Origin of the sequence: Bradyrhizobium sp. S3.12.5 (assembly GCF_040548225.1) — a bacterium.
In the GTDB taxonomy this organism is placed as follows: domain Bacteria; phylum Pseudomonadota; class Alphaproteobacteria; order Rhizobiales; family Xanthobacteraceae; genus Bradyrhizobium; species Bradyrhizobium cytisi.
In genome coordinates, this window is sequence record NZ_JBEPRF010000028.1 from 57,672 (window position 1) to 105,383 (window position 47,712).

Here is a 47,712-nt window from a genome sequence, read left to right on the forward strand (position 1 = left end):
GACGCTGCTCTGGATGAATCATTCCGCGCTGTTCGTCGGCAATACCGGCACCCGCGCCGATCGCGTCGGCGAGACGGTGGAGGAGATCGACAAGCAGGTCCGCCGCATGGCCGAGGAAGGCCCCACCCAGCAGGAGCTCGAGGAGGCCAAGTCGTACCTGAAGGGCTCGCAGATCCTAGCGCTGGATACATCGTCAAAACTTGCGCAGGCGCTGCTGCAATACCAGGTCGACAAGCTGCCGATCGACTGTATCGAGACGCGTAGCGCCCTCCTCGGCGCGGTGACGCTGGAGGACGCCAACAAGGTCGCACGGCGGCTGTGGGGCCAAGGCCTGCTCACTGTCATTGTCGGCCGTTCCCCGCTACCGCAGCCCAGTCGACCACCGCGCCATGGGCCGCAACGCCGCCGTCCACAACCCAGCCGGCTGCCGCGCCATCAGCCGCAGCCAATTGACCTTTGTGTTCGTGAGGTGACATTCGGGGAGCGTCTTGAGGTCGCTGGTTCAATCCGGCTCCCGCAATCAACTTGAAAAGCGCTCAGATAAAGACGGCGGATTTTGATTTCACCAGGGGAGGTTCGATCGCTCCGGCCCCACCCACGCAGTCCTGAGTTTGGTCAGGCTTGGCCTGCAACGCGACAATGGGCCGGAAATCCCGGCGTTTCGCGCTTTCAGCTTTGTCTCCAGACTCCCGGTCCGCAGAACCAGAGGCGGAAATTGCGGAAAGTCTCCGGCCTGCCCGCGAAATATTCCCGTTTTGCGGAGACTAACGGCGGAGACCGGTTTGACCAAACTGCCGGCCGCGCGCCGCAGTCGAATTCGCCGTCGTCTTTAGCTCGAGGAGGGGCGAATGGGCTCTGGTCACTCGAGTGCTGCCGCGCGGGAGAACGGCACCGTCGATATTGAGAACTGATAGGGCCATTAGACACCGAGCGGCTTAAGCTCTAATTCGTCCTGCACTCGGGCATATGCAGCCTCAGCGGCTTCGAAAAGGTCTCGGCTTCAGCATCAATGTATTGTTTGAAATAGCGGAGCCCGGATGAGTCCGGAGCTTCATCACCAGCAAATTTGTAGTTCACAGTCGTCTTCTTTCGTTCGCAGTGCAACGAAAGTCGTCAAACAAAAAGGTAACTATTGGGGCATAAGGCTGCTTAACGTGCAGCACAGATTAACATGTGACAATTGGATTTCGGCAAATCAGGCCTATGTCAAAGGCGGGAGGATTGCCCATGCCTGAGTATCTCGAAGATTTGCAGATGCTTCGTTTGATTAAGTCATTTCGGAAAATCAAAGACCCGGAAGTTCGCCGCCTAATCCTGCGCTTTATCGAGGAGAAACTGACGGAGACCATGAAAGTGAAGGAGCAAAGCTGAGGGGCTGGACTGTTTTGCGAACGAACGGCCCCACGCCAACCATGACTGGAGAGCGCATTGTCATCTCGCGCGCAGCTCTTAAATCTGGTCAAGCGGTGAGCTTATTTCAAAGCCATGGACCATTATCCAGAACACCTAACCCCTCCGAAAGACGAGAGGGGCGCCGTAGATCCCGACAAATTTGATGAGTGGTGGATCACATCACAAGAAGAGTTCCCGACCGTGCCCCCCGAGGTCGCGAGGTATTGGCTTCATGAGCACTGGGGCTATTCATCCTTTTTCTGGCTCCCCTCAAGGCTGTACCGCTTTGACAAAGTGTCTTGGGCTGCAGAGACCTTGGGAAAAATTCTTTCCGACGATGATGATTTCAGGGGTGAACACGTCAAGACGCTAAAGCGGGGCAAATGGCTCGTTGAAGGCAAGGAGATGGGGCCATATAGGACTGCCCGCTACATGCTGGAACATCGGACATTCCCTGTCCCAATAGTGGTCCTTGATAATAGAAATGGCGGCGTAAACGGCCTGCATGCGCGAGCGCGTGAGTTTCCGAAAGCTTATATGCTGGTGGAGGGGCACCGCCGCTTCAGTATGGCATTGTTCTTGGCTCGGACAGGAAGGATTAGTCCCACGGTGCCGGTTTGGCTGATGACAAAAATCCCGGCTGGTTAGGCCGGGCTATTCTCAACGGTAGGTACCAAGATCTGGCGGGAGTGGGGTAGGAGGACTGGGCGGAATGATGCAGTCGAAAATCCATCTCGCTGTAGAGGCGCTGCCACAAGCTCGCGCATACTTCGATTTAGTCTTTGTAGGCTCTCGCCCTTCGCCCTGAACCACAACCGGCCTGTCAGGCGATATCAGGTGACGGTTGAGCTTGGCCTGGCCGTCGTCGAAAACGATTAAACCTGCTGACCAGGGATTGGCGAGTAGCTCATGGCTTCTTATCCGGCTTTCTGCGGTACGTGACCGAGATGTAATTTCCGGCCGGGACGTCGGCGATTGCCTCGTAACCCTCGCACTTCGAACAGAAGGGCAGGACGTCTTCATACGGTTGGCCGCACTTCGAGCACTGCTTCATGGCTTCCTCCATACGTGCGCCCTCCCGTTGTGGGTAGAAGCGCAACGGGGCTTAAGGGTGCATTCGGCGGAAGAGGTCGAGCTGGGGTGCATCGACGATGCCATTGTCCGGCTTGAACTTGGCGGTCGTCATGTCCTCCGATGCCCAGGGGAATTGCAGAAGCTCGCACGTAGGACAGGGCAAGTTCTCAGGCTCTGGTGCTTCCCAGGTCCACTGCACGAGCTGATGCTCCCAGTCGCATCTATACCAATGTCGGAACATTCACTGCTCCTCGATTGGCTCATCCGCTTCGTACTGGCTATCGGTCAGGACTTCGGGCCGATACCTGGCCAGTTTCGCTTCCTCTCACTTCGGGCAAACCCTCGCGAGAGGAATACCGCGAGCGTCATTGCGCCAGCGGGGCATGAGACCCGCGCGGGGGCAGGGGCGTGATTCATCAGGCATTGAAGCCTCCTGGAAAATTATCGCCGAGCACATCGCAAGGTCATCAGCTCTCCACGCGGCTTCACCACTTGCGTGGTTTCCCTGATCGCGCCAGCGTGCCTACCGGAAGGTTTTACCGAGCTTGGGTGTAAAGTGTGTGTGCGGAAAAGCGGTCACCCATCGCGGCCATTGTAGTTATCGAATTGCATTCGGCACGCCTTACGGAAACAGTCGAAAGACTTCTTGATTTGCATCCTGCACTTAGGGCTGGAGAGATGGCGCAAGAGTTCTGGGCGTCGATCATGAAATAGCATGAAAGCGAATGGTTAGAAGCGCGGAAAAATGCGACGAATGTACCGTCGAAACTGGATGAGAGCATCAGCGACCCGATCGTAGCGATGTACTTTCTGCGAGGTAAGCGCCCGAAGCTGAAATGGTGGTAGGGTGAGCAAGCCAGGCGCCGCTGAGGAACCGCTGCTTGAATGCGAGCTGTCGCCTTGTGCTCCGATGAGCGAGTACGAGCTAGCGGTATTCAAGAAGCACGAAAAGGATGAGCAAGACCTCAACAGCAGAAAACCGATACTTCGACCAGCTTGGTACCTGGCTACAAAGCGATTGGCGCCCGTGCCCGATCTATCCGAATGAGCGGGCGGTCGAAAGATCTCACCCGCATGGTGTGGCTGAGTGGAGGACAGGCGGAGCACTCAAGGCCCACCACTTCTTTGCTGTCGGTCTCTCGAAGCGAGCCCACCTCGAGTACGACGCAGACCACGAGGGTTTTGAGGAGCGCCACGGGGTGACCCATGCCGAACTAGTCCGCAGGCGATGGGAGGCCCTTGGCGTCAGTCCTGGACCGTGGATGTTAGAAGGAATGGCGCGAAGCGCGCGTGAGTGGCTGAGGCGGGTTTTGGACCGTCTGTAAAATAAATATCGGGACAGGCGGTGTGGGCCTAACAGTGAGGGGCCATTGATTTTGTTGGTTTAGTCAGTCATTCGTACGAGTCCCGTGTTCCTAGGGAGGGAATGCGGTGAGGGGACGAAACGCAAAAACCGATGTCTCGCAAATGACTTATCGACATAGTAACGGCAAGGTTCGAGTCCGTGTGCCAGTCCCGATTCCTAAGTGATTGTTCGAACTAAGTATTTTGAGCCGCCTGTGTCAGTCATTTGACAGGATTTGGCAAATACCCCCTCCTGACAAAACCCCCTGAAAGATTCGCTCTTCATGTTTTTCAAATGGAGAGCTGCGTCATGTCAGACAAACTTCTGGTCAATCTCTGGGGTGCGAGCATCAGCGCCGATGGCGTCTGGGCGATCGGGGCTGCGGTCTTGATCGTGGTGGTGATTGCCTTGGCTCGACGAGTGCGAGACTAAAAGAAGAGTTTAAGCTGGTTGATGGCCCACCCAAGCTTCTTAGCGACGGCTTGCGATCTGAACACGTCATCGAGATAACTCTGCCAAGAATCAGGGGTCATTACCACTTCCCCAGTTGTGCTCGCACGATGCTCTATCATCCCCTGCAGGTGAGAAATCGGATATTGAGTGCCGTTTGCCAATTGAAGCAATTCCTCGCGTTGTTGCTCCTTGTGCTCCTTCATCCTGACCATTGCCCGTGAACGAGTCACAGGATTCTCAATGTGGAATTCGTCGCTCTGTGTCTCCAGAACCGCCTTGCGTAGTGCGCTTTTCGCGGCGGTGATATCCTCCTTCTCGTGTAGGTCGAACTCAATACCACGATAAGCCGCAATATCTGCCGGTGGCAGCTCATTCCGCCTGAACATGTGAATGACGGGCTTTTGCAGCAGGTGTCGAATGCCTAGTTCGTAGAAGGCATTCGCATTCTTGGTTGACAGGTCGGCGATGACTAAGTCGGCGTCGATTACAGAGCTAATAACTTGGGAATCGACCATCCCGGGCTGAGATATCTCGTCGGCGCGAACCACTTTGTAGTCTTTAAAATTCGTCGAGAATGTCGGTTTGATAATAAGCTTTAGGAGCTTATCGGCGTCGGCCCGGATATCGGTTTTATGGCCACCAATGGGGCCGATAATGAAGCACAGCTTTTTGTCAGACATTTCCGCCCCGCATCAGCAAAAAGCCCCCGAAGGGGCTGTACCAATGCGTGTACTATTTCAGGCCTTCGCCTTCGAGGCAATCTATCTCGATGCAGGCGACGCTGTCTCTGTCTGCTATGGTTTGAGCCATAGCCTGTGTCTTATGGACGTATCGGCCCTTGTAGTCACCGTCCTCGTCCCGATCGATAACCATCCAGCCTTGAATGCGCTTGGGATCGACCCATTCTGCGACTATCTCGTGCGGGTTGCTTACGGCATTCCCGTCTTCAAACCAGGAATGAGGATCGTTGCCATCGTTCGGCCCTCCGCGAGCGACATAACCCAAGGCGCGCTCCTCATCGACACCGGGTAATTGCACGGCAAACGGCTAGAACATATGCGACGCCGTCCTTTGTTTTGTACTTCTTTCCTGCTTCCAGTTTCAGTTTAGTAGGCTCCATTTCCTCTTTTTCTCTTCGTTTATCGTAAGCGCTCTCGCGCGAACCTTGTGCGTTGAAATCTGCTATATCGATGATAGGGCTCAGTGTTTGTCTTTGGTCCCAACATGCAAGGGTAGCGTAGGCCGGATGCCCAACACCTTGGCGGCGCGCTCCATTGGTCTCGGGGGGCGCCCTGATCTGAATCGCAATCCAATCAGCCATTGCCGCCTCCGATCGCGTCCGCCAGTTCGTCCGTCGCGCCTTGACTGGCCCGGGGTGTCACGTCCTTAACGGCGTCCTCGATTTCATCGGCAGTGTGGTAGCCCATGAGCAACTGAGGGCAGCTCACACAGCCAAAGAACGCGGCGGCGCGGTACCGAAACATCTGCTGCTCCATGTTCCGCCATTTTGGGTTCTTGTCCCAGCCCTCGGCCTTCACCATGCGCGGAGTGATTTTGATGCCTTCGAGGTTGGTGCCGTCCTTTGCGTTCTCCAGGCAGTGCATCCGTAGTCGTCTCCCTCACCCTCAAACTTGAATTGAAGGGCTTGGGCAAACAGACCGCTGCCATTGATAAGCGCGATGACAAACTGGCCGTACCAAGCCGGGCGGCCGTGAACTACTACGAGCTGTTGGGAATCGTGAACGGGCTGATGCCCATGTGCTTAAAGCGGGCAGCTAAATCTAAAAGGACAAGGCAGTTAGCCACGTTGCACTGAAAGTTCTGCGGCAACAGCGTACCTTTAGACCGGGCGCCGGCCATGGCTGAGCCAGCTCGAAGCCAGCTTGGGTGGCGAACAGTCGGCGGTGTCGACTGCGGCCCGACCTCAATTCCAGTTTCTGCGGCCTCGCGTACCGCAACCTCGGCCTTCGTGCTGGGCGCGTCTTGACGCCTCTAGCATTGTTTCTGAATCATCCACATCTCCGTCTTTCTACTTGGTTCATCGTCGATATAATTAGAGAATCTTTGGTGATGGATTCGATGGTAATTGTGACCCGACAAATGCCACCATCGATGAAATCGACGACATGTGTCATCAGCACGGGTGATACCAACAACGGTGTTCTCGATATTGATGTTGCTGCTGGCACAGAGCTCACCAGGCTGCCGCTCAACGCGGCCACTTCAAATCAAAAAACAACTGTAATGCTAAGATCGACTGACAAGCTGACGATGCGACATAGAGGCCCCCTGAGCCGCGCAATTAAGGAATTTGTTACGAATCATGGTCACCATATTGCTATTGCATATGGGTCGCGATTTGCGGCCATGGAATTCCTGAAGTGGTTTGAACCTGGGCATGCCGGGTTAGCGGTCTCTTTCAAGACGAGAGGCCCGATGTTTAAGGGCTTCACGGTCGTCGTTGTGGCGCTGATTAGTACAGCGCAGGTGGATCAATATCTAACCCACGGTCGGTACACCGACGCGGCCATGGCTATGCTGCGACAAATCGGTCGCGCGGTTGGATTTTAGATAGTTCTTTGCGACGGAGGCGCGTGTGGAAGGCATCTCATGGGCCGATCTCAACGGGGATGAACAACGCGCTATTGCGATATTGGGAGCCGGTCTTTCCATTGAACTGTGCAGCCCCCTTGCTCTCCTGATGTTAGGTCGGCTCGGTGTGACCATAGGGTCTCATTTGACGGCTGCTGGAGACAATTTGCGAAGAGATGCCGTTTTGAGGGGTGTCGCTGGGTAAGCGGTTCGGTGTCAGTCGATGACGACGGGGGTGGGAATGCCAAACGCAATCGAACTGATTGTGGACGGTTACGTTCGCTTGAACAATCGGAGGGCTCCGGATGATCTCAGTATGCAGCGCCGGAAGCTGGCGGTGGACCTAAAGGGACGTGCAGGTTTTGATTTCCGGACAACCGTCCAGCAGATCGCGGAAGATATCGTCGTGATCGAGGCTGGGCTGGCGCGGTTGGATGGGGCGGGGACGAGCTAACCTCCCCGAAGCCGTTCGTGTTCAAGCTGCGATTGACGACGCGCAAGGGCGCGAGGATCGCGGCTTGGTCGCTGGTGATGCTGGTTGCGCGTCTGAGGTTACGGACGACGGCGCAAACCTGAATTCCTCCCGAAGCCGATGGGGTGCACCCAAAAAGAAAAGGCCGCCTGCGTCTCCACAAGCGGCCCAAAGTCTAGGGAGGACACGCCCAAGGAGGGCGGCGATAGCGGGAGTGCTACCGCACACCCTATAGATAAGGCGATCGCAGAGTCGGCTCAATTGAACGTAAGGGGGCACGGACCGATACCAAGGTTTATAGCGCTCGCCCTTAAAGCCACACCACGATTGTCGGAGCGCAAGCCGATGCTGCAGACGTGGACATAACCGTAGAAGATCAGCTAGCTTTCCTCTCGGGCGTTGTGATCATGGCCCCGCGGGTGAGATGGGGCATCGCCGATTAAAGCGCCGCATGATGCCGCAGGTAAATTGTCAATCTACTGAGGATCGGGGCGCCGCTTGACTACTTGGCGTCGTTGGTGTGGATAGGTCCGGTGTCAAGGTTAGCCCGGACCCGGCAGCGCGCGAGCTTGGACCGCTGCTTTTGACACACAACGGACCTGCTTGCGGCCGCCAGCCGCCCACTCGCGACAGGTTCATTTGGGCGGAGGCGGCAACGCTCCGATCTGGTCAAGAAGTGCAAACCTATCGGGCACGCCCCAATGCTCCACGAGTTTCCCGCCAGCGAAACGACAGATGTCCATGACGTCTATGGTCACCGGCTTTCCAGAGCGCGGATCGAAGCCCGTTGCCTTGCAGCGCGCCCACACCGTGTCCTCAGTTTCGACTGAAGCATTCAGCGTGAGCTTCAAGTTGTTAATGCTTCTGCGAGCATTCTCGATCTGAGATTTCAGAATGTCTGGACCGGGAAGGTCGGTATTCGTCAGATACTGATGCTCAAGAAGCCGCTCTGCGCAAACTTCGTCTGCGACCGACAGATCACCGCGCGAGAAACCACGATCGATTATGGATTTGAAAATTTCAAGGTTCGAATGTGCCAAGAGTGCCCTCCAATGCCTGAATTATCGGGCGGTATTGTAACACAAGTCTGCCATGCTTAGAGGCAGCTCCTGGTCCGACTCGGACGTCCGGCCATGTGGCATTTTGCGCTGCTACTAAGGGCATAGCAGACGTCAAGCACGCCTTGACTAGCAGCACTCGACCCATGAGTAGACGGCCTACCCGAGCTCTGAGTGATACTGCGGGCACGCATCCCCGATCGAGTCCAGCACGTCGCAGACCTCGGCAACCGCTTCAGCGGCACAACGAACGCCGCACAATGATCCGCACGGACTCGAACCTCGGAACGGACGGAGCCGTTTGGGGTGAAGGTGTGAACAGGCGTTCAAGATTGGGTTTGACGATACTAGATGACAGCGTCGCGGATCACGCAGTCCCGAGCAATCATGCTTCGAGAAGGTCGATTTTCGCGCGGCCATACCGGACGCGCCGAAGCGCCCTCGAAGGGGTGTATTTCTTTCTGCTCCTGTGGCTTTAAACAGGAAAGCGGGTCACGATTGCCGCGACTATCATCATCGCCAACAGCGCCGTCCCAAACCAAAGCCACTGCGTGCGCCAGTCGTCCGGCTCTAATTCGTTCATTTCCCCTTCGCCTTCAACCCCAGTTCTGCGATGCAATGGCAGATCCCGCCGGCGTAATACAATTGAGAGCAGCGACGCAAACAAGCATACGCAGGCCGGCGGCCTTGATCTGGTACATGGGCAGCCCTCTGCTCCCCACTAACCGAAACGGGCGAGCAACGGCAATAGTCTCGAAGGCCTCGCCCATCCCGGCTCCGCAGCGCAAGTCTGCGCTTAGTGTATTGCCTCAGCGCGGGTGCGAACGATTTCCGAGAGGAGTAGCTTGGCCGTCATTTCCGGCCGTGACCCGCCTACGTGGGTTGCCTTGCTTCCAAATGCAGATTGCACGTACACGATCGAGTTTTGGACGAAATATGTCCCGTGGTGTGCGACACCGTAGAGTATGACCGTGATGGTTCGAACTACAGCAGGCCTTCCCATGTGAAGCCTCGCTCATAGGAGCAGTCCTTACTAGTCACATTAAGTGCATGATTCGGGTGGGCCTAGAAACCCAAACCAGTGCTGCCCGTGTCCATCCTTGAGCTGTAACCTGCGACCTGTCGCGACGACGGCGCATGCGACACGTGTTGTCCGGCTTAGCCGGGGGCCGTCGTTACGTCCAAGGCCTCAAGGCTCAAAAGCGCCGCGCCTGTCTCACTGGCAGGTTTCTAGCCCCCGGCTGCCGGGCCGACACCGGCAATGGCCCTAGAAAGCCAATTCAGTGAGCAGCCACCATGGAAAACGTCAGAGAACTGCCAGCGGACTCCACCCGTGCGATTTTGTCCGGACTCGGTATCCAACAGCGGGAGCGCGCAAGGGCTCTCCGCGACCTCGCCAGACTCAGGAGAGAGGCCCGTGACGAGATCGGCCGGCTGATCCAATTCCTGGGCGCTAGCAATCCGTACGTCATGACTGAGCTGGAGGGCAGATGCCTCGCGTGTGGCGTGGGCGTCACAGGAGGCACGAGACTCCGTAACAGCCCTTTCGAACCGCCACCGTGAAGTTGCTGTAGAAATGGGGGCACATCGCTCTCAGCATGGTCCTGCTCCAGATCGCACCGACCACCCGCGGCCCATTGCTCTTGGCTGTGGTGGTGGTCGAGGCTTGAGAGGGACGGCGCGTCGTGTCCGATCAAAGACCCAAACAGCAGGCACCATGTCGCCGGTGGATTCTGTCAACACAACGCTGTGACAAGAGACTGTATCGCCGTCCGCGTGGTTGAGCGGTGGCCGGATGAGATCGGCAAAAGGATCGCTGCGCCACCACGACAGCGCATTCATGGTCCGTTTTTTTTAGGACTTCAATTTGATCGAACTAAATCTCAGCATCTGACCGCCTGACATGATCGTGCCGGCACCGGATGCGCGCGTTGATCCAACCAACGCTCATGGGGTGTTTTACGGTCGGCAGTAATTTGGCGAGTTATTGGGGACGCGGTCGCGGCTAGCCTTTCTTTTGTCGGAATTCGGGCACTAGTTTTCGTTTTTGAAAAGTGGAGAAGTTAAGTGGCTATGGGGACGGTAAAGTGGTTCAATCCGACAAAGGGGTATGGGTTTATCCAACCTGACAACGGCGGCAAGGACGTGTTTGTTCACATCTCGGCTGTTGAAAAAGTCGGTTTCACTTCTCTCGCCGAGGGCGCCAAAATCAGCTTCGACGTCGTGAACAATCGCGGAAAAGACTCGGCGGAAAATCTACGGATCGGGTGAGCCTTCAAACCGCGACCCAACTCGGTTGCGGCTGGGCGCCGCTTCGTTATCACCGCTCTGTCCGCATGTAAGGGCTGCGCTCTGAGACCAATCGGAGGTCGGGGTCGGCGGCCCCCGTCAGGGAAGCCTCGATCCGGAGTGGGGTCTCTGCGGGGCGCTCAGCCACCACAGCTCAGGCAATGACGCCGACTGCGAAAAGGGCTGCCGCTAAGGTCCAAGGATACCGCATCATTGCGTCCTTGTTAGTCTGCCATCAAAGTCCCGATCAGGTTGAGCAGCGCTTGGTACTCCGGACCTTTGCGCTGCCCCGCAGGAATTTGCGGATTTCAATGTACGACGTCCGTCCCCACAGCCGGCATTCGGCTGATGCTTCGCGACTGGCGCGCTCGAACGCGGTTGTCGCGCTAAATACCAGACGTCGCCATTGCCGCTATTATACAGGACCAGATCGATCATAGCGAGCTAATACGCCCCGCACTATTCGGTTCCTGTTGGGCGTCGTGCCGACTTCCGCCCGCCAGAAGATCCTGCAGTAGTACCTGCGCCCGAACCGCTTGAGCGTCCGCCAGCACTCAACCCGGCCCCATGTGCTCAATTGGAACCTCTTCCGCAATTGGCGTGTTCATCGCGACAAACAACCCACAGGAGTTGGCGATGAACAGAATGCTTATGTCGCTCGGGACAGCAACCTTGATGGCGATCTCAGTTGCCGGCGCATCTGCGAAAGACAAGCAAAGTGAAACGTTCCTTACGAAGGCAATCGAGGGCAATTTCGCCGAAGTGAGCATGGGAGAACTGGCGCAGCAGAACGGTCAAAGCGATGCCGTCAAATCGTATGGCCGAATGCTTTCCACAGATCATGCTGCCGCCAATCAGAAGGCTTTAGATGCTGCCCAGGGAATGGGAATGAGCCCACCTGGCGGACCGAATGCGAAGCAAAAAGCCGAGTATGACAAGATGTCAAAAATGTCCGGGGCAGGCTTCGACAGAATGTTCGCTACCCACATGGTCGCAGACCACCAGAAGGATATCGCCGAGTACAAGAAGGCATCAAAAAGCAAGGATGCTGCCGGAGAATATGCTTCCGGCCAGATAGATACGTTGCAAAAGCACCTGGACACCGCAAAATCGTTGAAAGCCAGTAATTGATCCGACGCCGGAAAGGCTCAAGTAGCTCTTCTGGAATTTGGCAAAAAGAACCGAGGCCGTTTGGCCGGGCGGCTTAGCTTTGCAGCCGCCCAGCGGCGGGTCCCAGCATCCAACGTGGCTCGAGCATCATCGAGTACCGAGTAGGTAACGCCGTGCACTTCGTTCATCAGCGAAAGCATCACCATCATCGCTGCGATATATGCACGCCGCTCTGCCTCGGTGTTGCCGGCCTCGGTTGATCGCTGTGCAACCTTCATAGCCATTAGGACTAGAGGGTGTTCGGCTTCATTTCTCAGATTTTTTATGGTGTAGAAGCAGATGGCTGCGTCGTAGGCCCCTCGATTGAAGTCGAATTCGTCGTTGTGGGACATCTGGACAGTTCGGGCGACCAGTGCCCGACGTCGAGATTGGAGACCAACGTAAGAATATCGCCGATGGCGGCCCCGAGTTCCTCGTCTTTTCGCTCCTCGCGTTGCCAACTTGGCGTGGTGGCCGGAAGGTGACAAACCCGAGAATATAACGGGTGGTCCAGAAGCCAGGCGGTAGGCCGTGAGTGTGCTGGATGCTTGCTATCAGGGACGAATGGCCTTAACCGCTGCTGCGGTAGCGACTTTGCGCGTGAGTGGAAGAGACCGAACATCGAGTACTTTCGTGTCGTGAGTTTGCGGCACTGCCGTCTTGGGTTCGCGGAGCGGGCTACGACCTCGGCGGCGCGCTGCAACTGGGAGCCAGAACGAGGACTCCCTATCGTTCATAGGTGCGGCCGCCCGTACTGATGCCGTAGAGGGTGGCTGAGTAAGGAAGTCGCGCGAGAATTGTCGCGTTCTTCATATCGGCTCCTGCTGTGATCCCCTCGGACAGCAGCCTAACACCTCCACTATTTCGTGCGCATAACGCGTCCACGCTATCGATAAACGCCAAGCGGTGGAGCAAGGAACGCGGCACCTCGACAGCGTCGGCCCATGTGCCGCTCAGCTTTGCCCCAGGCGAAGCCTACCAGTTCGACTGGAGCCACGAGGTCGTCCTGCTGAGCGGCACCACGGTGATGGTGAAGGCTGCCCATGTCCGGCTCTGTCACAGCCGCATGCTGTTCGTGCGGGCCTATCCGCGGGAGATGCAGGAGATGGTGTTCGACGCCCACGACCGGGCGTTCGCCCTGTTCAAAGGCGCCTGCACCCGCGGCATCTACGACAACATGAAGACCGCCGTAGAGACGATCTTCGTCGGTAAAGGCCGTCTCTACAATCGCCGCTTCCTGCAGATGTGCAGCCACTATCTGGTCGATCCCGTTGCCTGCACGTCAGCGTCGGGCTGGGAGAAGGGGCAGGTCGAGAACCAGGTTGGGCTGGTCCGGGAACGCTTCTTCACGCCGCGGCTGCGGTTCAAAAACCTCGACGAGTTGAATGCCTGGCTGCTCGACAAATGCATTGCCTACGCCAAGGCGCATCGCCATCCGGAGCTGGCCGATCAGACGATCTGGGACGTGTTCGAAGCCGAACGCCCCAAACTCGTTCCCTATGCCGGCCGTTTCGACGGCTTCCATGCGGTGACGGCATCGGTCTCGAAGACCTGCCTGGTGCGCTTCGACAACAACAAGTACTCAGTCGCAGCCAGCGCAGTCGGACGGCCGGTGGAGGTTCAAGCCTATGCCGATCCCATCCTGATCCGTCAGGACGGACGGATCGTTGCCGAGCATCCACGATCCTTCGGTCGCGGCGAGACGACCTACGATCCCTGGCACTATGTGCCGGTGCTCGCCCGCAAACCCGGCGCCTTGCGCAACGGTGCTCCCTTCAAATATTGGGTGCTGCCGGCCGCGATCGAGCGGATCCGGCGCAAGCTTGCCATGAGCTCGCAGCCGCTGCGTCAGGCTGTTGAAGGAATGCGACAGGAGCAGGATGCGCATGATTTGCCTCAACAGATTCTCGGCAATTGCTCGCCCGACAGCCAGTCGACGATCCGCCCGCCACCGAAGCTCGTGGCCATCTGCACGAAATGATGATCGTCGGCCACGGCTTCGCCGATGTCGGCGGCGTCTCGGCCAAGCGGATGCGCCCGCATCGCGGCCAGCACTGCAGCAGCATTTTCGGGCGCCACGATCGCGACCAGCTTGCCCTCATTGGCGACATGGAGCGGATCGAGCCCGAGCAGCTCGCACGCTGCCGCGACGCCCGGTTTGACCGGGATCGCCTCCTCGCGAAGATGGAAGCCGAGGTCAGACTGCTGGGCGATCTCGTTCAGCGTGGCGGCAAGGCCGCCGCGGGTGGGATCGCGCATCAGGCGGATGCCGCGGCCGCCGGCTTCGACCATCTTCGCGACGAGATCGTTCAGCGCCGCCGAATCCGAGACGATCTCGGTCTCGAAGGCGAGATTCTGCCGCTTCGACATTATCGCCACGCCGTGATCGCCGAGCGTGCCCGAGATCAGGACGCGATCGCCGACGCGGGCATTCTCCGCCGAGAGATCGAGCCCGTGGGGCACGACCCCGATGCCGGCGGTCGAGATGAACAAGCCGTCGGCCTTGCCGCGCTCGACCACCTTGGTGTCGCCGGTGACGATGTGAACGCCGGCCGTGCGCGCAGCCTCGCCCATCGATTCCGCGATCATCTTGAGGTCGGCGAAGCGGAAGCCTTCCTCGATGATAAAGCTTGCAGAGAGGTAGAGCGGGCGTGCACCGGCCATGGCGATATCGTTGACGGTGCCGTGCACTGCAAGCGAGCCGATATTGCCGCCAGGGAAGAACAGCGGCGAGACCACATAGCCATCGGTCGTCATCACCATGCGCCCGGCACCAACGTCGAATGCCGACTGGTCGTTGCCGCGTGCCAGCCATTCATTGCCGAAGGCCTCGTGGAACAGACCCGAGATCAACTGCGCCATGGCCCGGCCGCCCGAGCCGTGGGACAGGTCGACGCAGCCGTTCCTGATGTCGAGCTTGCGCTGGTAGGCCTTCATGACACGCGCCTTTGCTGGTGGTCGCGGAAGCGGCCATAGGTCCAGTGTGCGGCGCAGGCGCCTTCGGAGGAGACCATGCACGAGCCCATGGGCGTCTCCGGCGTGCAGACGGTGCCGAACAGCTTGCAGTCGACCGGCTTCTTCACGCCACGCAGGATGGCGCCACATTCGCAGGCGGGATTGTCGTCGACGCGCAGCTCGTGCATGTCGCAGCGCAACTCGGCGTCGTATATGACGTAAGCGCGCTTCAGCTTCAGCCCGCTATAGGGAACCTGTCCGAGCCCCCGCCATTCGAACTGATCTCGCAGCTCGAAGATGTCGGAGACCTCCTCCTTGGCACGCAGATTGCCGTCGCGGTTCACCGCGCGGCTGTACTGGTTCTCGACTTCATGCCTTTCCTCGTTGACCTGCCGCACCAGCATCAGGATCGCCTGCATCATGTCGAGCGGCTCGAAGCCCGCGATCACCACGGGCTTGCCGAACTCCTCGGCAAAGAACTCGTAAGGGGCCGTGCCGATGATCGTCGAGACATGGGCCGGCCCGACGAAACCGTCGATCTTGATCCGGCCGATGTTGCGGATGTCGGGACTTTCCAGGATGTTCCGCATCGCCGGCGGCGTCAGCACGTGGTTGCAGAACACGGTGAAGTTTTCGAGCTGCTTCTTCTGCGCCAGCCGGATCATGACTGCAGTCGGCGGCGTCGTGGTCTCGAAGCCGATGGCGAAGAACACGACCTCGCGTCCGGGATTGTCCTGAGCGATCCGGATCGCGTCAATGGTGGAATAGACCATGCGGATGTCGGCGCCGCGCGCCTTCGCCTTCAACAGCGATGCGCCCTGCGAGCCGGGAACGCGCATCAGGTCGCCATAGACGCACAGGATGACGTCCGGCCGCTCGGCGAGCCGGATCGCCATGTCGATGCGTCCGGCCGGCAGCACGCACACCGGGCAGCCGGGGCCGTGGATCATCCGCACGTTCTTCGGCAGCATGTCCTCGAGGCCGTAACGCGAGATCGCGTAGGTATGGCCGCCGCAGAATTCCATGAAGCGATAGAGCTTTTGCGGATCGGCTTCCGCGCGGATCGCTTTCGCAAGTCCGAGCGCGATCTCCTTGTCGCGAAACTCGTCGGCATATTTCATGACGCGGCTCCCTGCCCCTCGGCGCTAAGCTCGCGCTGCAGCTCGAGCGTCCGCATTGCCTCCTCCGGATCGATCTTCGTCAGGGCATAGCCGACATGGATGATCACATAGTCGCCGACGGCGAGATTCTCGATCAAGGCAACCGATATCTCCTTGCGGACGCCGTCGATCGAGACGATCGCCATCTCGTCGGGCAGGAGCTTCGTGACCTCAGCAGGTATCGCGAGACACATCAGGCGGTTCCTTCCAGGCCGTACTGTTCGAGTTGGAGCGCGGCGATCCAGGCCTGGCCGAGGCTGAGACCGCCGTCATTGGGCGGCACTTGCCGCGGCAGCAGCGGCAAGAGACCGGCGGCGATACAGCCGCGCTCGATCTCGCAACTGAGGATCGCGTTGAGAAAGCAGCCGCCGCTCAGGGCGACGGTCGTGACGCCGGTCTCGCGCGCCGCACGGGCGATCCAGTCAACGCAGGCAGCGGCGAACGTACCATGGAACAGCCCGGCCCCCTCGACCGGATCGATGCCCTCGGCCGCAAGGCGCGCAAGCAACGGAAACAGGGACAGCACCCCATCCTTGATCGTCCAGCCGTCTTTCATGGAGCGCGGCACGCGAACCAGCGCCTCCAGTTTCATCGCGGCTTCGCCCTCATAGCTCTGCACTTGGCAAAGACCGAGCAGCCCCGCGGCCGCGTCGAACAGCCGGCCGGCGCTGGTCGTCACCGGTACGCCCGGCTGGTCGAGCAAGACATGGAGACGCTTAGCCTTCGGCTGCGCCGCAAACCGGGTCGCGATCGCGTTGCCGCGGGCGAGGCCGTGCAATGCGCTCGCAGCCATGCGCCACGGCTGGCGCGCGGCGCGATCGCCGCCCGCCATCTTCATCGGCGCCAGATGGCCGAGCCGCCGGAACTGCGCGCGCTCGCACAGCAGGAGCTCGCCCCCCCAATTGCCGCCGTCGCTGCCCTGGCCGAAGCCGTCGAGCACCAGCGCCAACGCAGATCCCGCGCGGCCATGCTCCGCCATCACGGAGGCGGCATGGGCATGATGGTGCTGGACTGCGATCAGCCGCCGCCCGCTCGCTTCGGCGAGACGGGTCGAGGCTATGTTCGGGTGCAGATCATGGGCGATAACCGCCGGCTCGACGTCCAGCGTCGACAGCAGGTGGCCGATGGTTTCCTCGAAGACACGGACGCCTTCGGCGGTGTCGAGGTCGCCGACGTGCTGGGAAACGAAGGCCTCGCTACCGCGCGTGACCGTCACGGTCGACTTCAACGCGCCGCCGACCGCAAGGATCGGCGGCACCGGTCGCGCCAGCCGAACCGGCTCCGGCACGTAGCCGCGCGCACGGCGGATGAACTGCGTCCGGCCGGCGACGACGGCCGCCACGGAATCGTCGGCGTGGGTGACGATGTCGCGATCATGGCTGACGATGAGGTCGGCGATGCCGGCAAGCCGCAGCTCGGCCTCGCGATTGTCGATCAGAAGCGGCTCGCCGCCGGGGTTGCCGCTGGTGGCGACGATCGCCCAGCTCTCGCCCGCGAGCGGATGCGCCGCATCCAGCGCCTCGAAGATCAAATGAAGGAGCGGAGTGACCGGCAGCGCGATGCCGATCCGCGCCAGCTCCGGCGCGATCGCCGGCGAGAGCCGATGGCGCGATGTCAACAGCACGATCGGCCGCGGCGACGTCTCGAGCAAGGCGAGCTCGGCAGCATCGGCGTCGGCGATGCCGGCGACCGCGTCCACCGTGCCAACCATGACGGCAAACGGCTTCTGGTCGCGCCGCTTGCGCAGGCGCAGGCGCTGCACGGCCGCCTCGTCCCGGGCATCACAGACGAGCTGATAACCGCCGAGCCCCTTGACTGCGACGATCTTGCCTGCCGCGATCGCGGCAGCGATGTCCTCAATACCGTGGCTGAGCCGCGGGCCGCATTGCGGGCAGGCGATCGCTTCGGCATGGAAGCGGCGGCTGTCGGGATCGGCATAGTCGCCCGCACAGGCCTTGCACATCGCAAAGCGCTTCATGGCCGTGGTCGCGCGGTCGTAAGGAAGCCGCTCGGCAATGGTATAGCGCGGACCGCAATGGGTGCAGTTGACGAAGGGGTAGCGATAGAACCGGCTGGCTGGATCGAACAGCTCGCTCAGGCATTTTGGACAGGTCGCGGCATCGGCGACGATACGTGTCGACACCTTGCCCTGGTCGCTCGCGCGGATATAAAACCCCTCGCTCGCCACCGCCCCGACCGGCTGCACCGAGATCTCGTCGATCCGGGCGAGCGGCGGCTTTTCCAGCGGCAGTGCCCTGACGAAGTCCGACGCGCGCTCGCCCTCGACCTCGATGACGACGCCATGGGAATCGTTGGCGACGAAGCCGCCGAGGCGGTAGCGCGTGGCGAGGCCGTAGACATAGGGGCGAAAGCCGACGCCCTGTACCGCGCCGCGCACGTGCAGGCGCAGCCGCCGTCCGTCCCCCGCCGTGGCCTCGCCGCCCATCGTCACTCCGCCGTCATGGCGGCAGGCGTCGTCGCCGCCATCCGCTTGCGGATCCAGGCAAGGAACGCCGCAAAGCCTTCGCCGGTGCGCGCCGACACCGTCAGCACCTCGATCTTCGGGTTGACCCGGCGCGCATAATCGATGGTCTTCGCCATATCGAAATCGAGCATGGGCGCGAGATCGATCTTGTTGACCAGCATCAGCGAGGAGGCTGCGAACATGTCGGGGTATTTCAGCGGCTTGTCCTCGCCCTCGGTGGTCGAGAACACCACGATCTTGCAAGCCTCGCCAAGATCGAACGCCGCCGGGCAAACCAGGTTGCCGACATTCTCGATGAAGAGCAGGCCGCCGTTCAGCCAGGGCAGCCGGTCATAGGCCTCGCCGACCATGGCGGCGTCGAGGTGACAGCCCTTGCCGGTATTGACCTGGATCGCCGGCACGCCGGTCGCGCGAATGCGCTCGGCATCGTTGGAGGTCTGCTGGTCGCCTTCGATTACGCCGATCGCAAAGCTTGCCTTCAGCTCGGACACGGCGCGGACCAGCAGCGAGGTCTTGCCGGCACCGGGGCTGGAGACCAGATTAAAAGCGAGCACGCCGTCGGCCGCGAAGCGGGCGCGGTTGTCGGCCGCAAGCCGGTCGTTCTTGCCGAGGATGTCGCGCTCGACCTGGATGATGCGGTCGCTGCCCATACCGGCGTTCTTCTGGCCCGCGGGATTGGCGCCGGAGTCGAGCAGCCCGGCCTCATCGGCGGCGTGGTCGTGGGCACCACCGTGGTGATGGTGGTGACCGTGATCGTGGCCATCACCGCGGTGATAATGATGGTGCCCGCCGTGCTCATGGCCATCGCCGTGATCATGATGATGACCATGCGCATCTTCGATCGATGCCTTGCCGTCGCTGCAGCCGCAGACCGTACACATCAATCGACCTCCAATTCCCTTACGCGCATCTCTTCGCCGCCCGTCATCTGCACTTGGTAGCCGCCGCAGGACGGACACGGCTCGTAACGCTGCCCGATCTCAACGGTTTTGGAACAGGCCATGCACCAAGCCGTGCCCGGGGTCTCGACGATCTCGAGCCGCGCGCCTTGCGCGATGGTCCGCGCGGCCACGGCCTCGAAGCAGAATTTCAGCGCCTCCGGCGCGACATGGCTCAGCGCACCGATCTCCAGACAGACGACGTTCACCTTGATGAAAGCGCGCTTGCGCGCTTCCTCCTCGACGATACCGACGATGCCTTCGCACAGCGCCATCTCATGCATGGCCGGCCTCGCGAAATTGCAGGCTGAAGCCGACGCAGGGATCGAAGGAGCCGACCAGCGCGCGAACCGCTTCCTGTCCCTGCCGGCCGGTCGCGAGCGTAGCGCCCTTGAGGCTCCTGACCAGCGGTCCGCGGGCGTGAAAATTCCACTCGGTCGGTGCCAGGAACTCGAAGTTGACGACGCGATCCTCGTCGTCCAGTGCGACGGCGTGATGGAGGCGCCCGCGTGCGCATTCGACCGCGGCTGCCCCCTTGCCCGCGCCGAGCCGGTAGCTCGCGACGACGCCTTCATCGAGATCCGCATCGCCACGATCGAGCCAGGCGCTGAGCCGCGCGACCTCGGCGATCCGCGCCTTCAGACGCGCGGCGGAGCCCGCTTCCGCCGCCGAGACCGCTTCACGGCGTGCCCTGCGCGCCCAGACGCCGGTTTCCGGAATGCGGCCGCAGAGGTCCGGCGCATCGGAATAGGCCGCACCGTCCGCCAGCAGACGCGTGACGATGTCCAAATCGTCCGCCACCGTCAGGAAGGATGGATCGCCCTTCGGCTCTGACACCAGCTTGCCGTGGCATCCCGCGACGGTGGCGGCGAGCGGGCTGCTCGGCGCGGGCTTCTCGTCTTCTTCGCCGGCGATCCCCATCGCGCCGAGCGCGGCCTTGATCTGCACCACCGCGTCGCGATGCAAGGCCGGCGGGACGGCCTCGTCCGCGCCCCCAAGCAGCGCGCTTGCCTGCATTACGGCACGCACCGCCGGAGCGTTTGTGCCGCCGAGCGCGAGCCGTCTGACGAACAGGCCGCGCAGCAGTTCGGTCAGCCGCTCGACGACGACTGCGGTGACGCGGCGCCGCACCGTTGCGGGAGCCGCCTCCCACCCTTGCGCGGCTTCCACCGCCGACTGGAACGCCACGTGATGGGCGATCGAGCACAGCGAGAACAGACGCGGCAGCACCGGAAGCAGCGAAGCCGCGGGCTTTCCCGCAAACAGCCGCGTCAGCGGCGGCCGGTTGCGCGGCTTGATCGCGACGTCGGTGATCGTGGCGCCGGACAACAGCACCGTAATATCGATCTCGTTGCGGAACGAGAGACTCATCCAAGTCGCTCCGTCAAGGCACCCCGCAGGAAGTTGCGCCGATCGATCGGGCTTGTCGCGGGCTCGCGGCGGCGAACCGTCTCCTCGCTGTCCGCCGGCAGCATCAATTCGGCAAGCGCGGCTTCGGCCGTCGCTCGCGCGGCATCCATGTCGGCGACTTGGAACATCGGCGAGAACAGCGAGCAGCTCGCGATCCGGCCGATCCGGGCGACCTCGCTGAGGGTGAATTCGATATCGCCCGCTGGAAAACGCATTCGCACGGTCGCGCCCGGGGTGGCTGGCGTCACCGCGCCCGCCGGCATCGCCACGTTCAAGAACCACGGCGTGACCATGATGCCGACGATCGTACCGTTGAAGGGGCGGAAACCGACCGCCTCAACGCCGAGCGCATCGTTGTAGATGGGTAGATCGCGCATCGCGCGTTCGCCGATCTCCTGGTAGCTTGCGGCCAGAAGCTCGCCCCACGCCGCGGCGTCGGCGTCGCCGGCAGGACCTGACGCACTCGCTGGCGCGCTGCCTGTCATGTTTCGATCGCCATGAACTTGGATTTTGGCGCGTCGCAATTCGGGCAGTGCCACTCCTCCGGCAGCGCCGCGAACGGCGTGCCCGGCGCGATCTGCGCTACCTCATCGCCATCCGCCGGATCGTAGACGGTCCAGCAGATGCCGCATTCCAGCCGTGTGACGTCGGCGACGTCCTGGCGCACGCCAAAATTCTCGAAGGCGCTCATTTGAAGTAGGCCTCGATGATTTCTCGCAGCCGCTCGGCGGAATGCTCGAAATCCTCGTCCGCTGCCAGCGCAACCGTCGGCACGCCGCCGACTTCGAGCGTATCGAGAATGATAGTGTCGATGGCGTTGAAGAACTGCACCGACCAGACATTGCGGATGCCGGTGGAGAGCACCCGGCAGGTGCCATAGCCGCGCGACACCAGCTGAATCGGTCCATTCCGGATCGTGTCCTGCAGGAAGCTCATGTCGACCGGGCTCATCGGCAGCAGCGTGAAGTTGATGATCTGCGAGCGAATGCCGGGCCGCCAAGCCTGTGCCCGCTCGCGGATTTCGGCGAGCACCGGCAACACGTTCATGGCGCCCGCCGGCACCTGCCCGATTTCGAAATCGGCGGATGTCAGGTCGGCAGCCGCACGCTTGACGATCTTGGGAACCGCGCCGATCTCGAGATATTCGGAAGTGGCGTCGGTCTCGAGCCGCACACGCCAAATCCCCGCCAGCACCGATTCCTGGATCTGCGCCAGCGATCCGTCCGGCAGCGCGACGACGCCGGCGACCTCGCCTCGGCCGAGCACGTCGGCCACCAGCTTGCTCTCGAGATCGTTGAAATTAGCCAGCCGAAACAGTGTTGTCGGCGCGTTCGCCTTTTGATCCGCGATGGCATCCGCGATCCTCGAGAGCAGCGCGACCGCGTTCGGGCAGCTCTTTGCAAGCTCCGCACGGTCGAGCGTTGCAAGCTTTGCGAGCGCGCCGGCCGCCGTCAGGCTGCCCTTCGCTGCATTGAGACTCTCTTCGCCGATCGGAAACACGTTGACTGGTTGCTCGGCGCCTTCGGGCGCATCCCAGAAGCTGGCCTTCACAGCCCGAGCTCTTGTGCGCGATGCTGGGGAACGATGGTGACGGCGACTGCGGCGCCTTGCCCGCGGGGCCGGTCGATCAGCTTGGTGATGCGGTCGGCATAGACCGACCAGTCCTGGATCTTGGCGATCAACCCCAGCGTCTTGCCGTTGGCGACGAAGATCAGCGTCGGCTGCACCCGCACCTCGAAGCGCTCGCCGAGCGCACGCTCAGCGTCGCGTGCGATGATCGCACCGCGCAGCCGATTGCCGAACGCCGCGATAAGCTCGGGCAGCACCACGGCAACATCGATTGCCTCCGGAAACCGGTTGGGATCGCCCGCCGACAGCAGCACCGCGACCGCACCGGCCTCGTCCGCTCCGCCAAGAAAAAGATCGACCGTCGCAGCATCGACCTCGGGCAGACCACTCCGCGCCAGATCATGCTCTCTCACCTGGAATTCCATCGAACCTCTCCTGACAAGCTTGTGGTTTTGCCGAACTAGAGGTCAGCAAGCCACGTGCCAGGATCGGTTATCACATGTCCGGATTTATCCCATTGATCCAGATCATGTATTTCTTGGCGCCGACTGTAAGCCAAGCTTCAATGGAAAGATACTTGCCGCATCTGGTGAGAGCTGCCTTTGCAGGTAGAAATCGACCTTCCAGGCGCACAGCGGCCGCTGAGGCCGGCCGGTCACTGATGTCGTCAACGCATCAAACGGGAGAAGCAGCGGCGATCCTAGTCGGACCGCAGGTGCTCGGGTAATTGCGGCTCGCGGTCGATGAGGTCTGCGAAGAAGCGGTCGCAATCCTCGCCGTCGAGCGCCGCGCTGAGACCTTCGATCGCATTCGCGATCAGGCGTGCCTCGTCCTCGTCCAGCAGCCGGATCGCGGTATCGATATAGACCAGCACCTTGGCGCCGACCGGAGGATTCGAGAGCAGCAGCACAGAGACGCGGCGCTGCTCGCCGCGATACGCGCACAGCGCCGAGATCCCGTCGGTCTCGACAATCGTCATGGGCAGGCCGAGGCACATGGGCAAATCTCCGGCAGTGTGGCCGATCAGGCCGGCCGCGTCTCGTAATGGAGATGATCAATGTCATTGGCGAGCAGCCGCTCGATATCTGGCAATGGCTCGGCGCGTTGGCTCACCGTGAGGCCCCATTCGGCCAGGATGGCGCAAGCGAGATTGATCGCCGGCGCGATTTGGTCGCGCACCGGCGGCGTCAGCGGCCCACCCCAGTCCTCGAGATCGAGCGGCTGGCAGCCGATCAGCACCAGATGTTTCGGGCAACGGCCGAGCAGGTCGGCCGCGCTGATGACTTCCTGGAAACCGGTTTGGTGCAGGCTCATCTTCTTGGCGCCGGTGAAACGCGGCACCTCGTCGTCACGCACAAGCTTCAACTGGCCGGGCTCGAGGCCATAGTCGATCGCGTCGAACACGATCAGGCGGTCCGCCTCTTCCAGATAGTTGACGAGATAGAGTCCTTGCGTGCCGCCATCGAGGATGGTGACGTTATCGGGCACGACGTAGCGGCGGTGAAATTCCTCCACCGCGCGCACGCCAAACCCTTCGTCGGCCCACAGGATATTGCCGATGCCGAGCACCAGGATGCGATCGTCTTGCGAGAATGTCGGCTTCACTTGGCGTTCCCGTCTCAGTCGCGGAATTGCCGTTCGCCCGAGATCATGGAGGAGATGATGCTCTGACGCGACATGATGTCTTCGCGGATCGCCGTGTAGATGTGCACCATCACGAACACGACCAGCGCCCACATCCCGAGATGATGCCAGGTGTGGACGTCCTGGCTGTTTGGCCAGATCGCAAACACCCAGCCGAACAGCTTGTCCTGCCAGCTGTCGATGCCATGACCTTCCGAATAGAGTGCAAAGCCGGTGACGATCATGAAGGCCACGAACAGCGTGAAGCCCGTGAACATCGCGGTCTGCGCCAGCGGATTGTGGCCGACATGCATCTTCGGCTCGCGCTCCATGAACGCGTACCGGCGGATTTCGTGCAGCACTTCCTTCCAGAACTGCTTGCGGTGAACCGGGATGTAGAAGATCTGCCGAGAGTGGTGGTTGCCGACGAGAGCCCACAGGATGCGCGTGAGGAAGTATACCGCAAGCACCTGTCCCGCGGCGAAATGGGCGAAGCGGATGTAGCCCACCACGAAATTGTCGGACGCCTCGCCCGCGACCGTCGGCAACGGCGTTCCGATCAGATAGCCGGTCACCATAAGCACGATAATCGAGAACGCGTTCACCCAGTGACAGATCCGTACCGGCGCTTCGTAGACATAGACGCTGGGACGACCCACCGCACGTTCTCCGGAAGCATCGGCTGCGATCGCCGCGAGGTCGGGCCTGGCGTCCGAGGCGGGAGCAACTGCATCCATCATGATCCTCTCCTACCTGACCTTGACCTTGGCGAGCTCCTGGCCGTCCGGGCTCATGACGTGCGTCGAACAGGCCAGGCACGGATCGAAGGAATGGATGGTGCGCAGGATCTCCAGCGGCTGCTCGGGATTGACCATCGGCGTGTTCATCAGCGACGCCTCGAAGGCGCCAATATTTCCCTTGGGGTCGCGCGGCGAGCCGTTCCAGGTCGTCGGCACCACGCACTGGTAGTTGTCGATCTTGGTGTCCTTGATCTTGACCCAGTGCGCGAGCGCGCCGCGCGGCGCCTCGGTGAAGCCGACTCCCTTGGCCTCCTTCGGCCAGCTCTCCGGCTTCCACTTGTCGACATTGGCGGTCGAGCTGTCGCCGGCTTTGATGTTGGCGACGAGCTTGTCCTGGAAGTAGCGCATCTGGCGTCCGGCCCAGACGGATTCGAGCGCACGCGCCGCCGTGCGGCCGAGCGTCGAGAACAGCGCCGACATCGGCAGGTTCAGATCCCGAAGGAATTTGTCGACGGGATCCTTGAACTCCGCCTTGTTCTGCGCGTAGCCGACGACCCAGCGCGCCAGCGGGCCGACCTCCATGGCGTGACCGCGCCAGCGCGGCGCTTTGATCCAGGAGTACTTGCCGCTTTCGTCGAGCTGCTCAATCGCCGTCTTGGTGCCCTTCGCGTTGGGTCCCAGCACGTAATTCGGCTCAGTGACGCCGTCCCAGGGATGAAGTCCCTTGGTCTCGTCGGGATATTTGTACCAGGAGTGCACCACGAACTCCTGGATCTCGTCGGGATCGGCGTGGTCGACCGGAAGCACCTCGGACAGGTTGCCGTTGATAATGGCGCCGCGCGGCAGCTTCAGGCTCTTGGCGGAATAGTCGTTGGCATGTTCTGGCACATCGCCATACGAGAGCACGCTCTGGCTCGAAAGGCCGCCGCCATAGAGCCAATCCTTGTAGAATGAGCCGATCGCCGCCACGTCGGGCAGATAGACCATTTCGTTGAACTCGATAAGACGGTCGATGATCGAGGAGATCAGGTTCAGCCGTTCCATGTTGACGGCGCCGACAGCGCCGGTGCCGTCGACATTGATCGGACAGGGCACGCCGCCGACGAGCCAGTTAGGATGCGGGTTCTTGCCGCCGAAGATGGTGTGAATCTTGACGATCTCCTTCTGGAAATCGAGCGCCTCCAGATAATGCGCCACCGCCATCAGATTGGCTTCGGGCGGCAGCCTGTAGGCCTTGCTGCCCCAATAGCCATTCTTGAACGGACCGAGCTGTCCGGACTCGACGAACTTCTTCAGCCGGGTCTGCAGATCCTTGAAGTAGCCGGGCGACGACAGCGGCCAGCTCGAGATCGATTGCGCTAGCGTCGAGGTCGCCCGCGGATCGGCCGAGAGCGCGGAGACCACGTCGACCCAGTCCAGCGCGTGAAGGTGATAGAAATGGACGACGTGGTCGTGCACCTGCAGGGCAAGCTGCATCAGGTTGCGGATCGAATTGGCGTTCTGCGGGATGGTGATCCCGAGCGCGTTCTCGACCGCGCGCACCGAGGTCAGCGCGTGCGTGCCGGTGCAGACGCCGCAGATCCGTTCGGTGAACGCCCAGGTGTCGCGCGGATCGCGGTTCTTCAGGATCACCTCGATGCCGCGCCACATCGTGCCAGTGGAGACCGCGTTGCGGATGACGTTGTCGGCGTCGACATTGACCTCGACCCGCATGTGACCTTCGATACGTGTCACGGGGTCCACGACGATGCGCTTGCCGGAATTGTCGAGATTGAAGCCGTTGGGAGTCTGGATACCCATGATTGTCCTGCCCTGCTGTGTCTTTTCGATCAGCTATTGTGGTCGGCGTCTTCGCGCTTGGCCGCGAGCCGCTTGACAGCGGTCACAGCCGCATGCACAGCCACCGCGGCGCCGACGGCGCCGGCCGCCACCATGCCGATCTGATCGGCGGTCTTCTCGATGCCGAACTGCTTAATGTTGGTGAGACGGTCGTAGAACGAGCCCTTGTCCCAGAAGCCGTCCTCCGAGCAGCCGATACAGCCGTGACCCGACTGGATCGGGAAGGACACGCCGCCGTTCCAGCGCACGGTCGAGCAGGCGTTGTAGGTGGTCGGCCCCTTGCAGCCCATCTTGTAGAGGCAATAGCCCTTGCGCGCGGCCTCGTCGTCCCACTCCTCGACGAACTGCCCCGCGTCGAAATGCGGGCGCCGGTAGCACTTGTCATGAATGCGCTGCGAGTAGAACATCTTCGGTCGGCCCTGGCGATCGAGCTCGGGCAGCTTGCCGAAGGTGGTGATGAAGGTGACGACGCCGGTCATCACCTCGGCGATCGGGGGGCATCCCGGCACCTTGATGATGGGCTTGTTGGTGATCACCTTGTCGATCGGAGTTGCCTGTGTCGGATTGGGCTTTGCCGCCTGCACGCAGCCCCAGGAGGCGCAGGCGCCCCAGGCAATGATTGCCATCGCGTCCTCGGCCATCATCTTCAGCTTCTCGACGAACGGCTTGCCGCCGTCGATGCAGAACATCCCGCCTTCGTTCAGCGGCGGATTGCCTTCCACCGCGAGGATATACTGGCCTTTGTGCTTGGCGCGGGTCTCCTCGAGGATGGCTTCGGCCTGGTGGCCCGCAGCCGCCATGATGGTGTCGTCGTAGTCGAGCGAGATCATCGACAGCACCGCATCCTTGACCAGCGGATGCGCGGAGCGGATGAAGCTCTCCGAACAGCAGGTGCATTCAAGGCCGTGCATCCAGATCACGGGCACGCGCGGCTTAGTCTCGAGCGCGTTCGCAATGCGGCTCGCCGCCAGCGGTCCGAGACTTGTCGCCGTCAGGCTGCAGAATTTATGAAAGCTCCGACGGGTGATGCCTTGCCGCCTGATCACGCTGTAAAACGTTTCCGTCGCCGCGCCCATGAATCCTCCCGCCTTCGGCTTTGACTTTTCGATGACGCAAAGGGTAGCAAGAAGCAGGCCAACGGCCTGGAGAGATTCAAAAGTGGAGAGATTCCATAATGTTGCGGAGTTGGACCACTTTCATGAACGGTACGCGAGGACGCTGCCAACACGAGAAGCAGAAACAATTCGATTTGCAGCCGGCAACGAAGTTTCCGGTCAATGCGCGGTGCACACCATGCAGGGATCGAACGAGCGCACGATGTGCTGGATCGCAACCGCACGCGGGCCGGCGTCACCGACATTAGTGCCGACCAGCGCCTGCTCCAGCAGGCCGCCGACGTCGAAGGATTCGCGCGGCGAGAAGTTGCAGGTGGTCGGCGCGATGATCTGGTAGCGCTCGATCTTGCCGTCGCGCACCGCCATCCAGTGCCCGAGACTGCCGCGGGCAGCATCGAGGAAGCCGACATAGCTTCTGTCGGGGAACTCGCGCGATTTGTCGCAGAACGGCTCCGACAGCCGCAGTGCGCGCGTCCACTGCTCCATGGCAAGCGCGATGGGCGCGGTCTCGATCAGCCGTGCGATCACGCGGCTGCGCTCGTTGGTGCCGTCCCGCGCGACCAGATCCGTAATCGGTGCCTGGCCCGCCACCGTCTGGCGCGCGATCGCACCGACCTCGATCGGCTGGCCCGACAGCCGCGGCGCCTTGCACCAGCTATAGGCCGCCGGCTTGTCGGGATCTGCGACTGTGCTGCTATGGGCGGGATCCGCAAAGGAAACCCGCATCCAGGAATGCGAGACGTCCTCGGTGATCTGCGTCAGCGGCAGCGGTTCGACGATTGCGCGCTGGCTGAACAGGCCGCGCGGAAACAACTCGCCGTCGACACCGTGTTAGGCGCCGTAGCTCATCATCAGCCCCGTGGCCCCGACCGAGCCCGGTCAATGCCAGACTGTCCGCAAGCCGCAGGAAATGCGCGAAGTCGCCGCCAGCGCCATCGCGCCAGCCGTCCAGCTCGTCGCCGGTTGCGATCGCCAGCACGTTCTCGAGCGAATCCGCGAAGACGATACGCTCGAGGAAACCTCCAAACGCGGTCGTGATCGACAAGAGCCGAATCGGCTCGTTGTTTAGGCCTGAATGAACGAAGATGGCGCATTTTGCACCAACGAGCTGGGCGCCTTGAGCAGTTGATCTGCCATGGTTGCCATCCGTGGCGCAAGAGACCGTTATACGTCTTGCCACGGAATTCACTTCAGGTGCGTGCAGCTTGGACACGTCAACATCGCGCTGAGCTGCCGAGTTGCTTCTCGAGCACCAGACGGATCACAGCGCAGGGAAGCGCTCGCACCGGCCTTGCAGATCCACATGCTGCGCAATTGATCGGTGTGGTGAAATCCCTCGAAAGAGCGCTCGACCGCGGAATTTAAGTCAAAATAGGCGGTCTGAGCATCATCCCGACAGTGTTGCCGGTCACGAGAATCCTTATTGCAGATTTATCGTGGCTATTTCTTCAGGCGAACGCCCCTTCAATCTCCGGCTCGTGATGGCCGTTTCGCTTCTAGGTACCTCCACAGGATACGTAGAAACAGATCTTCCTTTTAAGGTCGCACGATAGCCTTCTTGTCTATCCGCCTGGCATTCCCGCGGACACGGCTGCACAATCAACGACGTTTAAGCGTCTCGCACCCTTTAACGGGCGCCGGATTAGCCAGGGCCGAAGATCAAATAGAGCAGGATCACGGCCACGACGACCGTCCAGCCGATCGACGTGGCGAGAGCCCATACTTGCGTCGGCATCGAACGGACTCTCCCGATGAAGCTAGCGAAGAGACCGCTGGCGCTGGACAGCGATCTCTTAGACTCGGCTCAAGGTACCTTCGAGATGAAAGCCCTTACCCCGGGGGCCCCCCATAATCAAACGCCGGACTCGCCGCCCTGTGAAGTCAAAAACGAGTCGAACGCCGATGGAACAATTGTGACGTTGCGAGCGCGACACACCTAACGAGCTAGGCCAGCAACGGTGGAGAGTTCTTCGTCGGGCGGAAGCCAACCAATTTGGCATAGAAATGAGTGACAGTGCCTGGCGCACAAGCTGGCGGCTGAATTGGCTATTTCACAATGCTGATATCTGAAGTGAGCTAGATAAGCGTTCGCCAAGGGCCAAATATCGAGTTGCCGGGCAACAGATGGAACGCAAGCTATCATCATTGGAGCGGCAGGCTGCCGACGCTCTTCGTCGTGCAAGAAGGTTACCTATTGGCGCGGACCGCAACGACTTACGGCAACTTGCCCGAGGGCTTCTTTGGCTGCACCGCAATGGCATGGATGCGTTGATGAACGAACGTAGCGGCAATTGGTTAGAAAAGCCGGTGCTAACTGCCGCAGCGCAATGACATGATCTATCAAACGCCGACATAATACCGTCGGCTCGAAATGATTGATCCCAGCTGAGGCGCGCTTGCGAAGCCGCAATTGGGATGCTCAAATTGAAAGTGAAAAGCGCGAGCGCAGCGGAGTTTTATCCGTCCCAAGCGATGAAGGCCATCTCCGGTCACGCGTGATACTGCGCGCGCATATCCTCTACGGTTAACCTATTCGGGACCACCACCTGCGTAGTTTTGTGAGCGAGAACGTGAATTGACTTGGATCAATATTGCCTCCTGCTTAAGTGCACTAGCGTTGTGTCGACTTCGAGGAGGTTCCAATGCGCACTGTAGCTTTGACTATTCTGATGATGAGTATGGTTTTGGCAGCACGGCAAGCCTCGGCTCAGACCTATGATTTTTCGCCTGCGCCTGCAGGGCCGGATAGCTACTGCTTGCAAGGGCGCATATGGGGCTATCCCGGCAATTGCCAATTCTCCAGCTACGCCCAATGCATGGCCACCGCCAGCGGTACTAACGCCTATTGCGGGGTCAATCCCCAGTATGCGTTCGCGCGCCAGCGGCGCGGCGCCTATCGGGACCGATACTGAGCGGCAGTCACGCGGTATCGTAGCACAGTGCTGTCGGCGCAATAGCGGAGGAGCTCGCGAGGGATTCAGCGCAAACGCCAGATTGTGCTGTGCGATTGGCGCGCGCGCGAAGCGACGGCATCGATCTCCGCAAAGTCCGTGGTGAACCGGACCTTGCCGAGCGTAGACGCAGCGTCCTTGCGCCCATAACGGAACACTTTCTGGATGAGCTGCAAAACGTTCAATCCGCGTCTCGTTGCACTGCCGCGGTCGAGCTCGGCGTCGTGTTCCCAGAAACCGTCCGGGTCGAAAAAGATCATGGGCGTGAAATCGGCAGCCGTCTTTGTCCTACTAGTCTGTTCCGCATCCTCGAACACCTCGCGGAGAGTGCCGCCACGCCTTGCGCGTAGACGATACCGGTGCGCGATTGGGTAGCAGCGCCTCTTCCGGATGCTATTGTGGAAATGACTTCGCATACGTGGTCGCAAGGGGGAGGCGCGCCGGCGTTACAGTCGCATCGAAATCAAGTAGCCGCGATCAAAGCTTGCACGTCAAATGGGGCGAAGCGGCTGTCGAGGGACGGGCCTACAGTGTCGCACGTCACGCGCGCTTCTTCGGCTTCGTCTTCTGCTGCATATAGGACCGCAGCACCGCGTTGACGGCGCTGATAGCCTTCGCCCTCGCGCTTGAAGAACTCGAGCACGTCCTCATCGACGCGAATGGAAATCGCCTTCTTCTTCGGCGGAATCAGGAGCACGGCATCCGACCAATCGACGTCCATGAACTCCTGCCAGTCGGATCATTCTTGATCGCCGCTTCGATCTCCTCGTCGGTCGGCGCATCAACACGCCTCCAGTCAGTCTTGCCTTCCCGCGATCCCCCCATTTTCGTCGCACGATCGATTGGATCAAACCATCTCTGCCAGGCGACCTATGCAATCGCCCGAACCAAATTGGAGAAGAGGCTCGCCGGCCGCCTCAGGCCGTAATGATCGCGCAGCGTTGTGCCCGTGTAGTCGTGACGGAACAGGCCGCGCTTGCGCAGAATGGGCACGACCTGCTCGGCGAAGATGTCGAAGCCGCCGGGCAGCCAGGGCGGCATGACGTTGAAACCGTCGGCCGCGCCATTCTCGAACCAGCTCTGAATCCTGTCGGCGATCTTCTCCGGCGGTCCGGCAATCGCCCAATGGCCGCGGGCGCCAGCCAGGCGCTGCACGAGCTGGCGAATCGTCGGCTTCTCGCGATCAACGATGTCGATGACCAGCTTGAATCGGCTGGCCACCCCGCGGGCGCCCTCGGTATCGATCAGATGACGAGGAAAAGGGCCATCGAGGTCAAACCCGGAGAGGTCGAGACCGATCATCTGGCGCAGCTGGCTCAGCGAATACTCGGCCTGGATCAGCTCGTTGAACTCGTCCTGCAGCCGATCGGCCTCGATCTGCGTGCTGGCGATGAAGGGACTGATGCCGGGCAAAATCTTGATCTGATCGGGACTGCGAAGGCGCGCGCCTGACGCTTGATGTCGGCATAGAATTCCTGGGCGGTCGCTAGTGTCTGATGCGCGGTGAAGATCGCCTCGGCGAAACGCGCCGCAAAGGCACGTCCGTCGTCGGAAGAGCCGGCCTGGACATAGACCGGTCGTCCCTGCGGCGTCCTTGAGATGTTGAGCGGCCCACGCACGCGGAAATGCTTTCCGACGTGATTGATTGCGTGGATCTTGCCGGTGTCGGCGGAAAACACCCGAGATGGGGTCGTTGACGAGCGCGTCGTCTTCCCAGCTGTCCCAAAGCCGTGTGATGACGTCCAGATACTCCCGCGCCCGCTCGTAGCGTTCGTGATGCGGAGGGTGCTCTGGCAAGCCAAAGTTCTGCGCGGCCTGCGGCGTGCTCGTTGTCACGATGTTCCAGCCGGCCCGGCCGCTACTGATGTGATCCAGTGAGGCGAACAACCGCGCCAGGTTGTAGGGCTCGGTATAGGTCGTCGATGCGGTCGCGATCAGGCCGATCCGCTGGGTGGCGGAGGCGATCGCGGTGAGCAGGGTGATCGGCTCGAGCCGAAACCGCTGCGCATACCGGACATTGTCCGCCAGCGCGGGACCATCAGCGAAGAAGACCGCGTCGAATTTGTGCGCTTCAGCGCGCTGCGCCAGCTCCTGATAGTAGGTGACGTCGAGGATGCGATTGGCTGCCGAACTCCGGTGGCGCCAGGCAGCCTCGTGATGGCCATCTGGATAGATGAAGAAGTTGAGGGAAAGCTGCCGTCGTTCGCTCATTTGTGAGATCCGCGTGCATTGGGAGCTGTCGCAAGCGAGACTCAACGTCTGCAGTCACGCAGATGTCGATGAAATGTATTTGCGTTGTTGAATTGGATGCAAGCATGAAGCTTGCGAGCAGAGGGCCAATCAAAGACGAGGGCAGTCGTCACGACGAGAAATGGGGGCGGCTGTAACGATTTTATCGCGTCTCTGGACGAGAAGTGCGTTGCGTCGCGTCAAATTGCGCTCCTCTTGCAGCCGGGCGGGCAGCCATCATTGCGAATCTTTCAGTATCAGCATCGACGGCGAAGCGTTCGTTGCCTATCGCCGAAAACAAAGCTGGTCTCGTTTCATTGACTGACGATCGATCGCTCGTACCATTCAGGCCTCAACGCGAGGTCGTTTCATCATGCTCCAATCCGATCCCAGTGACCGATGTCCCGGCTCGGGCCGTCTGCCGGAGCACGTTGCGGCCGAGTAGGGTCCCTAGCCTGAAATGATTTCATCTATCTCCGCCGTCGTTTCCGCGACCGGCGCATGGCGGAGCTTTGTCCAGGGGATCGCAGTGACGAGAAACGATCATGAGTGAAACGACAACCATCGATAACGTCATTCCGCCCGCGGACATCGTCAAACGTGCGGCGCGGTTCGGCGCCGAGATCAGGAACATCAAACTGTCGGGCGACCTTCGGACGAGACCATCCGTGCCATCAATCAGGTGCTGCTGGAACACAAGGTCATCTTCTTCCGTGACCAGGGACATCTCGACGATGCCGAACAGGAGCGCTTTGCCATCAGGCTCGGCAAGCTGGTGCCGCATCCGACGGTCGGCGCGATCAAGGGCACGTCGTCAATCCTGGAGCTGGACTCGGGCCGGGGCGGTGGCCGCGCCGACCAATGGCATACGGATGTGACGTTCGTCGACGCCTATCCGAAAATCTCGGTGCTGCGCGGCGTGGTGATTCCACCCTACGGCGGTGACACCGTCTGGTCGAACACAGCGGCCGCCTATCTCGACCTGCCGGCGCCGCTGCGCAAGCTCGCCGACGAACTGTGGGCCGTTCACAGCAACGCCTATGACTATGCCGTGAAGACGCGGGCGACCGAGCGGACAAAAAGCACTTCGACGAGGTGTTCACCGGAACGATCTACGAGACCGAGCATCCGGTCGTCCGTGTCCATCCCGAGACTGGCGAGCGCATGCTCGTGCTCGGAAATTTCGTGCAGCGCTTCGTCGGCCTGCCGAAATACGACAGCCAGAAGCTGTTCGAGCTGTTCCAGTCGCATATCACCGCGCCGGAAAACACCGTGCGCTGGAACTGGGAGGCCGGCGACGTTGCGATCTGGGACAATCGCGCCACGCAACATTACGCGGTCAACGACTATGGCGTCCAGCACCGCGTTGTGCGCCGCGCCACCATCGATGGCGATGTACCGCTCAGCGTCGACGGTCGCCGCAGCGTGACGCGCGTCAAGACATCCAAGCCCCAGACCGCCAAAGCCGCTTGATCCGGATTCGCTCAGGAGAGTTCGCAATGATGAACGCTATATTTCGATAGCTTCGCGCGAGGCGCGCCCGATTGGGACGTGCCACCCGCAAGGGGTTGCGGGCTTTGCTGGCCGGCGCCGTGGCGCTCGGCCTCACGGCCCCGGCATTCGCCGAGCCGCCGCTCGATAAGACCGTGATCCGCTACCTGGGATCGGCCGGGCAGGTGACATTTATCGAGCTGGCCGAGGACCTCGGCTATCTCACGCCGCTCAAGCTCAAATGGGTCGGCAACACCATCAGCGGGCCGCAGGACATCCAAACCGTCGTCACCGGTGATATCGATATCGGCGGCGCGTTCTATGGGGCAATCCTCAAATTGATCGCGGCGAAGGCGCCGATCAAGGCGGTCGTCGGCTATTACGGCTCCGACGCCAACACCTATTATGGCTACTTCGTGAAGGACGACAGCCCGATCAAGACCGCGCGCGACCTGATTGGCAAGAAGGTGGCGGTCAACACGCTGGGCGCACATTTGGAGTTCGTGCTGCGCGAATATCTGGCTAGGTCCGGCCTCAGCGCTGGTGAGGCCAGGCAGGTCACGTTGGTGGCGATCCCGCCGGTTAGTGGCGAGCAAGCGTTGCGCCAGGGCCAGGTCGAGGTGAGCGCGTTGAGCGGCGTCTTGCGCGACAAGGCGCTGGAACGGGGCGGCATCCGGTCTCTCTTCAACGATACCGATCTGTTCGGCCAGTTCACCGGCGGCGCCTATGTGCTGCGAGAGAAGTTCATAAACGACAATTCCAATGCCTCGCGCAAGCTGGTGGACGGGCTTTCGCGGGCGATCGAATGGGCGCAGATCACACTTGCGCGCAATCTCGGTCTGCCCGTCGCCGACACTCAGGTGATGCATTTCGGAAAGGAAATCGCCATCGTCATCGAGCGCTACGACCGGCAGTTCAGTGGGAACGAGATCGTCCGTATCTGCCAGGCGCTCGGGATCCTGCCGACCAGAAAGTATCAAAACGATGGCGGACCAAGCCCTGCCGATGTGATCGAGCTTTTGCGCACCTACTCCACGGATCGCGTCGCCGACGTTGACACGTTTGTCGAGGCGCTAGCCTTCAATTGGCTGATTGGCGCTACGGATGCTCATGCCAAGAACTATTCGCTGCTGCTGGCCGGTGGCCCTCACGTACGACTCGCCCCCTCTACGACATCGCCAGCATTCTTCCCTACGATGACATCGATCTGCAGAAGATCAAGCTCGCGATGAAAATCGGCGGTGATTACAAGCTCAGCCAGATTGGTTTACGCGATTGGCAGAAGTTCGCCCGCGAAGCGCGCCTCGATCCTGACAAGGTGATCGCCGGACTGATTTCCATGGCCGAGCAGCTTCCGGACATTGTAGCCGCCGTACGGAAGCAAGCGCGGAAAGACGGATTGGACAATGCCATCGTCGGGCGCCTCGCCGAGCACTTGATTGCCAGAGCCAAGCAATGCCGTCGGCAGCTCGGTGGGATATAGTTCCGACTACGACCGCCAGCAGAATGATGATGTTCGGCAGCAAGGCGTCGATCATCATCGGTCGACATGTCGACGCCAACGGCAGCACCAGCATCAACACCACCGCGATCGGCATGCCGATGTCGATGTCGACTACGCTCGCCGCGTAGTCACTGCGGGTGGCATCACCTCACTTTAGGCGTGTCATTTCAAGGCTCCGGCAGACAACGATTTCTTCTCCACGGGCTTTTCCAATTTGCGGGGGCGTTTGTAGGTCCTTTTTTTGGCACGGCTTCTATCCGCCCGGCAGTCCCGTGGACACGGCTACGCAATCACGACGCTTAGGCGCCTCGCCCCTTTGAGGGGCGCCGGATTAGCCGCGGCTGAAGATCAAATAGACCAGGATCGTGGCCACGACGACTTACCTGTCGGTTGGTACGCGACGTCTTGAAACAGCTTCCAGATCGGGGCCTAGCGCCTTGGCGCAGGTCGCGTCGCGCTGGATCGTCCGTTCTGGTTTGCCTGTCTTAGCGGCGGTATCGGAAGTAAAAGACGCCACGTTGGCATCTTTTTTCCCGCGGCGCCCGCTCGCGCCGTCCTTCGTCTCCGGATGCAGAGCTCCATATGCCGCCTTCTGCTTCGCGATCAGCTCAGCACGCTACGCCGGGGTCAGGTCGCGGCGGATCAGGCTCTCGTCGATGCCGGTCAGGGGCGCCTAATGGGAAACACAGCAAATTTCCCCGGACTAGGAGCACCAGCCGGCGCCGCGAGGTTCTTCCGCGGGAGGGGGCTAGGACTTGCGGAGTTCTCTTCCATGGCTACCCAGATCGTGATGGACCACACAGGCAACAGCAGACATTTTTTTGACCAAACCGCCCCCGAGGGGCTGGCCAAGGCTGAGCGTCGCTTTAAGAAGTTGACAGACCAAGGATTTACCGCTGCTACTCGGACGCCGGCCGGCGATCTCAAGGCCGTACGGACATTTGATCCGACTGCGGACGAGACGCTGTTCTATCCGCGCCTCGTCGGCGGCTAGCCACCGTCGCGGCACAGCAATGTTTTTGTTCAGACGCAACGGCGTCGGCAGTAGTGCGCGTTTGCGCGCCCTGCGTTCGCTGTATTGGAGCTTCTTCGAGCAAAAAGGGCCGGAAGCGCGTGCGCGGCGTCTTTTGCGCGATTGGCTATCTCCGGATCAGCGTTCGCAGTTTGATGCCGAGGGTTATTTCGATGTCACGGGCTCTCACACCGGTCGACGATATCGAATTCATCAGCGCACCATGAGCAATGTTTTGGAGCTTGATGAAAAAATGCAGCCTAAGATCGGGTGGTGTTTCGTTCCCGAACGGGCCCTGGCGGCTGGCGATGTGATGCTCGCGCAGAAGATCGCGCTCGAAACCGACGAAGCCGCAGTGCTCGCGCTTGCCCACCGGTTTTCTCCGAGAGTGCCATCCCTGCCCCGAGTAGTGCGGCGTGCTTACTAGGCCGCTCACGGGCGGGGCCGCCGCTTGTGACGGCGGCGGCCCCTTGCCGCGAAGGCGGCGTTTACGCGAGACATGGCCACCTTCGCGACTACAGGAAGCCTCGACCCAGCGATCGCCTTTTGCAATGTGACCTACTTGTTAGCCTTACCGGGTGCGGGTGGTTCTCGCGTTATGGCCTCCACATCGGTCATTGTTCGGGTGAACGCTTCGCGCAGCTGCTCCGCGTGAGCAGGGCTCTCTGGTTCAGTGAGATATGCAATCTTGATCAGCAATCTGTTCAGCAGATACGTAACGCGCAGATTTTCTGAGTGCCGGCTTCGCACAGCGATGATCTGTCGACGCATCTCGACGAGATCGAGCGCTTCTTGTTTTAACGGCCTCTTCAAAATCAAACTCGCGCGCGTGCCGGGGCAAACGAAACCGCCGCGCCGAACCGAGAAGCCGCGCCGGAAGGTACTGAGCCGGTGAATGTCCAAGAAGGAACGTCTAGGCCTGCGTCGGAATTCCTGACTGAACAACAGCTGCGAAACTTCGATGCGCTGCTATATCTTCACGCTCGACGACTGCGGTAGGACACTGAACGCGCAAGAGATCGACTGCAATAACGCCGAAGAGGCTCTACAGCTGGGCTCTCCCGCGGTAGCGAACGACCCTGTCGAGGTTTGGTGTGGTCCACGGCGTCTCGCCCGCTTTGAGCCGGAGCGTAGGCAGGAGCGGCCGCTTTCGCGCCTGCGCGAGCGCTTGATCGTAGCCGAACGCCGTCTTCGCGAAGGCGAGCAACACATCAGTCAGCAAGAGAGGGTCATCGCCCAGCTCAAGCGCGAGGAACGTGATCTCGCTCTCGCGTTTTCCATTCTCGACACCCTGATTGAGACCCAAAAGGCTCATTTGCAGGAACGGGACTTGCTCGTCGCAGAAATGGCAAAGCGGTCTGGATAGAGGGGCTCGCGCACTCAACGCCCGTCGGGGCTGTGCCGCAGGCGACGACGGGGGACCGTCCTACTGTTCAGGATTGCCGATGTCGAACGCGCCTAGACGGTAATCTTCGCCCAGCGATTGCTCAGTCGTCGGCCGCGTGATCAAAGTGAACGTCGCATCGGGGTAGCGCGTCCACACCTCAATGTCCTCTGAAGTGACGTTTAGATATCCGAAAAAGCACTTGTATCGACCCGGCTCCGTTACCCGGCCGATTTTGTCCCAATTGATCTTGTTAACGCGCATGCCTAGCTCCACTCGTTCTCAGGCAGCGAACCGGGCGGAGGTTTAAGTTCTTCGAGGCCGGCTTCGATCAGCGCCAATTCATCCTGGATCGCTGTTACTGCGTTTTCTGGGTTGATGCCCGATACGGCTTGCAGCTGGGCGAGCACCTTGCGACGATGTGCCAGCAAGTCTGTCAGCGCGCGACGGTCCCGCACCTTCACGTAGCCAGCGACGATCAATTCCATGGCCTTTGACACGTTCGTCGTTTCCCACCGGCTTGCGGATTATCGGGGGCGGCTAAGTTCTGTCAGACCGGCTTCGGTCATACGATATTCGACACCTTCGCCGGTTGAGCGTCGCTCCATCCATCCGTTTCGTAGAAGAGCGAGCGTTGTTCCGGGATGATCGGGAAGCTTCGAAGAAGACACCCAATCGCGGTCACGAAGAGGATCGAGCATTTGCCGGTGATACTGATTGAAAAGCGGCCTGCGCTTTTCCTGCCGACCGATGCCGTGACGTATCGTTTCAAGCGGGCGTTCGGTTTCCATGCCCGTTTGTTGCCATCGCATCGTTTACGATCGGTTACGGATCGGGAACAGCCGGCAATCTTTTCTAAATGGTTCATGGATATTGTTCTGCGGAATGGATCACGAGGACGCATCCGCTTGGTTCGTTCCGGCTCTCAGGCGAAGCTACGCTCGTCTAGCAGCGTGGATGACGCGCGGTAATCGCGTGCTTGAGCCCGGCTGCTTGCCGGCGCCGCCGCGCTCAGAGCGGCCAGCTCGCTTTCCCGACCCGCCGCGGCGGCCAGCGCCGCCGCGGATTTAGGCATCGCGAATGACGAACGATCGCACATCGACGCGTCCGTGGTTGCCGGACGAAGAGGCGGAATTGCTCTCGCTCTTTGGCGCAGGTGCCACAGCTGAGGAGGTCGGCGAACGGCTAAGCCGTACCCGACATGCGGTTTACGCTCGCTTGCAGCGCTTTCAAAAGCAGCGAGGGCGGGCGAGTAGGACGAGCGGGAAAGTCTTTGCTCAGTTAGCAGAGTGATCGAGTGACGGCCATCAATCTCTAACGTCGCAAGATCACAGCGAGCCGATCCGATCGCATCGTCCGTTCGCCCCCCGCGCTGAAGTAGCCCTCGACCGGTACATCGAAGATTCAATTGCATCCGCTTCAAAAGGGGCGAAGCTGTAGGCGATCGCATTGAGGTCGACCAATGACCAGCCCGACTCATGACGAATTGCGTGTCGCGGTCTCTGCCGCGATCGAGCAATGGAAGACGGCGCGCCAGCTTCCCCACCTGTCGCCGAACGATTGTGAGACGTTGAACAAGTTGATCATCACCGGACTTCAAACCGTGCTGTTCCAGCGTGCGAAGGCCTTCGACAAGTGCTAAACCGGACATCTTGATCAAATCCGGCGGAATTCGACGACGCGACTTTACTCGAAGAATGCGCCCGAAAGCCCGCGTTCATCCACGCCCTTGCTTGGATGTGCCCGGCCTTCATGGAGCTTTCCTTGCTCCACCACGCGGCGAATTTGCGTGCCGCTGCCGGAAGCGTTTTCCAAAGTATTTCTTCCAGTTCGGAGAAGGTCAGCCGAATGATTTGTCCACGCTCAACAACCGCTGATGCAATGGTTTGTAGATCGATTTTCGGAAGCTCAGGTCTCACCGCAGGCTAGGCAAACATGGACGGTCCTAGAGCAAGTGCGTGCCGAGCTTCCGCACGGTGGCGATCATGAGAGCCGGAAGGACATCGCCGAGCAATTGATCCAACCGGCTGAGGCAGGGCAAAGTACCTTGACAACAGACAATCGGGCTGAGCGAGGGCGTGGCCGGCGCTGGCTGTTGGCGGGCCTCCACCCAAGGCGCTCCCGTCGTGGAAGGGATCGCTTCATCGCTCGCCTACCACCACCTTGTCTCTTGCTCTTTTATATTCGAGCAACTGCGACACCGCATCGTAGGAATGATACCTTGCGTAGACGCTCTTTGCATTCCTCTCGCGAAGATCGGCCAGAGCATCAGCCCAATAAGCGACCATGGCGCGCCGAACTCCGTCGAGGGCGAAGATGCGTTCGGCCTTTGCAAAATCCTCGTCGAAACTCACGCTTACTGCACGTTCAGCAGCTTTGTAGTCGGCCGGTTGAACATCCCCAGCACGTTGGCCGAGCCACATGATCGTTTTGGGATACTCCAAAATGAGACGGTCAAGCACGAGGTAGTGCGAGAACTTTCCGTCCGCAGGTGTTCGAGTGCTGAAAGCGACTTCGTGAGACCCGATGTTTAATGTGAACCAACGCCCTCCGTTGGTCTGCGGGAGAACGCTTAAGGTCCACGCACCCTGAATGTCGAGGTTGCCGTACAATCCTGAAAGCTGGAATAAGCGAAAAAGAAACAGGCTGACATCGGGATTGTGGAAGAGCCGATCCGTCCTCTCGTGATCGACGCGAAGCAGTTCGCTAATCGAGCGCAGTTGTTCTCTAGCCTCGTGCGGAGCCACGCTGAATAGCTCCCGCGTCCCTTCGACTTCCACGTTTCGGGTACGAAAGTGACGGTGAAGCGCGCTCTCTACTGCGGTGCAGTCCGTGACATGCACGAAATCTGACAATTCCCACGGACCATGGGGAGCGTATGCCTCACCGCCATTTATTCCTCGAAGGCGTTCAGCGATGGGCCGTTCGGTGCGGCCGATTTTTATGTAATCGCTATTTGGTGAAACGAGTACGTAGACAAACCCCTGCGGCATAGGCGCGATCCCCCAACCCACGCCGGCCAAAGTAACTGAGGGCCGCCCGGACGTGGAATAGGCGGAACGTCTAGATTGCATGACTTGCGGGGCAATCCTCCCGCATCGGCGGCAGATTGCTAATCAAAAGGTCTGACGAAACGATTAGCGGAATGATTGCGAGCTTGGTGGCCCTTCTTCTCCACGCCACAACGGCGCACGCCGTGCGGCGTCCATCCCTCGCGCAAAGGGATGCGGAGCTCCTCGCCGGGGTTATTCGGGAAAGGGGCCCGCCGTGATGACGTATGCCGGCGTCGCTATCACTGCCTCGTTCGCGGTCGGCGGTCGACAGCGCGGCCGGACCCAGGCTGATCGAGCAGAAAGACGGCTCATCCCAAGGGTCAAACGCTGCCAATCGCCGTGGTTGCAATGGTAGAAAGTCCTCGCCGACTGACTGGGGGGCAGGATGGTTAAGGCATTTCGTAATTTGATCATGGCACTTACTTTTGTAGGAGTTGCCGGCTGCAACATGTTTTGGAATTTCATCAATGACTATATGGCCTGTGGCCTTGCGCTGGCGGCTTCAGTTGCAGCCGGCTTTTGCGTTGAGCACATCTTCATCGAGCGGTCCCGTCGGGAGATGATCCGCCTCCATGGCGCGGACTGGCGTTCAGCGGAAAACCGACAACTCGACTCATGAGCGTCACCCGCCGCGCGCTCGTCGTTTTCATCATCCGATTGTTCGCATTCGACCCGAGGGGCCTAGCCCGATGATCAAACCAGTCCATCCATTCCGGTTCGCTCGCATCGAGCGCCTGCGAGAGCTGCTTGAACGAGACTCCGAAATGGCAGTTGATCCGAATGCGGGCGTGAGGACCACGGAGCTGGTGAGACCCGATCCGCCAATGCTCGATGACGGTTTGATACTCGGTCGTGATCCAGGAGGGTGCGAACTGGGCCCTTTTGCGAGCCATGCCAGCACTACGGCACCGCAACCGGTCAATACGCCGAGTAGCATCACGATCTGGAAAGGCGATGACCATAAGCCGACCCCGAGGTAGGGGGATGCCGAAAGCGAACTGCCGGCTCCATTGGCCCTTACCGCTTTACAATGTTGCCACAGGGCTCTCGTCGTAGTCGTCACCAGCGCTAGCGATCCGAACTAAGTCGGGCGCGAGGCTCAACGGCAACAGCTAGCGGAGAAGCAGTGCATGAGCTGGCAACCTGATGACGGCAGGTCGTCACTGGAAACCAGCTCTATCTGCTCTGGCGACGTGGTCTCGATCACCATTTCGAGCTCGCCATTGCCGAGCTGACGCGGCGGCAACTCTTGGCGGCAGTGGAAAACACGGCCAAGACCGGCAAACGCGGAGCATTAAAGGACCCGCGGAAGCACGATACCTTCCTCGCGTGGTACCTCGGCGAAGGTTGCCTCGATCACAACGTACTCGCACCTATCGAGCGTCCAACGAAACTCGGGCCCAAAGGTCGCGCGACGACACGGATCTCGTGGTGACAGATCAACGAGCTTTCTTGATTTGCCGTCGGGATCGGAGCGGCGGGCGAAGGTAGAGGGTTGATCTTTTTTGCAGCGTGCCCTGGTTGTGCCCCAGACTTTTCGGGGCACAATGCGGGGGAAGCAAGTCGCTAAGCTACTGTAAATTCTGGACTAATGGTGGGCGCACAAGGGATCGAACCTTGGACCTCTCCCGTGTGAAGGGAACGCTCTCCCGCTGAGCTATGCGCCCGGGACCATCATGCAGACGGCCGGACCTTGTCGGCCGGCCGGCGCATCGGAGCCCGCGATTTAGAAGTGCGGGCTAGAAGTGTCAAGTTTTCAGGCGGCTTGCGGCCTGAAAACCTTCCGCCGTGTCGCAATTGGGCGGCGCGGCCGGATTTTGGGCCGCTTACGCGCCCTGCTGGCGGGCGCGGGAGGCGTGGGCCTGCAGCGCGCGGATGCGCTCGGCGAGCGTTCCGCCGCCTTCGGGGAGCGCGGCGGCCGCGCCATTGGTCGCGACGCCGTTGGCCGGGCGGGCGGCCTGCTTCGGCGGCTGGCCGGCCTCGGCCGCCAGCAGCGCCTCGATCGGCGAGTTCGGGCCCTCGAGCTGCATCGCGAGTTTCGCCACCTCGGCGGCGATGTCGTTGATGCGCTCGCGCAGCAGCGCATTCTCCATGCGCTCGGTCGCCCAGGAGCTCTCCGCCTGTTGCTGGATCGCATTGAGGTCGCGCTGAAGCTTGGCGCGCTCGTCGCGTGCGGTGGCGAGCTGCTGTTCCAGCGCGGCCTTTTCCGCGCGCATCGACTCGAACGCAGCCGACGACTTGCCGCCGCTCAAGCCAGCGATCTCGGCGCGCAATTCCTTGATGGTGCGCTCGGAGCCCTCATTGATCTGGCGGAGCTGGTTGTTCTCGTAGTCGCGCTCGGCCAGCAGCTTGCCTTGCGTGGCGAGGCGGCCTTCGAGGTCGGCGACGCGGGTGGACAGCATCTCGGCTTCCTTCACCTGCACGATGAGCTGGCGATCGAGCTCGGTGACGCGCTGGCTCAGATTCTCGACGCGGCCGCGCGCATCGCCGAGATCGCGCGAGGCGGTCTCCGACTCGACGCGCTCCTGCGCCAGCCGCGCCTGCGTCGCGGTGAATTCCTTCTCGGCGTCACCGACGCGGTTCTTCAGCTCTTCGATTTGCGCACGCACCGCGACCAGCTCGACCTGGCGGCTCTCCGCCATCATCGAGCGGTCGGTGAGCTCCGAGTTGATCTTGGCGAGCTCGCCCTGCTTGTTGCTCAGCGCAATCTCGGCCTCGCGCAAGGATGCGGTCTTGGCGTTGAATTCCTCCTCGGTGGCGCGGAGCTGCTCCTTGACCGCCTTCTCGCGTGCCTCCAGCGCAAAGATCGTGGCGTTCTTCTCGCCGAGCTCGATCTTCATGCGGTTGATGGCGTCGCTCTTCTTGCCGAGCTCGGCGAGCTGGCTCGTGGTCTTGCTCTTGAGCTGATCGACGCTCATCTCCAGCCGGCGCGCCGACATCGCGAACTCGGCGCGGAGCTGGTCCTTGTCGGCCTGGATCTCCGCCATCGACAGCGGCGTGGCGGCCTCGAGCCGGCGCGTGGTCAGGCGCACCGCGCGGTTATGCACCAGCGGCACGATCGCAAGCCCGCACAGCATCGACAGCAGGAAACCGATCGCCAGGTACATGATCGGTTCGACCATGGGGCACAACTCCCGGAAGCAAGGAAAAATTTACCAAAGAAACAATGCATGGCGGGCCGGCAAAAAGCCAGCCCCGCCCTGTTGTTAACGTGAATCCGGATCCGGGAGGGAGGAGGGACCTAGAATGGGTTCCAGGTCGCTCGCGGCGTGTATTTGAGGTAGCCGATATTGGCGCCCAGGCGCAGGCCGAGGCCGGAGCGGATCGGCACCAGCACGATGTTGTTGGACGTGAGCGCCGTCATGCCGAAGCCGCCGATGATGTAGGCCGAGCCGTCGATGCCGCCGAAGCGCTGGTAGATCGCGTTGGTGGCGGGCAGATTATAGACCAGCGTCATGGTACGCGCGCCGTCGCCGCCCCAGTCGAAGCCGAGCGACGGACCCTGCCAGTAGACGCGCAGGTCGCCGGCGTTCTTGGTGTAGAGCGTGCCTTCGCCATAGCGCAGGCCGGCGACGAACGCGCCGGAGCCTTCCTCGCCCAGGATGTAGCCGTTCGGCAGGCCCCATTGGCTGACCGCCTTCTCGATGATCGAGGCGAGGCCGCGCGAGACGTTGCCGAAGAAGCGGTGGCCGGCGTTGACGAGCTCGTCCGGCCCATAGGTGTTGGGCGTCGGGGTCCGCTGCGGCGGCGGCAGGTCCGGCGGCGGCGCAGCCGTCTGCGCGGAGGCCGGCACGATCCAGCCAGCCAGCGCTACAAGCGCCACTGCGGCAAGGCGTGATGCGAAAGTCATAAAAGAACCCCTGGTATCGATTCCGGTCCGCTTCCCTTAACCTGACGCCAACAGGCACGGTTCTAGGTTGCGCCGGATGTCCCCTCGACTCGGATGTTATCCGCAGCAACTATGACGGCACAACGGCAGGAAGATAGCCCTTTGCGCCCCGGAATTGCCTTGATCGGCCGTCTGGTCTGCCTGCTGGTGGGCATTTGGTTCGCCTGCTCCGGCGTGCCGGCGCAGGCTGCCACCACCGAGCGGATCGTCGTCAATCGTTTCTCGGGTGTCGCCATCGAAGGCTTCGATCCCGTGGCCTATTTCGTCGATGGCGGCCCCGAGCAGGGCACGGCGGAGTTCGAGGCCAACCTGTGGGGCGCGGTCTGGCGCTTCCGGAACGAGGGCAACCGGGCCTCCTTCCTGGCCCATCCCGAAATCTACGGCCCGCAGTTCGGCGGCTACGACCCGGCCGACATCGCGCGCGGCGTGACCATCGCCGGCAATCCCCGCTTCTTCGTGATCTCGGCGCAGCGGCTCTATCTGTTCAGCCGCGAAGCCAACCGCGACGCCTTCGCCGCCGATCCGGAACGCTTCCTGTATGAAGTCGGCAAGCGCTGGCCGGCGCTGCAGGACAAGCTCAGTCAATAGGCATAACCGCTGCGGCATCGCCCCAGGCGACGAACGCCGGGATGATGAAGCGATTATCGCCACGCTCGCCGAACCGGATCTCGCCGCCCTTGCCGTCGGTCACCTTGCCGCCGGCTGCCGTGACCACGGCGCAGCCCGCCCCGACGTCCCATTCCGAGGTCGGCCCGAAGCGCGGATAGATGTCGGCGCTGCCCTCGGCGATCCGGCCGAATTTGACCGCGGAGCCACACATCTTCCTGACGGCGTTGGGCCGGCTGTCGATGAAGGCTTCGCTTGTGGGGTCGCCGTGCGAGCGACTCACCGCCGCGACCCAGGGCTCGCCGTGTCCGGGCAGTTTGCGGGTCCGGATCGGCTCGGCAGCGCCGATGCTGGTGCCGTCAAACGTCACGCGCTCGGCGCCGCGGCCGACGATGCCGCGCCAGAGCAGCCCGAGCGCGGGTGCGGCTACGATACCGAGCAGCGGCACGCCCTCGGTCACGAGGGCGAGGTTGACGGTGAACTCATCGCGCCCGGCGACGAACTCCTTGGTGCCGTCGAGCGGGTCGATCAGGAAGAAGCTGCCGCGAAACGGCGGCGAGGCGAGCTGGCACCGCTCCTCCGAGAGCGACGGTACATCGTTGGCAAGGCTGGTCAGCCCCTCCGCAATGATGCGGTCGGCGGCGAGGTCGGCCTCGGTCACCGGCGAGCCGTCCTGCTTGCCGTCGACCCGCATCGCCGCGCGGTTGACCGCGAGGATCGCCTCGCCGGCCTGAACCACCAGCACGGTCAGGGGCTCCATCAGCCGGAATGCCGCCTCGCCGTCGATAATCCTCACCTGCATGCCTCATTCATTGGCAAAATTTCGCATCGGCAAATCTCGCCTATCTTCACTTGATTCGCCTCTGTCCCTTATGGCCGCTTCGAGCCTATCGCAAGCTAGCTGCCACGGGCTGGCGAATGTTAGAACCCGCAGCATCCGTCAAGCATGCGTGATTCGCCGCGTCCGCGCCGTGCAATTCCAGGAACCCTTTATGTCCGACGCTCCGTCACCCGGTACCGCTTCTGCTCCCGATATGCTCGAACTCGCGGCCCTGCTGTGCTCGCGGGTCTGTCATGATCTCATCAGCCCGGTCGGCGCCATCGTCAATGGGCTCGAGGTGCTCGATGACGATCCCAAGCCCGAGGACCGCGAATTCGCGCTCGACCTGATCCGCAAGAGTGCGAAGACGGCCTCCGCCCGCCTGCAATTCTGCCGCCTCGCCTTCGGCGCGGCCGGCTCCTCCGGCGCGCAGATCGACCTCGGCGATGCCCAGACCATGGCGCGCGGTCACATCGAGGACGGCAAGTGCACGATCACGTGGAATCTGCCGCGGCTGCTGCTGCCGAAGAATCGCGTCAAGCTGCTGCTCAATATGCTCGTCGTGTCCCAGCACACGATCCCGCGCGGCGGCACACTGACGATCGATCCGATCGGCGAGGGCGAGACGATGAGCTTCCGCATCACCGCGACCGGACACAACGCGCGCCTGCCGCAGAACATCTCCGAGCTTCTGAGCGGAGCACGCGGGCCGGCTGCGGATGCGCACGCGATCCAGCCTTATTATACACGGCTATTGGCGCAGGCCTGCGGGCTCACCGTGACGCTCAGGCTAGAGGGCGAAGCCATCATCATTACCGCTTCCTAAACACGCCCTTCGCACTCAGACGTTAATCAAATCTTTACGAGGCGCTTCGGGTTGTCCGGAGCGCCTTATCTCTTTGTTGGTTCCGTTCTTTTGCACATACTCAACCAATATTAAACGCTTTGCGGTGAAGCTGGCCCCATTCTGAAATGGCGCATCACAATTCGTGCGTGTCCTCCCTGTATGAAGGCCTGTTTTCATGGATGATCTGTTACGGGAGTTTCTGACGGAGACCAGCGAGAGCCTGGACACCGTGGACAATCAGCTGGTGAAGTTCGAGCAGGAGCCGAAC

51 protein-coding genes, 1 tRNA gene and 5 pseudogenes (1 of these 57 cut by a window edge) are annotated in these 47,712 nt (G+C 61.0%); 21 read left to right on the plus strand and 36 right to left on the minus strand.

Going from position 1 to position 47,712, the window contains the following annotated elements; all coding sequences use genetic code 11:
* The 4 genes and pseudogenes from ABIC09_RS31750 to ABIC09_RS31765 all read left to right on the plus strand — a co-directional run.
* A pseudogene (locus tag ABIC09_RS31750) lies at positions 1 to 385 on the plus strand (M16 family metallopeptidase) (its annotated part extends 955 nt beyond the left edge of the window); the annotation flags it as partial.
* Positions 386 to 1,227: 842 nt separating this feature from the next.
* Positions 1,228 to 1,371 (plus strand): hypothetical protein, encoded by a 144-nt coding sequence (locus tag ABIC09_RS31755; protein ID WP_354111733.1) that lies wholly within the window; start codon positions 1,228 to 1,230, stop codon positions 1,369 to 1,371.
* A gap of 114 nt (positions 1,372 to 1,485) precedes the next feature.
* On the plus strand, positions 1,486 to 2,040 hold the full coding sequence (locus tag ABIC09_RS31760) for a hypothetical protein (protein WP_354111734.1): 555 nt from the start codon (positions 1,486 to 1,488) through the stop codon (positions 2,038 to 2,040).
* 2,080 nt (positions 2,041 to 4,120) lie between these two features.
* Positions 4,121 to 4,243, plus strand: coding sequence for a hypothetical protein (locus ABIC09_RS31765; RefSeq protein ID WP_354111735.1), 123 nt, complete (start codon positions 4,121 to 4,123; stop codon positions 4,241 to 4,243).
* Here the strand turns inward: ABIC09_RS31765 and ABIC09_RS31770 are convergent.
* The 4 genes from ABIC09_RS31770 to ABIC09_RS31785 are packed head-to-tail and all read right to left on the minus strand — an operon-like array spanning position 4,240 to position 5,868.
* Positions 4,240 to 4,944, minus strand: a complete 705-nt coding sequence (locus ABIC09_RS31770; protein ID WP_354111736.1) for a hypothetical protein — start codon at positions 4,942 to 4,944, stop codon at positions 4,240 to 4,242. The two genes, ABIC09_RS31765 and ABIC09_RS31770, sit on opposite strands and share 4 nt — an antisense overlap.
* Positions 4,945 to 4,996: 52 nt before the next feature.
* Positions 4,997 to 5,269 carry a hypothetical protein gene (locus ABIC09_RS31775; RefSeq protein WP_354111737.1) on the minus strand — a complete coding sequence of 91 codons (273 nt, stop codon included), beginning with the start codon at positions 5,267 to 5,269 and terminating at the stop codon, positions 4,997 to 4,999.
* 10 nt (positions 5,270 to 5,279) lie between these two features.
* Positions 5,280 to 5,585 (minus strand): hypothetical protein, encoded by a 306-nt coding sequence (locus tag ABIC09_RS31780; protein ID WP_354111738.1) that lies wholly within the window; start codon positions 5,583 to 5,585, stop codon positions 5,280 to 5,282.
* Positions 5,578 to 5,868, minus strand: coding sequence for a hypothetical protein (locus ABIC09_RS31785; protein ID WP_354111739.1), 291 nt, complete (start codon positions 5,866 to 5,868; stop codon positions 5,578 to 5,580). The genes ABIC09_RS31780 and ABIC09_RS31785 overlap by 8 nt, the downstream gene beginning before the upstream one ends.
* 466 nt (positions 5,869 to 6,334) lie before the next feature.
* Between ABIC09_RS31785 and ABIC09_RS31790 the strand changes: the two genes are divergently transcribed.
* Both ABIC09_RS31790 and ABIC09_RS31795 read left to right on the plus strand, forming a co-directional pair.
* Entirely contained in the window at positions 6,335 to 6,835 is a 501-nt protein-coding gene (locus ABIC09_RS31790; RefSeq protein ID WP_354111740.1) for a hypothetical protein, read from the plus strand.
* Positions 6,836 to 7,097: 262 nt separating this feature from the next.
* A complete protein-coding gene (locus ABIC09_RS31795; RefSeq protein ID WP_354111741.1) occupies positions 7,098 to 7,310 on the plus strand; it encodes a hypothetical protein in 213 nt (70 codons plus the stop codon).
* Between the two features lie 653 nt (positions 7,311 to 7,963).
* Here the strand turns inward: ABIC09_RS31795 and ABIC09_RS31800 are convergent.
* Entirely contained in the window at positions 7,964 to 8,368 is a 405-nt protein-coding gene (locus tag ABIC09_RS31800) for an ester cyclase (RefSeq protein ID WP_354111742.1), read from the minus strand.
* A 2,085-nt stretch (positions 8,369 to 10,453) separates the two neighbouring features.
* On the opposite strand from ABIC09_RS31800, the gene ABIC09_RS31805 reads away from it, so the two are divergent.
* On the plus strand, positions 10,454 to 10,657 hold the full coding sequence (locus tag ABIC09_RS31805) for a cold-shock protein (RefSeq protein WP_354111743.1): 204 nt from the start codon (positions 10,454 to 10,456) through the stop codon (positions 10,655 to 10,657).
* 654 nt (positions 10,658 to 11,311) lie between these two features.
* The gene (locus tag ABIC09_RS31810; protein ID WP_354111744.1) at positions 11,312 to 11,806 is read left to right on the plus strand and encodes a DUF4142 domain-containing protein; all 495 of its coding nucleotides are present in this window, start codon (positions 11,312 to 11,314) and stop codon (positions 11,804 to 11,806) included.
* Positions 11,807 to 11,823: 17 nt separating this feature from the next.
* On the opposite strand, the gene ABIC09_RS31815 is transcribed toward ABIC09_RS31810, so the two are convergent.
* Positions 11,824 to 12,177 (minus strand): hypothetical protein, encoded by a 354-nt coding sequence (locus ABIC09_RS31815; protein WP_354111745.1) that lies wholly within the window; start codon positions 12,175 to 12,177, stop codon positions 11,824 to 11,826.
* Positions 12,178 to 12,722: 545 nt separating this feature from the next.
* On the opposite strand from ABIC09_RS31815, the pseudogene istA reads away from it, so the two are divergent.
* Positions 12,723 to 13,685, plus strand: a pseudogene (istA, locus tag ABIC09_RS31820) (IS21 family transposase); the annotation flags it as partial.
* Between the two features lie 35 nt (positions 13,686 to 13,720).
* On the opposite strand, the gene hypE reads toward istA, so the two are convergent.
* The 17 genes and pseudogenes from hypE to ABIC09_RS31905 all read right to left on the minus strand — a co-directional run.
* Positions 13,721 to 14,761 carry a hydrogenase expression/formation protein HypE gene (gene hypE / locus ABIC09_RS31825; protein WP_354111746.1) on the minus strand — a complete coding sequence of 347 codons (1,041 nt, stop codon included), beginning with the start codon at positions 14,759 to 14,761 and terminating at the stop codon, positions 13,721 to 13,723.
* The gene (gene hypD, locus ABIC09_RS31830; protein ID WP_354111747.1) at positions 14,758 to 15,900 is read right to left on the minus strand and encodes a hydrogenase formation protein HypD; all 1,143 of its coding nucleotides are present in this window, start codon (positions 15,898 to 15,900) and stop codon (positions 14,758 to 14,760) included. Before hypD ends, hypE begins: the two co-directional genes overlap by 4 nt.
* Entirely contained in the window at positions 15,897 to 16,133 is a 237-nt protein-coding gene (locus tag ABIC09_RS31835; RefSeq protein ID WP_027515990.1) for a HypC/HybG/HupF family hydrogenase formation chaperone, read from the minus strand. The genes hypD and ABIC09_RS31835 overlap by 4 nt, the downstream gene beginning before the upstream one ends.
* Positions 16,133 to 18,385 (minus strand): carbamoyltransferase HypF, encoded by a 2,253-nt coding sequence (gene hypF / locus ABIC09_RS31840; protein ID WP_354111748.1) that lies wholly within the window; start codon positions 18,383 to 18,385, stop codon positions 16,133 to 16,135. Before hypF ends, ABIC09_RS31835 begins: the two co-directional genes overlap by 1 nt.
* Positions 18,386 to 18,387: 2 nt before the next feature.
* A complete protein-coding gene (gene hypB, locus ABIC09_RS31845) occupies positions 18,388 to 19,305 on the minus strand; it encodes a hydrogenase nickel incorporation protein HypB (protein WP_354111749.1) in 918 nt (305 codons plus the stop codon).
* The gene (hypA, locus tag ABIC09_RS31850) at positions 19,305 to 19,646 is read right to left on the minus strand and encodes a hydrogenase maturation nickel metallochaperone HypA (protein ID WP_354111750.1); all 342 of its coding nucleotides are present in this window, start codon (positions 19,644 to 19,646) and stop codon (positions 19,305 to 19,307) included. The genes hypB and hypA overlap by 1 nt, the downstream gene beginning before the upstream one ends.
* A complete protein-coding gene (locus tag ABIC09_RS31855) occupies positions 19,639 to 20,733 on the minus strand; it encodes a nickel-dependent hydrogenase large subunit (protein ID WP_354111751.1) in 1,095 nt (364 codons plus the stop codon). Before ABIC09_RS31855 ends, hypA begins: the two co-directional genes overlap by 8 nt.
* Positions 20,730 to 21,257, minus strand: coding sequence for a [NiFe]-hydrogenase assembly chaperone HybE (gene hybE, locus ABIC09_RS31860; protein ID WP_354111752.1), 528 nt, complete (start codon positions 21,255 to 21,257; stop codon positions 20,730 to 20,732). Before hybE ends, ABIC09_RS31855 begins: the two co-directional genes overlap by 4 nt.
* Complete coding sequence (locus ABIC09_RS31865) at positions 21,254 to 21,463, minus strand: rubredoxin (protein WP_239625902.1); 210 nt, start codon at positions 21,461 to 21,463, stop codon at positions 21,254 to 21,256. The genes hybE and ABIC09_RS31865 overlap by 4 nt, the downstream gene beginning before the upstream one ends.
* Positions 21,460 to 22,323, minus strand: a complete 864-nt coding sequence (locus ABIC09_RS31870) for a hydrogenase expression/formation protein (protein ID WP_354111753.1) — start codon at positions 22,321 to 22,323, stop codon at positions 21,460 to 21,462. The genes ABIC09_RS31865 and ABIC09_RS31870 overlap by 4 nt, the downstream gene beginning before the upstream one ends.
* On the minus strand, positions 22,320 to 22,766 hold the full coding sequence (locus ABIC09_RS31875; protein WP_354111754.1) for a thioredoxin domain-containing protein: 447 nt from the start codon (positions 22,764 to 22,766) through the stop codon (positions 22,320 to 22,322). Before ABIC09_RS31875 ends, ABIC09_RS31870 begins: the two co-directional genes overlap by 4 nt.
* Positions 22,767 to 23,041: 275 nt before the next feature.
* Positions 23,042 to 23,338: a HypC/HybG/HupF family hydrogenase formation chaperone gene (locus ABIC09_RS31880; protein WP_354111755.1), complete on the minus strand. Its 297-nt coding sequence runs from the start codon at positions 23,336 to 23,338 to the stop codon at positions 23,042 to 23,044.
* Between the two features lie 26 nt (positions 23,339 to 23,364).
* Positions 23,365 to 23,946 (minus strand): HyaD/HybD family hydrogenase maturation endopeptidase, encoded by a 582-nt coding sequence (locus ABIC09_RS31885; RefSeq protein ID WP_354111756.1) that lies wholly within the window; start codon positions 23,944 to 23,946, stop codon positions 23,365 to 23,367.
* Between the two features lie 14 nt (positions 23,947 to 23,960).
* On the minus strand, positions 23,961 to 24,704 hold the full coding sequence (gene cybH, locus ABIC09_RS31890; RefSeq protein WP_354111757.1) for a Ni/Fe-hydrogenase, b-type cytochrome subunit: 744 nt from the start codon (positions 24,702 to 24,704) through the stop codon (positions 23,961 to 23,963).
* Positions 24,705 to 24,713: 9 nt separating this feature from the next.
* Positions 24,714 to 26,504 (minus strand): nickel-dependent hydrogenase large subunit, encoded by a 1,791-nt coding sequence (locus tag ABIC09_RS31895; protein ID WP_354111758.1) that lies wholly within the window; start codon positions 26,502 to 26,504, stop codon positions 24,714 to 24,716.
* Positions 26,505 to 26,533: 29 nt separating this feature from the next.
* Positions 26,534 to 27,619 carry a hydrogenase small subunit gene (locus ABIC09_RS31900; RefSeq protein ID WP_354111759.1) on the minus strand — a complete coding sequence of 362 codons (1,086 nt, stop codon included), beginning with the start codon at positions 27,617 to 27,619 and terminating at the stop codon, positions 26,534 to 26,536.
* A 201-nt stretch (positions 27,620 to 27,820) separates the two neighbouring features.
* Positions 27,821 to 28,718 (minus strand): annotated as a pseudogene (locus ABIC09_RS31905) (hypothetical protein); the annotation flags it as partial.
* 1,582 nt (positions 28,719 to 30,300) lie between these two features.
* On the opposite strand from ABIC09_RS31905, the gene ABIC09_RS31910 reads away from it, so the two are divergent.
* A complete protein-coding gene (locus ABIC09_RS31910; protein ID WP_354111760.1) occupies positions 30,301 to 30,570 on the plus strand; it encodes a DUF3551 domain-containing protein in 270 nt (89 codons plus the stop codon).
* A 65-nt stretch (positions 30,571 to 30,635) separates the two neighbouring features.
* Here ABIC09_RS31910 and ABIC09_RS31915 read toward each other — a convergent pair whose 3' ends face one another.
* From ABIC09_RS31915 to ABIC09_RS31925, 3 genes and pseudogenes are all read right to left on the minus strand, one after another.
* A complete protein-coding gene (locus ABIC09_RS31915; protein ID WP_354111761.1) occupies positions 30,636 to 30,869 on the minus strand; it encodes a hypothetical protein in 234 nt (77 codons plus the stop codon).
* Positions 30,870 to 31,072: 203 nt separating this feature from the next.
* Positions 31,073 to 31,330: a BrnA antitoxin family protein gene (locus ABIC09_RS31920; protein ID WP_279692850.1), complete on the minus strand. Its 258-nt coding sequence runs from the start codon at positions 31,328 to 31,330 to the stop codon at positions 31,073 to 31,075.
* 149 nt (positions 31,331 to 31,479) lie between these two features.
* Positions 31,480 to 32,820 (minus strand): annotated as a pseudogene (locus ABIC09_RS31925) (LLM class flavin-dependent oxidoreductase).
* 563 nt (positions 32,821 to 33,383) lie between these two features.
* Here ABIC09_RS31925 and ABIC09_RS31930 point away from each other — a divergent pair.
* The 6 genes and pseudogenes from ABIC09_RS31930 to ABIC09_RS31955 all read left to right on the plus strand — a co-directional run bounded on the left by ABIC09_RS31930 (position 33,384) and on the right by ABIC09_RS31955 (position 37,272).
* Positions 33,384 to 34,311, plus strand: a pseudogene (locus ABIC09_RS31930) (TauD/TfdA dioxygenase family protein).
* Between the two features lie 119 nt (positions 34,312 to 34,430).
* Entirely contained in the window at positions 34,431 to 35,561 is a 1,131-nt protein-coding gene (locus ABIC09_RS31935; RefSeq protein WP_354111762.1) for a HipA domain-containing protein, read from the plus strand.
* Complete coding sequence (locus ABIC09_RS31940) at positions 35,558 to 35,812, plus strand: hypothetical protein (protein WP_354111763.1); 255 nt, start codon at positions 35,558 to 35,560, stop codon at positions 35,810 to 35,812. Before ABIC09_RS31935 ends, ABIC09_RS31940 begins: the two co-directional genes overlap by 4 nt.
* Before the next feature lie 23 nt (positions 35,813 to 35,835).
* Positions 35,836 to 35,961: a hypothetical protein gene (locus tag ABIC09_RS31945; RefSeq protein WP_354111764.1), complete on the plus strand. Its 126-nt coding sequence runs from the start codon at positions 35,836 to 35,838 to the stop codon at positions 35,959 to 35,961.
* A 644-nt stretch (positions 35,962 to 36,605) separates the two neighbouring features.
* The gene (locus ABIC09_RS31950; protein ID WP_354111765.1) at positions 36,606 to 36,827 is read left to right on the plus strand and encodes a hypothetical protein; all 222 of its coding nucleotides are present in this window, start codon (positions 36,606 to 36,608) and stop codon (positions 36,825 to 36,827) included.
* A 19-nt stretch (positions 36,828 to 36,846) separates the two neighbouring features.
* Positions 36,847 to 37,272, plus strand: a complete 426-nt coding sequence (locus tag ABIC09_RS31955; protein ID WP_354111766.1) for a hypothetical protein — start codon at positions 36,847 to 36,849, stop codon at positions 37,270 to 37,272.
* Positions 37,273 to 37,403: 131 nt separating this feature from the next.
* Here ABIC09_RS31955 and ABIC09_RS31960 read toward each other — a convergent pair whose 3' ends face one another.
* Positions 37,404 to 37,748, minus strand: a complete 345-nt coding sequence (locus ABIC09_RS31960; protein ID WP_354111767.1) for a hypothetical protein — start codon at positions 37,746 to 37,748, stop codon at positions 37,404 to 37,406.
* 58 nt (positions 37,749 to 37,806) lie between these two features.
* On the opposite strand from ABIC09_RS31960, the gene ABIC09_RS31965 reads away from it, so the two are divergent.
* Positions 37,807 to 38,211 carry a hypothetical protein gene (locus ABIC09_RS31965; RefSeq protein ID WP_279693012.1) on the plus strand — a complete coding sequence of 135 codons (405 nt, stop codon included), beginning with the start codon at positions 37,807 to 37,809 and terminating at the stop codon, positions 38,209 to 38,211.
* A gap of 60 nt (positions 38,212 to 38,271) precedes the next feature.
* Here the strand turns inward: ABIC09_RS31965 and ABIC09_RS31970 are convergent, their stop codons facing one another.
* The 3 genes from ABIC09_RS31970 to ABIC09_RS31980 form a co-directional block, all read right to left on the minus strand.
* A complete protein-coding gene (locus tag ABIC09_RS31970; protein ID WP_354111768.1) occupies positions 38,272 to 38,493 on the minus strand; it encodes a hypothetical protein in 222 nt (73 codons plus the stop codon).
* A gap of 2 nt (positions 38,494 to 38,495) precedes the next feature.
* A complete protein-coding gene (locus ABIC09_RS31975) occupies positions 38,496 to 38,717 on the minus strand; it encodes a hypothetical protein (protein WP_279693014.1) in 222 nt (73 codons plus the stop codon).
* Positions 38,718 to 38,794: 77 nt separating this feature from the next.
* The gene (locus tag ABIC09_RS31980) at positions 38,795 to 39,097 is read right to left on the minus strand and encodes a hypothetical protein (RefSeq protein ID WP_354111769.1); all 303 of its coding nucleotides are present in this window, start codon (positions 39,095 to 39,097) and stop codon (positions 38,795 to 38,797) included.
* Positions 39,098 to 39,691: 594 nt separating this feature from the next.
* Between ABIC09_RS31980 and ABIC09_RS31985 the strand changes: the two genes are divergently transcribed.
* Positions 39,692 to 39,871: a hypothetical protein gene (locus ABIC09_RS31985; RefSeq protein ID WP_354111770.1), complete on the plus strand. Its 180-nt coding sequence runs from the start codon at positions 39,692 to 39,694 to the stop codon at positions 39,869 to 39,871.
* On the opposite strand, the gene ABIC09_RS37495 is transcribed toward ABIC09_RS31985, so the two are convergent.
* Together ABIC09_RS37495 and ABIC09_RS31995 are read right to left on the minus strand one after the other, a co-directional pair.
* Positions 39,816 to 40,148, minus strand: coding sequence for a DUF7662 domain-containing protein (locus ABIC09_RS37495; protein ID WP_502917720.1), 333 nt, complete (start codon positions 40,146 to 40,148; stop codon positions 39,816 to 39,818). The genes ABIC09_RS31985 and ABIC09_RS37495 overlap by 56 nt on opposite strands.
* 222 nt (positions 40,149 to 40,370) lie before the next feature.
* Entirely contained in the window at positions 40,371 to 41,222 is an 852-nt protein-coding gene (locus ABIC09_RS31995) for a GIY-YIG nuclease family protein (protein ID WP_354111772.1), read from the minus strand.
* A 445-nt stretch (positions 41,223 to 41,667) separates the two neighbouring features.
* Here ABIC09_RS31995 and ABIC09_RS32000 point away from each other — a divergent pair, with 445 nt between their 5' ends.
* Positions 41,668 to 41,901, plus strand: coding sequence for a hypothetical protein (locus tag ABIC09_RS32000; RefSeq protein ID WP_279693019.1), 234 nt, complete (start codon positions 41,668 to 41,670; stop codon positions 41,899 to 41,901).
* A gap of 973 nt (positions 41,902 to 42,874) precedes the next feature.
* Here the strand turns inward: ABIC09_RS32000 and ABIC09_RS32005 are convergent.
* From ABIC09_RS32005 to ABIC09_RS32015, 3 genes are all read right to left on the minus strand, one after another.
* Positions 42,875 to 42,949: transfer RNA gene (locus tag ABIC09_RS32005), tRNA-Val, on the minus strand.
* 159 nt (positions 42,950 to 43,108) lie between these two features.
* Entirely contained in the window at positions 43,109 to 44,404 is a 1,296-nt protein-coding gene (locus ABIC09_RS32010) for a coiled-coil domain-containing protein (protein WP_148755203.1), read from the minus strand.
* A 119-nt stretch (positions 44,405 to 44,523) separates the two neighbouring features.
* The gene (locus ABIC09_RS32015; protein WP_148755204.1) at positions 44,524 to 45,132 is read right to left on the minus strand and encodes a DUF1134 domain-containing protein; all 609 of its coding nucleotides are present in this window, start codon (positions 45,130 to 45,132) and stop codon (positions 44,524 to 44,526) included.
* A 141-nt stretch (positions 45,133 to 45,273) separates the two neighbouring features.
* Here ABIC09_RS32015 and ABIC09_RS32020 point away from each other — a divergent pair, with 141 nt between their 5' ends.
* A complete protein-coding gene (locus tag ABIC09_RS32020; RefSeq protein WP_354086662.1) occupies positions 45,274 to 45,759 on the plus strand; it encodes a YHS domain-containing (seleno)protein in 486 nt (161 codons plus the stop codon).
* On the opposite strand, the gene ABIC09_RS32025 is transcribed toward ABIC09_RS32020, so the two are convergent.
* Complete coding sequence (locus tag ABIC09_RS32025; RefSeq protein ID WP_354111773.1) at positions 45,749 to 46,579, minus strand: 3'(2'),5'-bisphosphate nucleotidase CysQ family protein; 831 nt, start codon at positions 46,577 to 46,579, stop codon at positions 45,749 to 45,751. The genes ABIC09_RS32020 and ABIC09_RS32025 overlap by 11 nt on opposite strands.
* A gap of 190 nt (positions 46,580 to 46,769) precedes the next feature.
* Here ABIC09_RS32025 and chpT point away from each other — a divergent pair, with 190 nt between their 5' ends.
* The gene (gene chpT, locus ABIC09_RS32030; RefSeq protein ID WP_148755207.1) at positions 46,770 to 47,423 is read left to right on the plus strand and encodes a histidine phosphotransferase ChpT; all 654 of its coding nucleotides are present in this window, start codon (positions 46,770 to 46,772) and stop codon (positions 47,421 to 47,423) included.
* Positions 47,424 to 47,712: the final 289 nt, after the last annotated feature.

What these genes read in the sequence shown, in the direction of transcription:
- ABIC09_RS31995 (WP_354111772.1), bottom strand. Translation starts at nt 41,222, where the DNA reads ATGCCGCAGGGGTTTGTCTACGTACTCGTTTCACCAAATAGCGATTAC.
- ABIC09_RS31785 (WP_354111739.1), bottom strand. Translation starts at nt 5,868, where the DNA reads ATGCACTGCCTGGAGAACGCAAAGGACGGCACCAACCTCGAAGGCATC.
- ABIC09_RS31915 (WP_354111761.1), bottom strand. Translation starts at nt 30,869, where the DNA reads ATGATCTTTTTCGACCCGGACGGTTTCTGGGAACACGACGCCGAGCTC.
- hypB (WP_354111749.1), bottom strand. Translation starts at nt 19,305, where the DNA reads ATGTGTACGGTCTGCGGCTGCAGCGACGGCAAGGCATCGATCGAAGAT.
- ABIC09_RS31865 (WP_239625902.1), bottom strand. Translation starts at nt 21,463, where the DNA reads ATGAGCGCCTTCGAGAATTTTGGCGTGCGCCAGGACGTCGCCGACGTC.
- ABIC09_RS31790 (WP_354111740.1), top strand. Translation starts at nt 6,335, where the DNA reads ATGGATTCGATGGTAATTGTGACCCGACAAATGCCACCATCGATGAAA.
- ABIC09_RS31765 (WP_354111735.1), top strand. Translation starts at nt 4,121, where the DNA reads ATGTCAGACAAACTTCTGGTCAATCTCTGGGGTGCGAGCATCAGCGCC.
- ABIC09_RS31855 (WP_354111751.1), bottom strand. Translation starts at nt 20,733, where the DNA reads ATGAGTCTCTCGTTCCGCAACGAGATCGATATTACGGTGCTGTTGTCC.
- ABIC09_RS31810 (WP_354111744.1), top strand. Translation starts at nt 11,312, where the DNA reads ATGAACAGAATGCTTATGTCGCTCGGGACAGCAACCTTGATGGCGATC.
- ABIC09_RS31755 (WP_354111733.1), top strand. Translation starts at nt 1,228, where the DNA reads ATGCCTGAGTATCTCGAAGATTTGCAGATGCTTCGTTTGATTAAGTCA.
- ABIC09_RS32010 (WP_148755203.1), bottom strand. Translation starts at nt 44,404, where the DNA reads ATGGTCGAACCGATCATGTACCTGGCGATCGGTTTCCTGCTGTCGATG.
- hypE (WP_354111746.1), bottom strand. Translation starts at nt 14,761, where the DNA reads ATGAAGGCCTACCAGCGCAAGCTCGACATCAGGAACGGCTGCGTCGAC.
- hypD (WP_354111747.1), bottom strand. Translation starts at nt 15,900, where the DNA reads ATGAAATATGCCGACGAGTTTCGCGACAAGGAGATCGCGCTCGGACTT.
- ABIC09_RS31965 (WP_279693012.1), top strand. Translation starts at nt 37,807, where the DNA reads ATGCGCTGCTATATCTTCACGCTCGACGACTGCGGTAGGACACTGAAC.
- ABIC09_RS31950 (WP_354111765.1), top strand. Translation starts at nt 36,606, where the DNA reads ATGGCTACCCAGATCGTGATGGACCACACAGGCAACAGCAGACATTTT.
- ABIC09_RS31875 (WP_354111754.1), bottom strand. Translation starts at nt 22,766, where the DNA reads ATGGAATTCCAGGTGAGAGAGCATGATCTGGCGCGGAGTGGTCTGCCC.
- ABIC09_RS31970 (WP_354111768.1), bottom strand. Translation starts at nt 38,493, where the DNA reads ATGCGCGTTAACAAGATCAATTGGGACAAAATCGGCCGGGTAACGGAG.
- hypA (WP_354111750.1), bottom strand. Translation starts at nt 19,646, where the DNA reads ATGCATGAGATGGCGCTGTGCGAAGGCATCGTCGGTATCGTCGAGGAG.
- ABIC09_RS31880 (WP_354111755.1), bottom strand. Translation starts at nt 23,338, where the DNA reads ATGTGCCTCGGCCTGCCCATGACGATTGTCGAGACCGACGGGATCTCG.
- ABIC09_RS31955 (WP_354111766.1), top strand. Translation starts at nt 36,847, where the DNA reads ATGTTTTTGTTCAGACGCAACGGCGTCGGCAGTAGTGCGCGTTTGCGC.
- ABIC09_RS31940 (WP_354111763.1), top strand. Translation starts at nt 35,558, where the DNA reads ATGAAAATCGGCGGTGATTACAAGCTCAGCCAGATTGGTTTACGCGAT.
- ABIC09_RS31815 (WP_354111745.1), bottom strand. Translation starts at nt 12,177, where the DNA reads ATGTCCCACAACGACGAATTCGACTTCAATCGAGGGGCCTACGACGCA.
- ABIC09_RS31795 (WP_354111741.1), top strand. Translation starts at nt 7,098, where the DNA reads ATGCCAAACGCAATCGAACTGATTGTGGACGGTTACGTTCGCTTGAAC.
- ABIC09_RS31980 (WP_354111769.1), bottom strand. Translation starts at nt 39,097, where the DNA reads ATGAACCATTTAGAAAAGATTGCCGGCTGTTCCCGATCCGTAACCGAT.
- ABIC09_RS31770 (WP_354111736.1), bottom strand. Translation starts at nt 4,944, where the DNA reads ATGTCTGACAAAAAGCTGTGCTTCATTATCGGCCCCATTGGTGGCCAT.
- ABIC09_RS31895 (WP_354111758.1), bottom strand. Translation starts at nt 26,504, where the DNA reads ATGGGTATCCAGACTCCCAACGGCTTCAATCTCGACAATTCCGGCAAG.
- ABIC09_RS31760 (WP_354111734.1), top strand. Translation starts at nt 1,486, where the DNA reads ATGGACCATTATCCAGAACACCTAACCCCTCCGAAAGACGAGAGGGGC.
- hybE (WP_354111752.1), bottom strand. Translation starts at nt 21,257, where the DNA reads ATGACAGGCAGCGCGCCAGCGAGTGCGTCAGGTCCTGCCGGCGACGCC.
- ABIC09_RS32025 (WP_354111773.1), bottom strand. Translation starts at nt 46,579, where the DNA reads ATGCAGGTGAGGATTATCGACGGCGAGGCGGCATTCCGGCTGATGGAG.
- ABIC09_RS32000 (WP_279693019.1), top strand. Translation starts at nt 41,668, where the DNA reads ATGGTTAAGGCATTTCGTAATTTGATCATGGCACTTACTTTTGTAGGA.
- ABIC09_RS31920 (WP_279692850.1), bottom strand. Translation starts at nt 31,330, where the DNA reads ATGGACGTCGATTGGTCGGATGCCGTGCTCCTGATTCCGCCGAAGAAG.
- chpT (WP_148755207.1), top strand. Translation starts at nt 46,770, where the DNA reads ATGTCCGACGCTCCGTCACCCGGTACCGCTTCTGCTCCCGATATGCTC.
- cybH (WP_354111757.1), bottom strand. Translation starts at nt 24,704, where the DNA reads ATGATGGATGCAGTTGCTCCCGCCTCGGACGCCAGGCCCGACCTCGCG.
- ABIC09_RS31835 (WP_027515990.1), bottom strand. Translation starts at nt 16,133, where the DNA reads ATGTGTCTCGCGATACCTGCTGAGGTCACGAAGCTCCTGCCCGACGAG.
- ABIC09_RS31780 (WP_354111738.1), bottom strand. Translation starts at nt 5,585, where the DNA reads ATGGCTGATTGGATTGCGATTCAGATCAGGGCGCCCCCCGAGACCAAT.
- ABIC09_RS31975 (WP_279693014.1), bottom strand. Translation starts at nt 38,717, where the DNA reads ATGGAATTGATCGTCGCTGGCTACGTGAAGGTGCGGGACCGTCGCGCG.
- ABIC09_RS31945 (WP_354111764.1), top strand. Translation starts at nt 35,836, where the DNA reads ATGATGATGTTCGGCAGCAAGGCGTCGATCATCATCGGTCGACATGTC.
- ABIC09_RS31910 (WP_354111760.1), top strand. Translation starts at nt 30,301, where the DNA reads ATGCGCACTGTAGCTTTGACTATTCTGATGATGAGTATGGTTTTGGCA.
- hypF (WP_354111748.1), bottom strand. Translation starts at nt 18,385, where the DNA reads ATGGGCGGCGAGGCCACGGCGGGGGACGGACGGCGGCTGCGCCTGCAC.
- ABIC09_RS32015 (WP_148755204.1), bottom strand. Translation starts at nt 45,132, where the DNA reads ATGACTTTCGCATCACGCCTTGCCGCAGTGGCGCTTGTAGCGCTGGCT.
- ABIC09_RS31985 (WP_354111770.1), top strand. Translation starts at nt 39,692, where the DNA reads ATGACCAGCCCGACTCATGACGAATTGCGTGTCGCGGTCTCTGCCGCG.
- ABIC09_RS31900 (WP_354111759.1), bottom strand. Translation starts at nt 27,619, where the DNA reads ATGGGCGCGGCGACGGAAACGTTTTACAGCGTGATCAGGCGGCAAGGC.